Origin of the sequence: Alkalibaculum bacchi (assembly GCF_003317055.1) — a bacterium.
GTDB classification, from domain to species: domain Bacteria; phylum Bacillota; class Clostridia; order Eubacteriales; family Alkalibacteraceae; genus Alkalibaculum; species Alkalibaculum bacchi.
In genome coordinates this window covers 1-48123 of the sequence record NZ_QNRX01000021.1, presented here as the reverse complement: position 1 = coordinate 48123, position 48123 = coordinate 1, and the positions used below count along the sequence as shown (strand labels likewise).

The following is a 48123-nucleotide window of genomic DNA, read 5'->3' as shown; positions in this document are numbered from 1 at the left end:
AGCTCTGGTCTACTGCAATGCACTGAGTGGTCTGTTTTAATGCACTAGGTGGTCTAAATATATGCACTTGTGGTCTGTTTCGAATGCAATACTCAGGGTTATCAAATAATACAGAATATAGATCATTTTAGATATGGTACAGATGCTGTACTTCTTAGTTGGTATGTAGCTTGTAAAGTATATAGTAAAAGCCATATTATAGATATTGGTACTGGGACTGGAATAATACCTATTCTCTTAGCTGCAAATAATGTGGGAGAGTCTATAGATGCTCTAGAGATTCAGGATTATTATGCTGATTTAGCAAGAAGAAATATAAAATTAAATAAATTAGATCATAAAATTAATGTATTTCACGGTGATATGAGATTCTTGCCAGAAGAAATTATAAAAAAGAAATACGATGCAGTCATCTCCAACCCACCCTATATGAGGAAGAGCATTCACAGTTCAAATGAAGCCCTAGCCATTGCCAGACATGAAATTACCTGGTCTATGCAGGAGTTTATGAAATCGGCTAGTAAAATTATGAAAGATAAAGGAAAGTGCATCCTTATTCATAGGGCAGATCGAATTGTAGATATTTTTTACTATATGAGGCTACATTCTATTGAACCTAAAAGTATGCGGCTTATCTATCCTAAAAAGGGGAAAAATGCTAATTTAGTTTTAGTAGAGGGAGTAAAAAACGGAAAGCCACAGCTGACCAATGAAGAGCCCCTCATTATTTATGGAGATGATGGAGGGTACACAGATGAAGTGTTGAGGATATATTATGGGCGATTATAAGTTGGAAAGGTGTTAAGGTGATAACGTAGTAAGGTAGCGTAGGGGCGAGCTGTGTTCGCCCTTATTATGTATCGGATTATATTGTTTCCGGGCTTTAAAAGCAAATGATGAATAACAAAAATAATATAATACATAATTAAAATTAATTATATTCTAAATCGGAAATCCCTACCTTAAAATCGAGTTTTATTGACATTTTTCCTAATATTCGACAAATTGTTACAGTTTTAATATGGTAAGATTTTAAAAATATGGAAAAGAATGATTGAGTGAAAAAGTTATATTTGTTATTGTTAGCCTTTTTAATAGTACTATCTTCTAATTCCGTCTTTGCTAACATTAAACAATGTTAATTTTGGAGTTTTATAGACTCTTTAATTATAAAAATATAAAATTTGAAAGGTGATGCTTATATTGAAGAAAACATTAGCTTCAGTATTGTTTGCAGTAGCACTATTTGTGCTTCCTGTATCAACTACATTGGCGTCTAGTATTGAAGGAGGAAGTGATGGCATTAATCAAGGAACGTTTGACTACGATACGAATACATACACTGAGATCATAAACGATCGTTTTATTGGTAATGATAATTCTATCACACCTCTTACAACAGAATATGTAGGTGGAGGAAAATGGGAACATGGCTTTATAGGGATTGAATGGGTTTATTCTAATTATAATCACGTCGAAAAAACACATAAGTCTAGTGCAAGTAATTCAATTCGTACAGTGGATTCAGGATGGAAATTGAAAACTGATGGATGGGCAAAAGCTAAAGCTGCACAAACCTTATGGGGAAATAAGGCAAATTGGAATACAAAGTAATATGTAGGACAGGCTTGTGTTCAGCAAGCCTGTTTATTTGAGGTGTCTATATGAAAAAAACGATTTTTCTATTTTCTTTTATATTATTTCTCTTGTCTATTTTAATATTTGAGTTCGATTTTGCATTTCAAAAATATTCGTACGATATAGTAGCAGGCAATCATCAAGAGATTCATATTGTATATCATCAGGAAACATCACTAGATGATATTATAAATGCATTAAAACAATTTTCAATAGACCATAATGTAAATATTTCTCAGTATACCTTCCTTGATGAAGAGACAATACATATATATTCGACGTATTTACCGGCAGATTCCGGAATACGGTTAATTCATGGAATGTATCCCAAAGGAGGGGAGTTTATTTCCAATAAGCAAACTACGGAGAATCCGCAGTCTGGATACATTTCTTCTCCACCCACACAGCTTGATTATAAGTTTTATTCGATTGATCAGATTAATAACGTGGGGCTGAGGGGTGACTTTTATATGGCCTCTTCTGATCTGGAGCTGGCTAGAGCATTGGAAAAGATTTTATACCCTCTCGGTGATGTTCAAATTGCACCCGTTCAAGTAAATTTAGCATATTTTGTAAATGTAAGCTTGCTATTGCTAGTTTTCTTTACTTTTATAATCTATATAATTACGGTTTTGTTTTATGTATTTAGTGAGAATAAATCCATATACTTAGAGCAATTGTGGGGGTATTCGTCTAAGGAGATCTTTTTGAGACTCTTAACCCCTTTTTTCAAGCCCATTGCTTGTATTATAGGTGTTCTAGTGTCTGTGTTGGCTATCTTTATAATTTATTATCAACAAATCCATTTTGTCATAGTCTATTTGGCTTTATTTATCTTGGCAGTTCTTATTAGTCTTATTGTAGGGGCGGCCATATCTCTCATGACACTAAAGATGATCTGTCAATCCGGTCTGAGCAGTGTAGATTTAAAAGAAAAGCTTCCCTTTAAAAACTATGCAATGGCCTCTGTAATCATCAAGTTTGTAGTGACCTTTGTTTTTTTGATGATTAATGTATTTTCCATTCATACTTTACTCAATTTAAATAAACAGCTAAAAACGACTGAATACTGGGAAGTAACGAAGGATATATATCAGGTTACGGCAAAGTATTCGGATACATCGAACGATTTAGTTAAGGAGCGCGCACGGAATAATTGCCTATCTGATTTTTATAATGCACTAAATGAAGAGAAATCCGCTATTCTCATCGAAGCACAAAACTTTTCCAATATGAGTACAGATGTGAATCATCCCAAATATCTATATGAACTCAATACAAATGATAATCTCAGTGCATCCATATCTACTGGAGGGCGCAATATAACAATAAATCAAAACTATTTAGATTTTAATCCCATTATTAGCGTCAATGGGAACAATGCCAAAGAGGAAATCAAGTACGACCGGGATACCTTGATTCTATTGGTGCCGGAAAAACTCCAGCAATATGAAGAGAAAATCCAAGAAAACTTCCGAGAATTATTCTATTTTCAACGTGTAGAAATAGCCAATATGTACAATAAAGAGGCAGGACAAGCCCTTGACACAACATCAATCGATGATTTACATGTACATATTATATATGTAAAAAACAATCAGGAATACTTTCCTTTTTATACTGATCTTGGAGACCTGGACAACAACAATATGGTGGTGGATCCTATTGCCATCATCTATCATCCTACAGTAGATACATCTTTCATTGCTGCTTATGTAACGTCCAGCTTATATTTTGTGGATACGCATAAGGGGGAAGCCTATACCTCCCTGAAAGAGATCTTGGTGGGCACGGATGCATTACAGTATATCCCCAGTGTCATTTCTGTGTATCAAGAGAAAGGGAAAGAAATTTCAGCATTAAAACAAAAAATTGTTCAGCAAATTACGGCGCTGATTTTAATGTTGATTATATCCATCTGTTGTATTATTGTTTTTGCGTGGTGTTACTATATTCCGAATGCAAAAACCATGTATCTTCGCCTTTTATTCGGTTATTCTCATTGGTATCGCAATAAAAAAATGTACTTAACCGTATTGATAACAAATATGATTGCCGGTATCGCAGTATATATGGCATTTTTGTCTATAATATCGGTATATGCCATTGTCGTATTACTGTTGTTTGACATTTTTATTACTTTTTTCATGGAAAAAATGCTTCAAGAGAAATATAAGAGCGCAATTTTAAAAGGAGACTCTCTATGATCGAATTAGCCAATGTATCAAAAGCCTTTGAGGGCCAGATTGTTTTAAATGATTTTTCTGTAAAAATAGAGACAAATGAATTTGTCACAATTGTTGGAAAAAGCGGAAGTGGAAAATCTACTTTACTACATATAATGAGTATGATCGATAAGCCTAATTCTGGAACCGTGAGATTCTTAGACTGGACGAATCCAAAAGGAAAGGATTTATTAGAGCTAAGAAGATGCCATTTTGGATATGTATTCCAAAATTATGTTTTAATGAATAACAAGACGGTAAAGGAAAATCTCCTGCTTTCTACCAAATACACCTCCTCTAAAGATCCAGCAGCTCTGGTAGATTATTTAGAAAAGGTACAATTAAGTAAAGAATATTTAAATAAGAAAGTGTATCAATTAAGCGGCGGAGAACAACAGAGATTAGCTATTGCACGGATATTATTAAAGCCATGTACTACCATATTTGCAGATGAGCCTACAGGAAATTTGGATAATTATAATAAAAATATTATTTTATCTCTATTTAAAGAATTAAAGGCAGAAGGAAAAACCATCATCTGTGCAACGCATGACAGAGAGATTGCAAACCAATCAGATAGAACAATATCACTTTAAGATGGAGGAATTGATATGAAGGCTTTAGGAACAACATTATTAAATTGTTTTTTATTAGTGATTTCTTTACTTGCACACCGGATACTAGTAAGGTCATTTAATCTTCCGATTAACGATGCTCTCTTTTATTGGGGGCTACTTATTGCTATTTTTGGTATAAATAGTTTAATATTCGCATTAATTTTATCATCAGAGAGAGAAAATAATCATCGATAAATAGGTAATACTATACTATGGTGTATGTTTGCAAAACCAAAAGTCCATAAGCTGCTGTCGTCACTAGGCTCATGGACTGATTTCTCATTTTGAGTTTATAAAAAGAAATTTTAGATTATAGATCTAGTACGAGGTTGGTGATTGATCGCCTACTTCCTATTTATGTCTCTTTTCCAATTCTCCAAAGATATCCTCTAAAGATACTCCTTGATTTACTAAGAGAACTAATAGATGATAAATTAAATCTGAAGATTCGTAGATTAACTCTTCTTTAGAATTGTTTTTAGCGGCAATTATGGTTTCTGCATTTTCTTCCCCTACTTTTTTAAGGATTTTATCTATACCTTTTTCAAATAAGTAGTTTGTATAAGATCCCTCTACGGGATTTGCCCTTCGATCTTCTATAGTTTTGTATAACTGTTTTAATATTTCAGGGTTTGCTATGTTCTCTTCTTCTACAATGCTATTAAAAAAGCATGAATTATTGCCTGTATGACAACTTGGTCCTTCAGGTATTACTTTAACTAAGAGTGTATCGCCATCGCAGTCATAGGAAATACTCTTTACATCTTGAAAGTTTCCTGAGGTTTCCCCCTTGTTCCAAAGGTTTTGTCTGCTTCTACTGTAAAACCACGTTTTATTCGTTTCCATGGTCTTCTTCAAAGATTCTTCGTTCATGTATGCCATCATTAGTACTTCATTTGTGTTTACATCTTGTATGATTGCAGGAATTAATCCCTTTTCATCGTATTTTATATTGGATAGATCCACTATTTATTACATCTCCTAACGGGTATATTTTTACTGTGTAAGTACTCTTTTAAATCTGGTATAGGTATTTCTTTATAGTGAAAGACAGAGGCAGCTAGTGCAGCGTCTGCACCGCACTCTAGTACCTCTTGAAAGTGAGACATATTTCCTGCTCCACCAGAGGCGATAATAGGGATATTTAGGAGTTGAGATAATTTTTGATTTAATTCAAGATCATAACCCTGCTTTACTCCGTCTACATCAATAGAGTTAATGCAAATTTCTCCTGCACCTAAGTTTTCTCCACGTTTTGCCCACTCAATAGCATCAATACCCGTGTTTTCTCGACCGCCTTTTACATATACATCCCAAGAGCCTTTATCATTTCTTTTAGCGTCAATGGAGAGGACTACGCATTGACTTCCAAATTTTAAAGCTGCTTCTTTAATAAGATTAGGGTTTTTTACTGCTGCAGAGTTTACAGACACCTTATCTGCTCCTGCTAAGAGCACTTTCCTAAAGTCCTCTACCTTTCGTATGCCACCACCTATTGTAAAGGGGATATTGATGTTTTCTGCTACCTTTTCTACAATATTTATAAAAATATCTCTATCTTCATTAGAGGCTGTAATATCATAAAAGACCAGCTCATCTGCACATTGGTCTGAATAATATTTGCCTAACTCAACAGGATCCGCTACATCTTGAATGTCCTTAAACTTCTTTCCCTTGACGACTCTACCGTGATCTACATCTAAACAGGGAATGATTCTTTTGGTTAGCATAGTTGGTACCTCCTTATTTATAAAGTAGTGAAGTGTTGTATTTAATTATGCGTTATCAGTTATGAGGTGGTCAGCTGGTCGGGTGGTCAGGTGGTCAGCAAAAGCCAACTCACCTTCGGTGAGAAAAAGCTTAAGCTCCGTCAGGAGTCATCCTGGAGCGAAGCGAAGGATCTCACTATACAAACTACACGCCACATAAAATCTATAAAGCAAAAAACTAAATACGAAAAGTTCCGCTTTCCGCTTTAAAGCTTTTTCCCGTCCAACCGTCCAACGAACCAACTGATCAACCCATCAGCAATTATCTAGTCACCTCATAGCTTTTACTTAGAACTTACAACGTAGAACCTAGAACTGCATTTATTTCCTCCATAGTAAGCGCCCCCTCATACAAAGCTTTTCCCGTAATGGCTCCATACAAATCTAAGTTTATAAGATCTTTTATATTCTGAATATTAGCGACTCCACCAGAAGCGATAAAGTCTGCATCTATTGTCTCGTTTAACTTTTTAAGCATTTCTAAATTTGGTCCGCTTAACATACCATCTCTTGAAATATCTGTGTATACAATAGTAGACACTCCAGCTTCTACTAACTCTTCACAAAATGGCAGCGCTTGAACTTCACTGGTCTCCACCCAACCTTTGACTGCCACATAGTCTCCTTTTGCATCAACAGACACGGCAATTTTACCAGGGTACAAGTCACAGACCTCTTTAACGAAATTCATATCTTCTACAGCCTTAGTGCCTAAGATAACTCTACTTGCACCTATGTCTATATATTTTGCGATAGCCTCTTTTGTGCGAATCCCTCCGCCTACTTCAATGGGAATATTTACAGATTTTGCGATCTGCTCAATAATCTTTACATTTATTTGGTCTCCGCTAAAGGCTCCATCTAAATCTACAATGTGTAGGTATTTTGCACCCTTCTCCTCCCACATTTTTGCCACAAATACTGGGTCATCATAGTAAGAGGTTTCTTGATCAAAAATTCCTTGTTTTAGGCGAACACACTTTCCGCCTTTTATATCGATAGCTGGAAGTACAATCATTTTATCAGCTCCTTAAAATTTTCTAGTAACTTTATGCCGGTAGTGCTGCTCTTTTCAGGATGAAATTGCATGCCATATACATTGTCTTTTGCCACTACTGCAGGGACTTTTACCCCGTAATCAGAGTAAAGAAGCACGTCGTCTACAAATCGCTTTGTCTGCAAGTAATAAGAATGGACAAAGTACACATATTCACCTTCTTCAATATTAGAGGTCAGCTTATGTTCCTTGTTCCTACATAAGTTATTCCAACCCATGTGAGGTACTTTTACATCATTTGAAAAGCGAACAATCTCTCCTTCTAAAAAGCTTAAACCATCCCAAGAGCCGTCTTCGTAGCTTTTTTCAAATAATAATTGCATCCCAAGGCAAATACCTATTAAAGGTTTTCCAATTTTTACGTTTTTCTCTAAAGAAGCCACAAGATCGTATTGAATTAGATTATCCATAGCATCTTTAAAGGCTCCAACGCCAGGTAAGACAATGGCGTCAGCATCGTCTATTTTATAAAGATCCGAAGTGACCATCACATCTAAGTCTAATTTTTTTAAGGCAGTATATACATTTTTTAGATTTCCTACTCCATAGTCAACAACTGCTATCATTTTATCCTCCTTATAGTGAGCCTTTGGTAGAAGGGACCAAACCACTTGCATCAACAATTTCACAAGCTTCTTTTAAAGCTCTCCCTAAAGCTTTAAAAATAGACTCAATAATGTGATGTGTATTTTCCCCATATAGATTGCTTATGTGCAAGTTTAAACCACCATTTATAGCAAAGGCGTATAAAAATTCTTTTAGAGAATCCGTCTCAAAATCCCCACAATAATCTCGACTAAGTTCTACTTGATAAACCAGGTACCCTCTTCCACTTAAGTCTAAAGACACTCGTGACAAGGCTTCATCCATTGGACAATAGAATGTACCATATCTTTTAATGCCACCTTTATCTCCTAGAGCTTCTTTTAAAGCGTTGCCCATAGCAATTCCTATATCTTCAATAGAATGGTGATTGTCCACTTCTAAGTCTCCATTACAGGACAAATCAATATCGAAGGAGCCGTGTCTTGCAAATAGGTTCATCATGTGATCAAAGAACCCGATCCCAGTTGTACAGTTGCATTTTCCACTTCCATCGAGGATTATAGAAAAGGATATATCTGTTTCTCCTGTTTTTCGTTTAATCGTGCTTTTTCTCATAAATAAATCTCCTTAGTTTTCTTCAAATCGAACTTTAATTGTATTTCCATGAGCATCAAAGCCTTCTCTTTGTGCAAATTGGATGACTTGATCCTTAATATTTTCTAAGCTTTTCTTTTCATAAAAGATAATACTAGATTTTTTTACGAAGTCATATACTCCTAATGGAGAAGAAAATTTTGATGTTCCAGAAGTAGGGAGGGTGTGATTTGGCCCTGCAAAATAATCTCCAACAGGTTCTGGAGTATACTCTCCAAGAAAAATAGCACCTGCATTTTTAATGAAATCTAAGTAATGAAAAGGTTCCTCTACCATAATCTCTAAGTGTTCAGGAGCAATTATATTAGATAGTTCAATGGCGTCCTCTAAAGTCTCTACTACAAATATTTTTCCATTGTTTTGTATGGATTTTTTGATAATCTCCTTACGTGGAAGAAGCTCTAATTGCCTTTCTACTTCAAGAGATACTTTATCTGCAAGAGATTCATCTGTAGTAATTAAGAAGGAACTTGCCATTTCATCGTGTTCTGCTTGAGAGAGCATATCTGCTGCAATAAACACAGGATTATTAGAGGAATTGGCTATAATGCATATCTCACTTGGCCCAGCGATCATATCAATATCTACTTTACCAAAGACCAGTTTTTTTGCTGTAGCTACGAATATATTTCCTGGACCTACGATTTTATTTACTGCTGGAATGGTTTCTGTGCCATAGGCAAGAGCTGCAATGCCCTGAGCTCCACCTACCTTGTATATTTCAGTAATACCTGCAACACGAGCTGCTGCTAAGATATCAGAGTTGACTTTACCTTCTGAATTTGGTGGAGTAATGAGAGCTATAGAATCTACACCTGCAACCATTGCTGGTATAGCATCCATAAGAACTGTTGAAGGGTACCCTCCCTTGCCACCAGGTACGTATAAGCCTACTCTTGGAATAGGTGTAACCTTTTGCCCTAGGACAACACCACTAGAAAACTCTTTTTTCCATGTCTCTTGAACTTGGCACTTGTGAAACTCGATGATATTTCCTTTTGCCTCTTCTAAAACCCTAATAAAACCTGGCTCCGTTTGCTTAAAGGCTTCTTCAATCTCTTCGTCTGTTACTTTAAGTTGAGATAATTCTACTTTGTCAAACTCTTTTGTATAGGAGATTAGAGCAGCATCGCCATCCTTTTTAACTCTTTCTATAATATCTTTTACAGCAATTTCTACTTTATTGTTTTCATCTTCTACTCTATTTAAAATCTTATCAATATTAGATTGAATAAGATCCTGTTTCTTTAGAAAATACTTATTCATTTACAGGCCCTCTTTCTATTATAGGATCTAAAGAGTCAATGACCTTTTGGATTTGGTCAAATTTTGTCTTTAGACTCACCGTATTGGCAATCAACCGAGCGCTAATATCTAGTATAGATTCATGCACTACTAATCCATTTTCTTTTAGAGTGCCTCCACTTTCTACAATATCTACAATAATATCAGATAAACCTATAATAGGAGCTAATTCTACAGAGCCATTTAATTTTACAATATCCGTTAATACACCTATTTGATCAAAGTGGTTTTTTGTAATAACAGGGTATTTTGTTCCTACTATAACCTTTTTTGAATAATCTGGTACTTTATCTTTAAAGCCAGCAATGCACATCTTGCATTTGCCTACTTTTAACTTTAAGAGTTCGTATACATTGTAATTTTCTTCTAATAAAATATCCTTACCTACAATACCAATATCTGCAGCGCCTTTTTCAACATATACAGGTACATCAGGGGATTTGACTAAAGTAATTTTGACCTTTTTTTCATCATCAGAAAAAATAAGTTTTCTGCTTTCTAGAGAGTAATCCTTAAACTGGAAGCCACATGATATAAGATTATCCATAGCTGTTTTAGCTACTCGGCCTTTTGCTAAGGCAATATTTAAATACATAATTTGGCCTCCTTCAATTTAGTTAAAATCTCTTCTTCACGTAATAATTGCTTATCTGTTTTAGTAGAAAGCTCAAAAGAATTATCTATACATTTTAAAATATACTTATAATTCTCCTTTTTTATACCCTCTTCAAGAGAACTATGAATATAATCTACGATAATTCCCTGACTTCTGAGCTTTCTTGCTAGATTTAAAGATTCTCTTCTTTTATTATCATCGTATAAGAAGAGTATATTAAAATCGTCTTTTTCATCAGATCTATTTATTAAAGTATCCATAAGCAGGCTTATATTAATACCAAAACCACTAGCTGGGCGATTCACACCAAAAGTAGAGGATAGTGTATCGTATCTTCCTCCAGAAAGAATAGCTTCTCCGATGCCATTAATGTAGCCCTTAAAGATTAAACCAGAGTAATAATTAAATTGATTGGTAAAACCTAAGTCAATAAATATATAATCTTCATAACCATAGGAATTTATGATTTCATACGTTTCTTCCATAGTATTTAAAGCAGCAGTCATCTTTTGGTTAATGCATAATTTTTTTGCTTGATTTACAGTATCTTTAAACTTTCCAAAGAGCATAGGAACATGACATAAAATTTGGCTGATTTCTTTTGATACCTCAATGGAATCTAAATAGGCTTTTAATTCCCCAATATTTTTGTTTTCAATATAGCTTAGTATTTTTACTCTTTCTATTACTTCAATTTGAATTTCATCAAAAAGCCCATTTAGGAAAGTTACATTTCCCATGTCTATGTGGATTTTTTTAATACCTAATTCCTTAAGGATGTTAATCGATAAGGCAATAATTTCTCCATCGCAGTCTGGCAAAGAATTTCCCATATATTCTATACCAGCTTGCATAAATTCTTTTCTAAAATCCGTCGTAGAGGAAGAATCTCGAAAAATATTAGTGATGTATCCAAATTTCAATACTTCTTGACTATTTCGATACCTGCTAGCTGCCATACGGGCAATAGGAATCGTAGCATCTGGCCTTAAAACCAATACTTTTCCATCGTTCCCAATGAGCTTAAACATCTTATCTCGAGGAAAAGCCCCATCAATATTGTACATATCGTAAGATTCAAAGGAAGGGGTAAGGACTTGCCTGTATCCGTAAGATTCCATAGTATTTTCTATAATGTCTTTTATAAAATCATAGACTTTTAATTCATTGTAGTGAATATCATTAAAACCATCAATTGCATATTTATTCATAGATTTCTCCACTTCCTTACTTTATTACTGTATTGTGATAAAGTATATTATAGTTTATTATTCCATAGCTGTCAATTTTTTATTTTTGTCTTTATCTTAAAAACTAAGAGAATGCAAAATAAAAAAAGTGTATAAGTTAATAGGCTGATAAACTTATACACTCTTTATTTTGTTAAGAAATATTATAACAAGTTATTACAAATCCAATACCTGTAATGATATATATACTTGCAATACCTATTGAGAGCATTAATCTTTTACGGGAATCCATATGTAACGTCTTTACTTGATCTATGGAATAAAGCAAATCAAACCTTTGTTTAAATCCAACTAAGTACGCTACTCTAAAGGAATATATGCAAAATATTGTTGAAATTATAAGAGCTATATTGCGAAGATTATCCATATTTAACATTTAATCATGTAACCTCCTTCATATCTTTAAATATATAATACCATTATTTTCAAATATATGATAATATTATATTTAAATAAATGATATTATTTAGATTAATTTAATAAAAATTAGAAAGGTAATGTTTATGGTTATAAATTATCGTAATACAAAAGAAGATAGTATTGAAGTAAATAAATACTTAGTTAAGAATAAATTGTATAGATTTTCTAAAATTTTTTATATATATTATCTTAGGTATTTTGTATTCTTAATTATTTGTATTTTGTTGCTATATAATTATGTTATATCTGAAAATTTTGCAATTACATCTAAAGAGGTATGGTTTTATTTATTTTGTAGTTTGGTTGGATATTTAATAACTGATAACAGTTTAGGAACAGCCCTAAGCAATTCCTTAGATAAAATAATAAAACAAAAACCCTATATTCTTGACAATAAATTTGTAACAATCAAGGAGAATCAAATAGAAGTTTTCAATAATACTACTGAAGAAAAGGGTATTTTTGATTTAAAAAATATCTGTAAAATTGTTGAAAATGAATACAATCTTTACATATTTTTCACGGGATATAAAGATTTTTTAGTGATCCCTTATTCGGCATTTGAAAATGAGGTCGAAAAAAATATTTTTATAGTAAAATTGGGATAAATGAATTCATTTATCCCAATTTTTAATCAATCTTAATTACTTACCATTTTATAAATAGTGGTATTAGAATTGCAGGAGCTGCAGCTCCCAAACCACCTGTCGAAACTATAAAACCTATTACAGCAATGACTGCAACAGCTGTCAATGCTACTGGAATTATATCGAATTCTTCTAAATTTATACCTTCTCTGTTTGTGCTTTGCACAGGAATTTGCACAGTTGAACCAGAAAAATCGAGTTGATCTCTATGAATTTTGTATATAAATCTTTGATATGTTGTACGGTCATTTGTTGGTGCAGCCACTTCAAATGTCACCTCTAAGTACCCATTTCCAGGTTGTACGCTATATTTCATATACTTATCTATATTCTGAGTTGCCTTCAATTGATTTATAGGCATTTGTAAATTCATTTCAGACCCAAAGATAACCCCTGCTGATCCCAGTTTACCCAAAAGACTAGTTTCTATTTGACCTGGTGATAATGATAAATCTAAAACTTCATACCTAGTTGGAATAGGAAATTTTGATGTCGCTGACAATTCTACTTGCAGAGTGACTAATGGTTTAATAGAAATTAATTGAACAGGGCTTTTTGTATTAAATGTCTCTATATTAATTCCAAGTCCTTTAAACAAACCATTTTGTCTAGCATAGTAAAGAACTCCTTTTGTTTCATCTGGTAAATCTATATTTGCACCTAAAATTTGAGAGGCTAGTGAAGATACAAATTCATTTTGTCTGGAACTTAATTTACTTGCATCGCTTGAATTAGTTATAAAAGCTGTTTCTGTTAGTATTGCAGGCATCTTGGTTAACCTAAGTACAGCAAAATTAGCTTCTTTGTGCCCTCTATTGGTTAAGCTTAAGCTTTTGGCCATATCATTTGAAACATTTCTTGATAAAGCTTTTGTAGATGCACTTGCACTTGGATATGTAAAACACTCTGTACCATGTGCACTTGAAGATGTAAAAGCATTGCAATGTATAGATACAAACAAATCCGCTCCCCAAGCATTTGCTTGACTTGCTCTATTTTGTAAACTTACGTATTTATCTGTTGTTCTTGAATACTGTACACTCATACCTTTTGATTGTAGCAAATTACCTAGTTTTAGTGCCATGGATAATGTTATATCTTTTTCCCTCAATCCATTTCCTAAAGCTCCTGGATCAATTCCACCATGACCTGGATCTATAAATACTTTTTTAATGCTTCCGAGATTTCCTATTCCACCTGAAGAATCTATTCCGAATAATTTATTCCAAGTAGCTGGACCAACGGAGCCATCTACTGCCAATCCATTTGCATTTTGAAAATCCATTACCGCCTGTTTGCATGCAGGACCGAATGAACCATCCACTTCTTCTGTATAAAATCCCAATAATTTTAAACGTCTTTGTACATAACTTACATCATTACCTGTTATTACTGGCGAAGTATAATATAATGCTCTAGTATAAGTCAAAACATTAATCGCATTACTACTAAATAAGAAGTTCCATGTTATAGGACCGACTGATCCATCTGGTTCCAATAAATTTGTTTTCTGAAAGCTTATAACTGCTTGTTTGCAAGATGGTCCAAATGATCCATCTATTGCACCTTTGTAAAAGCCTAATCCCTTTAATCTTTCTTGTACATAAGTTACATCATCTCCTGTAATAACAGGGCTTGTATAGTATATTGCTCTTCTATAATCCATATCTAGAATCTCCTTTTATTATATAGTTGCAAGGCTCCTCTCTGTTGGCCAACTTATTTACCTTACACTATATAAAAAGACTTAAGTATTGAAATTATCAACCATGCATATAAACTTTTTCTTTTTTTCTCTTTACAATACTTTGCTTCGTATACTCTTGTTTTATTTTTACGAGTGGAAAGCAGCATAAAATCATATAAGACATCTCAATACGTGTTGATAGCTATATTACCAAAACATAAAGGGGCAGAAAAAAAGGGCTAAACGTTGAGAATAGCCCTTTTTCATTATACTATAAGATTTGTTAATATTTCAATATTCTCCCACCTTGTAATAATTTCAATCTATATCTAGATATTTTTCGATTTCTTCCTTTGTTTTAAATTCAAATTTTTTAACACAGTTATATAATTTAATCATTAATTCTTGGATGCAATCAGGATCAATCTCCCCGTTAATATAGCTATTCTTATATATTAGGGGCTCAAACTTAGCTATTATTTGTCTAATAGCTTGTTCATCACCTTCTTTTGCTAATTCGCATAATTTTCTTAGGTCAGAAGTACTCATATTAAATACCCCCTTTAAAATTATTACTATGCTTAATGACGAGCTCCATAAGATCTATAATAGTCGTATTTAATACATCTAACTTTTTTTCTATTCTGGTAAGCAAAAAAGCAGTTACCAAAATTGGAAAGGCTATATTACCTAGATAGTCGCTAAATAACTCTTCCATATATGTCACCCCCTAGATAATCTCTTATATTTTTTAATCCAGCAAGCTTAACTTTATTTACAGCTTGCTTAGATAAATTTAATTCTTTAGCGATTTGTTTTTCTTCTTTATCCTGGATATAGCGCATGAATAATATCGTTCTTTGTTTGCTTGTAATATTTTGAATCGCTTCATTTAACTTTGTATTGGATGACATATTTTTTATGTCTGCTTCACTACATATTTCATCAATTATGTTTATTGATTTATCTGCTATAGTGTTAATTCTTTCTTCTTCAAATCCATCATCTAGGATATTTAAAACATATATTTCTCTTTCTTTTAATTTGTTTATTTTTCTTTTGAATTCTAATGATTTTAATTTTAGAGATTTTTCAATATAGCTAATAAAATATAGTTTAAACATATAATTATAAAATCTATCAACCAATATATCGATGTGATACTGTTCTTGAGAGTTTATTGCTTTAGAATATATTTTTATATTTTCTTTATCTTCGTTTAAAAATTTTACTGCTAAATTATGCATTGTGTTCCCCTCTAGTTAGTTTCTTTATGTAAAAATTATATCACATGATAGAACATATGTTTGTATAAAAGGTAAAAAAAATTGTTCTTTATTTTCTTCTTATTTTTACTTTTTTTTCCTCTAATATATAAAAAGATATTTAGACTAAAATTATCAACCTCATACAATTAATATTATAATAATTTCTTAACGAAATATTAAAGTGAGTTTATTTAATAATCAAATATTTCGAGAATATATAGTCATTGTTTTTCTTTTTTTCAGCATGTATTTGAGTTACAATAGATAGAGTATACCTATTTGGACAAATTTAAAGGAGAAGCTATGACGTATAAGTGTGTAATATTTGATTTTGATGGTACCATAGCCGATACGGAACATCATGTTTTTGATATATACAATCAATTAGCAGAAAAATATAGATATAAGAGAATGTCAAAAGACGACGTTCAAGGGGCTAAAAGCTTAAGTTTTTGGGAGTTTGTAAAGTCTATTGGCGTATCTTACATTCATCTGCCAAGACTGTTAAAAGAAGGTCAACACTTGTTAAAGGGAAGTATCGAGACTGTAGAACCATTTCAAGATAATATGAAAGATATTTTATTAGAAATTAAACAAAAAGTAGATTTAATGGGGATATTAACAGCGAATAGCACAAAAAATGTACAGATGTTTCTTTCCAATCACGATTTAGAGCTATTTGATTTTATAGAATCCTCTACATTCACAGGTAAAAAGAGAAAAATCAATTCTCTATGCAAAAAATATAAGCTGTCTAAAGAGGAGATTCTCTATGTAGGCGACGAAATTAGAGATATCCATGCGTGTAATGATGCTGATGTTAAATGTGCTGTAGTAACTTGGGGGTATAACTATCTTGAGACCCTAAGAGCCCATCGTCCAGACTATATCATTACAGATTTAAGTGACTTAATAAAAATTATTTCATGATACTAATTTAAAGGAGAAATATAGATGACATCATTAATATTGACAACTGCCTTAGCCTTATCTATGGATGCATTTGCAGTGGCAGTGTCCTGCGGTGTTTCCAAAAGAGCAAGAGATACTTTTACTCAAGCAAAAATTGGCGCTTATTTTGGCATTTTCCAAGCATTAATGCCTGTATTAGGTTGGATTCTTGCATCGAGGTTTTCTGAGTATATTCGAAGCTATGATCATTGGATTGCTTTTATTTTATTGGGATTTATAGGGATTAAGATGATAAGAGAATCTAGGGATAATACGTGTGAGGATGTTGGGGATTTAACTACAAAACATCTAGTAACATTAGCAATTGCTACTAGCATTGATGCTTTAGCAGCTGGGATTAGTTTTGCTGTACTAGATACAAATATCTTTCTAGCAGCTGTAGCTATTGGCCTTATTACCTTTATGCTATCTTTTTTAGGGGCTAAGTTTGGCGAAAAATTAGGATGCCAATTTCAGCAAGGAGCTGAAGTCTTCGGAGGTGTTATATTGGTAGCAATAGGTACGAAAATATTAATAGAACATTTATTCTTCTAGGATTTTCTAGTGTATGAGCAAAGAAAAAGCTATTGGCTGCAAGCTACCGCTAAAGTAGTAGCACTGAAAGGAAAGAGAACATGATACAGGAATTGGTTGTAGTAGAAGGTAAGGATGATATCTCTGCCGTCAAAAGAGCAGTAGAGGCAGATGTAGTATGTACCCATGGGTTTGGGCTTACGGAAGACATTTTAAAGGTAATTGAAAATGCAGCAAAAACAAGAGGAGTCATTGTGTTTACAGATCCAGACTATGCTGGAGATAAAATTAGAAGATATATAGATAAAAGGGTTCCTAATTGCAAACATGCGTATTTACCAAGGCATCTAGGAAAAAAAGGAGATAATATTGGTATTGAGAATGCCACTCCAGAGTCTATTTTTGAAGCCTTATCTAAAGTGCAGACTTTAGTAGACAATGAGACCACTTTTACATTGCAGGATATGTTTGAATTTGGCCTAAATGGAGAAGGTAGTAAGGATAAAAGAAGATTCGTTGGAGAAAAATTAGGCATTGGATACTGTAATAGTAAACAATTTGTTAATCGACTGAATAATTACGGTATTACTATAGAACAGTTGCTAGAAGTTATTAACCAATACAAATAGGAGTGATATAATGGAGAGACTGACGTCCCCAAGGATGATTCACGACATACAAAAAAAATATGACTTTCATTTTAGTAAGCGCTATGGACAAAATTTTCTAACGGATGGAAATATTATAGAGAAGATTTTAGAAGGAGCAGATATTCAAGAAGAAGATTATATATTAGAAATTGGGCCTGGAATAGGAACTATGACTCAGTATCTGTGTGAAAGGTCAGCACACGTTTTAGCAGTAGAAATCGATCAAAAATTGATCCCTATATTAAATGATACTTTACGTGATTATTCAAACAAAACTATTCTCAATGAAGACGTATTAAGAATTAATTTAAAAGAAGAATTAAAGAAGGTTTCAGACAAGCCTTTTAAGGTTATTGCGAATTTGCCCTATTATATTACCTCTGAGATCATCATGAATCTTTTAGAAAGAGACCTACCTATTGAAAGCATTACAGTAATGGTACAAAGGGAAGTGGCAGAGAGAATGATTGCTCCTCCTGGAAAGAAAGATTATGGTGCTTTATCTGTAGCAGTACAATTCTATTCTAAGCCTCAAATCGTAACAATTGTGCCAAAGACCGTATTTATGCCTCAACCTAAAGTGGAATCTGCAGTAATCAACTTAAAGATTTTAGATGAACCTCCAGTTGAAGCTCAAAAAGAGGTCTTTTTTAAAGTAGTTAAAGCTTCTTTCTCAATGAGGAGAAAAACCCTGTTAAATTGCCTTTCAAATGGCTTAAATATGGACAGACAAAAGGTAATAGAAGTATTAGAAAAGTGTGATATTGATGGCAAAAGAAGAGGAGAGACCTTGAGTTTGAAGGAGTTTGCAAAGATTGCAAATGAGATTACTGTGTAAGTGGAAGTGAAGTACGGGAAGCTAAAACTGATTCTGTATTACAAAAATAAAATAGTAGTCTGAGTGTTTATAAAAGATGCAAATTTGCTAAAGATATAATGTATAGAAATCAATGATAGGAGAATATTTAAACAATATGAAGAAGTCAAAGAAAAGCATTATAAAGTTAGAACCATCTGTAAAAGAACACATATGGGGTGGTACAAAGCTTAAGGAAAAGTACGATAAGAAATCTAATAATAAAATTATATCTGAAACATGGGAGCTATCTGCACATAAAGATGGTCCTAGTATTATTGCATCTGGTAAATATAAAGGAGTAAAATTTAATGAATATATTTCTATTATGGGACATGAGATTTTAGGCTCCAAATCTGAACGCTATACGGATTTACCTATACTCATTAAGTTCATTGATACAGCAGATGACTTATCGGTGCAGGTTCATCCAGATGATGAATACGCATTAAAATATGAAAAAGATTATGGTAAGAATGAAATATGGTATGTTGTGGATTGTGAGTCTGACTCCTATTTGTACTGTGGCTTTAGCAAAGATATTAGTAAAGATGAAATAAGGCAAAGAATAAGTGACGGTACCCTTTTAGAAGTATTAAATAAAGTTCCAGTCTTTAAAGGACAAAATATATTTATTAAAACGGGTACAGTTCACGCTATTGGAAAAGGATTATTAATTTGTGAAATACAACAAAGTTCCAATGTTACTTATAGGCTCTTTGATTACAATAGGATCGATAAAAATGGAGAAAAGAGACCATTGCACATTGATAAAGCTTTAGATGTAATAGATTGTAAAAAGTTTGAAATAGATCAAATCAATAAAGATGAACCTACAACAGCTGAAAAAAGTTTAGATTATCAAAAATTAATAGAATGTGAGTATTTCTCTGTTGAAAGGTATTCTATTCAAGATCATATTGAACTTTATGGTAAGAAGGATTCATTTATATCAATTGTTGTTACAGAAGGTGAAGGTAGTATTTACGCAGAGGGCGAAAAGCTTGATTTTAAATCTACAGATTGTTTCCTTATCCCTGCTGGTGAAAGTAAAATAGAGATTATAGGTAAATGTACTTTTTTAAAAGTACATCTTTAAATACAATAAAAGAGAGGCGAAAAAACCTGCCTCTCTTTTATTGTATTTTATATGGTGCTAAATTACAAAGTTTTACATAGAACTTGCAACGTGGAACTTAGAACTAATGCGCCGTAGGCCACTAATTATGAGTTTTTCTTTTCTACATGTTCTTTGATTTTTTGCATAATAGCAGGTGCTTTTTTAATAGCATCCCCTATAGAAACTTTAACAATAGTCTTGTTCTTGAATCGATCTGTATTTTTAATGTCCATATCTTTTGTGAGAATAACAGCATCTGCTTCAGCTACATCACTAGCAGTCAATTCATTTTCGATACCGATTGATCCTTGTGTTTCTACTTTAACTTCGATATCTGCAGCTTTTGCTGCTTTTTCAATTGCTTCCGCAGCCATATACGTATGAGCTACACCTGATGGACAAGATGTAACAGCTATAATTTTCATTTTAAAACCTCCCTATATTATTCAAAGTCAATATCTAATTCATCGCCTAAGTCTTCTTGCGTATCGATAGGTAATTCACTCGCTGGTTTTTTAAGCGCGCTCACCATTAAAGCAGTAACGACAACACCTACAATAGTTGCAATAATATACCCAAAAATATTTTCAACTACAGGTAAAACAATCCAACCACCCCATGGAGCATGATTTGCCGCATTTAATAATAGGGATGTTACAGAGCCAGCAGCGCCACCAACCATAATAGAAGGGATTACTCTTAGTGGATCTGCTGCAGCAAAAGGTATAGCACCTTCTGTAATACCAATTAAGCCCATTATAATGGCTGCTTTTCCACTTTCTTTTTCTTCTGTAGTAAATTTCTTTGGTGCGATAAATGTAGCCAAAGCTAAACCAAGTGGAGGAGTACATATAGCTACACCAACAGCGGCCATAACTTGTGGATTTGTGGCAACTAAACCAACGGCAAAACCAAAGGCAACTTTATTTAGTGGACCACCCATATCAAAGGCAATCATAGAACCTAAGATGATTCCAAGAACAATCTTACTTGTACCAGACATTCCACTTAACCATGTTGTTAAAGCAGTCATTAGTGCTGCAATAGGAATTCCTAAAACCCATACAATTAATCCACCTACAACAAAAGTTCCCACTAAAGGAATGATGAAAATTGGCATAATAGAGCGCATAATTGGCGGAACTTTAATTCTTTTTAAATAGTATACTACAATACCTGCTAAGATACCTGCAAGCATACCACCAAGGAAACCTGCTCCAATAGAATTGGCAAGGTATGCGCCTATTGCACCAGGAGCGATACCAGGTCTATCTACCATAGAAAATGCAATAAATCCACCCATTATTGGAACAAACAGCGACATACCTCCTACACCGATATCCCAAATATCTTTTAAGATACCGCTTTCAGGAGCTGATGGAGTTCCTGACAACATAACGGAAAGAGCTAATAGTACACCACCGGCAACGACAAATGGCAACATGTAAGATACACCAGTAACTAAATGTTTTCGCGTATCTTTTAATAATTCTAACATTATAATTCCTCCTTTTATTCTTATACGGTGTAATACATCTTTTGTAACGCATTACACTTTTGCTTATATAAACTATTTAGGAAAACCTAAATAGCATATATTAAAATATGGTCTCTAATAGAGTAAGTAATTGATCTTCTTCTTTAATGTTTAATAAATCATTACGAAAATCTTCATTCATAAGTTTTCTAGATAGAGCAGCTAGTATCTTTAAGTGTTCATTAGACTCAGAATCTTTAGGAACAGCTAATAAAAATACCATATTAACAGGTTCGCCGTCTAATGATTGCCACTCAATGCCACCATTTAATCTGCCAAAGGCTACTGTAGGTACTTTAACAGCATCACATTTTCCATGAGGGATGGCAATGCCGAAACCAATACCTGTTGTACAAAGATTTTCTCTATTTAATACTTCTTCTGTATAACAGGAGGCATCGTTTAAGCGACCTTCCGATTCCATAAGTGAGATGAGCTCTTTCATACAATATTCTTTAGTATCTGCATCTATGTCTAGTTTTATAAGGTTTTTATTAATAATTTTATCCATATCTATTCCCCTTAAAATTTTTTATAAATCTATTAATATCTGGTACAATACATCAATATTTTTTGTATTTCTTATTGTAATAAGCTGATTTTGATTATCTACTAATCCATGGAATTTTTTAAAAAAGTTTTTTGTTTCTTTGCTACTTTCAAAATGCAAAGCTAGATAGAAAATAATATCTACAGGATATCCTCCCCAATCAATGGGCTCATTTAAGATTATTACTGCAATAATTGGCCTATTAACGTAAGTATCTTTTCCATGTGGTATAGCAACACCATTTCCAACGGCTGTAGATGTTAATTTTTCTCTCGATAGAGCAGATATTGTAAATTCTTCGGTAACATATCCCTCTTTATTGAGCATATCTCCTATCTCTTTAATCACTTCTATCCTTGAGGAGAAAGATTCCTGTAAAAAGATTAACTTTTTATTTAATAGTGAAGAGATACTATACTTATTATTATCCCGTTTCTCACTACTCAAATCATTTATTTTTTGAAGAATTAACGAAATATCATTTTCATCTACGAATACACTGATAGAAACTACTGGCTTATCTTTTTCAGGAATAGGAATCGTGCTTATGATGATATCATATTTATTTTGCTCATAACTTGCCAGCTCATGTAAGGAGCTCACACCTATAATTTCAATGTTCTTAATTCGATTTTTTAATCGAGACACAACTAATTGAGAGGTTCCTACACCAGTAGAGCAAACAACAATAGCACGATAATTTGATTTACTTCTTTCAAGAGCAGCACCTATATGAATGGCGATATAACCAATTTCTTCTTCTGTTATTTGAATATTAAAACGTCTTTCAAAGATAATGCTAGTAGCCCAAGAAGCACCAAAGACACTAGGATATTTTTCTTTTATCTGATCTAATAAGGGATTTCTTAAAGAAAGTCCATACTTTAGCCGATTAACAGCTGTTTTTAAATGTAAACTCAAACCAATCAGTAAACTTTTGTCATCACTTAAGGGAACAGAAAGAATATTTGCTACTAAACCAATAATTTCTTTTGTTGCGTCAAGTATAGAAGAGTCTATGTCATTTAGAATGGACTCTTTATTATTTCCTATATCAATTACCTCCATAGGTTTAGCTCCTATAATATGAAGGGCGATATAAGCTATTTCAGATTCAGGAATTTTTATGTGTATTTCTTTTTCTAATCTCATTCCAATCCATGCTGCTACAGGGTATTCCTTATTTTTCTTAATATCCTCAAGATTATTTGATGGCATTTTGATATCTTTTTTTTGCTTTAGTCTTTCTATGCTTATGGCTATGTGGATGACTAGCCCAGTAAAAGCCTCGTCTGAAAGTGGAGAGGAAAGCTGACTTTCTGCTTCCGTAATAATTTTTTCAATTTTTGTTAACTCAATTTGAGGAATTAAGTCTTTTATATTGTTGGTGTCTTGAATATTTAATCTATTATTACCTATAGGATCGTCGGATTTCATTAAGATATCTTTTAATTCTTGTTCTTCTTTTATTTGGGCGATTAAATCACTAGCAGCTTTTCTCCAGTTTTTTTCATCGCCATCAATAGAGATCCCCTGATTCTTTTTTTTGACTAAGGATAGATTGTATTTTTCTAATCTTTTATCAACCGTTTCCAAGTCTTTGCTGATTGTGACCCTGCTTACAATTAAATTATCTGCAAGGGATTGTAAAGATACTGGATGAAAGGATTGAATTAATTTTTTTATAATAAATCTCTGTCTTTCTTCACTAGAATAAGGCTCAAGATAGATGCTTCGATAATTGACTAGCTTTTCTAAACTTTGTCTGCCTTGTTCATCGTATTCAAACCAAATACCAATACGTGGTTTTTTGATGATTTTTATTTCGCCCTGAAGAGTGTTAAGATAGGTTTCTAATTTATCTAAATCATTTCTCACAGTTCGATTTGAAACACTTAATTTACTAGCTAGTTGATTAATTGTAATAGCACCATCTTCTTTAGAGAAGAGTATTTGCAATAACTTTTCAACTCTGCTATCAATTTGCTTATTTATGATACAACACCTCACTAATACTTTATAGATTTATGCAACAATCATTGTATTTGTTGTATCATTTATACAATGAAAGGATACTACAAAAGCCTTGATTTATCAAGGCTTTTGGGTGTATAAAAGGGTGCAACATTAATGTGGCAAAACTTTATTTATCCCCCAATTTGAACTTTAAATCCATTGGTTACAAATAGGTCTTTTGCATGATTAATTTCTTGTTGAGATAATAATCTTAAATTTTCTAGGCTGTATTCTCTTCCAGTGCCCTTGTATTTAGAACTTCCATATTGGTGAAAGGGCAATAGGTGAACATAATTTATTTCGCACACCTTTAAGAAATCAATAATCTGGAGGAGATTGTCTTCTTTTGCAGTAAAGGTAGGAATTAAAGGCACTCTGGGGATAACATTAGCTCCTTTAGCTGCTAGTTTAGAAAAATTACTCTTTACTAAACTACCGTCTCCCTTAATAATATCTTTAAAATCTTTATCATCCATAATTTTAAGATCAAAGAGAATTTCATCAAGAAAATCGCTAAGTTGGTCTAATATTTTCCAGCTACCATGACCGCTAGTTTCTATGGCTGTATGAATACCAAGTGATTTTAATTTTTTTAACAACTCTAATGCAAACTCTCCTTGAAGCAAAACTTCTCCTCCTGAAAGAGTTACGCCACCACCACTTGTATCATAGAATACCATATCTTTTTTTACTTCCTCTACTACCTCATCTATGGTCATCTCTTGTCCAACCCATTCTAAAGCATTGGTTGGACAAAACTCTGGCGTCTCCTTACAACTAGCTGCATTTTTACTAACACATGAAATACACAAAGATTCTTTACGCATAATTTCTTTTTGGGCACTTTGTGATTCAGGATTAGCGCACCATGGGCAGCGAAGAGGGCAGCCTTTAAAAAAGATAATAGTACGGATTCCTTCTCCATCATGAATACTATACCGCTGTATATTAAATATTAAAGCCTTAATAATCATCACCCCTTATATACCGTGTTCTGTACGACTGATAATATCATTCTGTATTGCCTCATTGAGTTCTACAAATATAGCACTGTAACCAGCTACTCGTATAACTAAATCTTTGTAATCGTGAGGATTTTTTTGTGCTTCACGTAAAGTGTCAGCAGATACGATATTGAACTGAATATGCTGTATTTTTAATCTCATAAAAGCTTTTAAATAGTTGACAAATTTACGTAATCCAGCTTCTCCCTCTAATACGGAAGGACTAAACTTTACATTTAACAAACTACCATTAGTGGTAAGATAATTGTCTAATTTACTTACACTTTTTAATACAGAAGTAGGACCATTTTTATCTCGACCTACCATAGGTGACAAACCACCATCAGCTAATTGTTCTTTTGAATGTCTTCCATCTGGAGTTGCGCCAACGGATTCTCCAAGGGGGATATGGGCAGATACGGTGTAGGAGCCTGGTTGAAATATACCTCCCCGAACATTGTCATATTTTTCAACTTCCATACAGTAGAATGAAAGAATATCGCTACCAAGATAATCTACTTCATCTATATCATTTCCATATTTATCGTATTTATTGATAAATCTTTGCCTTAAAATTTCATTATCTTCATAATCTTCTTTTAAAATAGATTGAAGCTCTTTTATGCTTATAGATTGATCTTCAAAGACTGCTTTTTTTATGACATATAAAGAGTCGCTTAAATTACCGATGCCGATACCTTGAACACCTGAAAAATTATAAACAGCTCCTCCAGTAGATACATCACTGCCATTCATTATGCAATCATCAATAAAACAAGATAATAGTGGTGTAGGTGCTAATTCACCATGTGCTTCGTCACATATATTGGATCCTTCAACCATGTACACAACATATTCTCTAATAGTCTTTTTAATTTCTTCTATTAGTTGATCAAAAGAATCAATCGTATCTATATGTCTATCTAGAGTTACTTCAAGTACTTTAAGTAGGTTAAATAAAGCGATATCGTGTAAACCATACGTTTTTCCTGGTAAAGAAAGCTCAACACATCCTACTACAGCATAATCTCTAGCATCTTCTAAAGAAACACCTCTGTTAAGGTATCCAGGTATAATAACTTCGTCATTAAAAATTTGTGGTATACCTGTACCTAATCGGATGGTTTCTGCTGACTTCATCATAAATTCGACAGGTGATTTTTCATGAATTCGTACACCTAAATTTGGCTGAGGTAAACGGATATCTCCAAAAGTTTCTAATACGATATAACTTAATTCATTGGTAGCATCTCGTCCATTAGCATCTACACCACCTAAAATAATCGTATATCCTGTTGGGAAACCAGCAAAGTATTTTGCACTATCTTCGCTACGAAGTAAAACCACATCGTTCATCTTTAACCATAGACATCTCAAGAGCTCTCTACAAAATGCTTCATCTACTCCATCGGCTAAAGATTGTCGGTAAAAAGAAATCATATATTGATCAAATCGACCAGATGAAATAGAGCTTGCATTGGATTCAAATTGTAGGGCTAGATTTACAAGCCAGAACAATTGAAGAGCCTCATAAAATGAATGGGGTTTTTCGTGAGCAACTTTTTGGCAAATATCACGAATCGTTGCTAATTCACTTTTACGCATTTCATCTTTTTCATTCACATATAATTCTTCTGCAAGATTTGCATAGCGAATAATATATGATTGCAACGCCTCTAATGTTATTACTGCTGCCTTAAGAAAATCATTGCTCTGATCCTTATTTAATGAGCTTTTTGCTTCATCAATTATAGCATCTATACCATTGTATAAAACTTTACTGAAGTTTGGAATAATATGTCCTTGACCTTTGTCCGTTTGATTGATTTTTACAATGCCATCTTTAATTGAGGTTTTCACGTCGTCAGACATTTTTTCATCTACATAGTTCTTTAGAGATTTACCATCCCAATAAGGGAACAATTCCTCTTTGAATTTTACTTTATCTTCTTCATTAAATATAAATTTGTCTTGAGGGCGAGAATACATAGTATCGATCTCTTCTAAAATCCAATAAGGTGACATTTCTGGGGATGCAATACCACTTCTTGGTCTTATTGTTCGATCGCCTACAATAAGCTCATAAGAATCGATTTTAATTTCTACATTTTCCAATATATGTTTCGTAGCATGTGCTCTTCTTAGAACACTAGGCATACCTGCAGTTTGCTTATAACTTTCTGTATATAATGTAGCTCTTTCTAAAGATATTTCTCTAGTAGGATTGAGTAAGTTGTCTTTTAAAATCTTAATTCGTTTGCTAATATTCATACCATCACCTCTAAGTATTGTTTTTTATTATTGTATATTATTTTTTATTACTTTTCAATAGTTTATTATTGATTTTTCGTGAAAAGTGTTTATAATTATATTTAGTATAAGAAAATAGGAGATTTTTATGTTTGCACAAGAGAGATTAGATATGATTATCCAATTATTACATGAAGAAGGAAAAGTCAAAGTAAAAGATTTAAGCAAGCGATTTGAATTATCAGAAGATGCTATTCGCAAAGATTTAAAAATCTTAGAAAAACAAGGGGTTATGGAGCGTATATATGGCGGTGGAATGTTGAAAAAGAAAATCCCCAAATTTCAGGATGTAGGTGAAAGGAATCAAACAGATAGTCTTGATAAAAGAAGGATTGCCACAAAAGCTCTTAAGATGTTAAATGAGAGGGAAACAATTTTATTAGATATATCCTCGATTAATCTTATCCTTGCAGAGATGATTAAAGAGTCTGATTTAGAAATAACAGTCCTATCCAATAGTATCGATATTCTTTATATTTTATCAAAGAGTACAAAAGCTACAGTCATTTCACCTGGTGGAATGTATTTTAGACAAGCTGGTGGATTTGTAGGAAGTGAAACCATTAATTCTATCAAAAAATATAATGTACAAAAAGTATTTATTGGAAGTTGTGGAGTAGATCTAGATGCGAAAAGCATTACTACATTTAATGTAGAAGATGGGAATACTAAAAGTGCCTTTATCCAATGTGCAAAAGAAGTATATTTAGTAATGGAAAATAAGAAATTCAATTATGATGGTATCTACAAATTTGATTCTATTGATCATGTAGATGGAATCATAACGGAAGGTAAACCTATTGAAGTAATTAGCAAAAAGTTAAATAAGTATAAGATCAATATTATATGAAAGGGGCTACTCTATTGATTATCACAGTAACACTAAATCCAGCAATAGATAAGACAATTTATTTAAAAAATTATCATCATGGTCAAGTGAATATTATTGATAAAACGATTCTTGATCCAGGAGGTAAGGGGATCAATGTCTCAAAGGTTTTGAACAGTTTTTCATGTTCATATATATCTTTAGGATTTACTGGTGGAATGGATGGAAAGATATTAGAACAGCATTTATCGGATGCAGGTATTCAATACAAATTTACACCTGTAAAAGCCAATACAAGAACGAATACAAAAATGATAGAAAGTTCAACAGGCAAAACTACAGATCTTAACGAACAGGGCGATGAGATTTCCCTTGAAGAATTAAACAGATTTATAGATGGATATAGGGAGATTGTAAAAGATGGAGATACTGTCGTTTTAAGTGGTAGTGCACCAAAGGGAATTCCACAAAATATTTACTACCAGCTTTGTGAAATAGCTCTTCAGGTAGGAGCAAAGGTTATTTTAGATTCTAAAGGTCCTTTGCTTAAAGAGGCGCTAAAATCTAGTGTTTTTTTAATTAAACCTAATGTAGAAGAGCTTGAAAGTTTATCAGAGAAACCTTTTGATCATTTTGATGAAATAGTTGATTACTGTAATGAATTAATCTCAAATAATGTAGAATATATTTGCCTTTCTATGGGCTCCGAAGGAGCATTATTAATCGGTAAGGACCTGTTTTTACAGGCAAAAGTACCAACGGTAGAAGCAAAGAGTACAGTAGGAGCAGGTGACAGCTTATTAGGTGCAATGATTGGGTATTTAAGTAGTGGATATAGTATGAAAGAATCCTTTGCTTATGGCGTTTCAGCCTCTGTACTAGCTGTATCCAAAGAAGGAACAAAAGCTCCTACTATGGATGAAATTGAAGAATTTGTTCATAAAATAAAGATTATTGACATGAAAGTAAAAAAATAATAATCAAGAATACATTTTTATAATATTCTGAGCTGCCTCTTTTTTTGAAATACAATTATTCATAGCACTTCTTTCTAAGTAATGATGCGCATCTGGCTCAGTCATTTTAAGTTTGCTGATAAGTAAAAATTTTGCACGGTTGATAATGCGGATTTCTTCCATACGTTTGTCAATGGAAAGTGTTTTCTGTTCAAGCTTTCTAAGTCTTTCTCTGGCACTGGACATCCAGTTCAATCCCTGAATCATTGTCGTACGGGAGGTTGGCTTAGGTAAGGTAAACACACCATGCTCCGCAACTTTGTCATGAACTTCGGAATGAACATCATTTTTAACAAGTATGAGAACGACCGTGGTTTGAGAACGACAGCAGTCAATAGCAAAGCGAGTGCCAGACTCATCAGGCAAAGGAGAGTTGATAATTACAAAATCAAAATCCCTGGTAGCAATATATCTCTTGGCTTCGCTAACGCTTGTTGCAATGCGCACCGGCTGATACTGTGAAGTTGGGAACATTCCAGCAATTGCAGTGTTGAAGCTTTCCGAACAAGACACCAGAAGTAAGCTGTAAACTTGTTCTTTCAAACTCATATGCTCCCCTCCTTCCTCATAAAGTATGATTATTTATTGCAGTAAATTTCCAAAATAGCCTTGGGTATATGCTCGTTGATAAATTCGCTTTGATCTGCAAGAGTGCGCGCTGCCTCAAGAGTGTCTGGTAACTGCTGAAATTTATCAAAAGTTTCAGCGCTTGCTTTGAAAAGATTAAAATCGGAAGCCCTCGGCAATTTAAGCTGATTTTTGATACCATAGAGCCCTACATAAATTATCAAGGTAAAAGCAAGATAGGGGTTAGCAGTAGGATCGGGAGAACGCAATTCTGCTCTTCGATATTCGCCGACCGCTGCTGGAATTCGGACAAGCGGGCTTCTGTTTTCGTTTGACCATGAGATGTATTTGGGCGCTTTGTTGTTTCCAAAACGCATATAAGAGTCCGGCGTTGGGTTAAGAAAGGCAGTCATCTCCACTGCTTTATCCAACACTCCTGCAATTACAAAGGGCAGATTATCTGAACCATCAACGGATTTAACGGACATATTGATATGGAATCCGTTTCCTGGTTGATCTTTCAGTGGTTTAGGAGAAAAATCGGCGTGGAGACCGTTTTGATGAGCTATGGTCTTAACAACTGTTTGAAATGTCATAACATTGTCAGCTGCTGTAAGGGGATCGGAATAACGAAAATCAATTTCATTTTGTCCAGGACCTTCCTCGTGATGGGAGCTTTCTGGACGGATACCCATTTGCTCAAGTGTCAGACAAATTTCACGGCGAATATTTTCACCTTTATCCTCTGGTGCAATATCCATATATCCGGCTTCATCGTAAGGAACATCTGTAGGTTTGCCGTTTTGGTCTAAATTGAAGAGATAAAATTCCTGTTCAGCACCAAAGAAGAATGAAATTCCAGCGTCTGCTGCATCTTTGATAGCCTTCTTCAAAAGATTACGCGTATCACATTCAGAAATCTTTCCAGAAGGATAGATGACATTGCTGAACATACGGACAACCTTTCCGTGTTCAGGGCGCCAAGGCAGAAGCGTCAAGGTTTCACTATCTGGCTTAAGTAAAAGATCAGAATGGGTTTCGTCCCCATAGCCTTCGACAGACGAGGCGTCGAAAGCAATTCCGTATTCAAAAGCACGGGCCAGTTCCCGTGGCATAATAGAAATATTTTTTTGTTTTCCGAAAACATCGCAGAACGCCAATCGGATGAACTTTACATCATCCTCATTGACATACTGTATTACCTCTTCCTTTGAATACTTCATAACGATACCCCTTTCTTTTAATTGCCACATACATTCGCTTGTAATTAAAGCTAGTGGTATTTAATAACATATAATTATACCATATATCTAAGATTATTTACATTTTATTGAATAAAATGTAAAGCAATCCCATGAAAACTCATTGTAAAAGTAAAATAATCTCCTTTTAGCTAACCAGCTCGCCAGTCTAAGTTCGTCTCGTAAATAGGGGTTGATAAAGTTTTTTTCATAGTGTATAATGTCTTTCATAAAGGCAAAGGCGTCTTTCAATTTATGTTGAAAGGCGCCTTTTTATCTTTTTTGAATCAAAAGAGAAGAAAAATATATCAGAAAGTTTCGACAATCTTGTTTTCAACGGATACCTGAATGAATCTGCTTTCACCGTCTGGCTATTATGGGCTACATCCAGCTGGATACCCAACAAAACACGAGAAGGCCGCGATATAGACAATTCATATGCCGATTTTTAGCGAGCTACGGTGGTGGCGGAAAATAAACAGAAAGAGGTACAGTATGGAAAAACGAAAACTTATGTATGAAGGAAAAGCCAAGAAGGTTTTTGAAACCGACAATCTAGAACTTTTAATTGTCTCCTATAAGGACGATGCCACCGCTTTTAACGGTCTGAAAAAAGGAAGTATTTCTGGCAAAGGAATCATCAATAACAAAATGAGCAATCTTCTTATGCAACGCTTAGAAAAGAACGGCGTTCCGACACATTTTGTCGAGGAAATCAACGACCGTGAAACGGTGGTAAAGAAAGTAACCATACTTCCGTTAGAGATTATTATAAGAAATATTTCAGCAGGTTCGTTTTCAAAAAGATACGGTGTAGAAGAAGGCATCACTTTTGAAACACCTACCATTGAGTTCTCTTATAAAAACGATGAACTCGGTGATCCTCTTCTGAATAGCTACCACGCTATTGCTTTGGGACTTTGTAGTAAGGAAGAAATTAAAATCGTAAAGAAATATGCCTTTGCTGTAAATAAATATCTGAAAGCATTTTGGGCGAGCTGTGGCGTTATTCTGGTGGATTTTAAAATTGAATTCGGAAAACTATCCGACGGCACTATTATTCTCGCTGATGAAATCAGCCCCGATACTTGTCGCCTTTGGGACAGCAAGACAAAAGAAAAATTAGATAAGGATAGATTCCGCCGTGATCTCGGAGGAACGGAAGAGGCCTACGCTGAGGTAATGAAAAAGCTTTGTGGGCATATAAGGGAGGATATATAATGTCAAATTGTGCAATAGTCGGTATCAACTGGGGAGATGAAGGAAAAGGTCGAATGGTAGACCTGTTAACCGAAGACTATGATGTTGTTGTAAGATATCAGGGTGGTGGCAATGCTGGTCATACGGTCATTAATGATAAAGGCAAGTTTGCTCTAAATCTTCTTCCGTCTGGCATTTTTAGAGATGGTGTTGTAAATGTTTTGGGCAACGGTGTGGCGCTTGATCCCGAAAATCTGTGGCTTGAAATATGTCGAGTGGCTGATAAAGGCGTAACGATCAACAGAAACAATCTAAAAATCAGTGACAGAGCTTCTCTTCTACTTCCGTGGCATAGAGAAATGGATGAACTGGAGGAACAGCGGCTCAAGGACAAAATGTATGGCTCTACCAAGCAAGGTATTGCTCCGTTTTATTCGGACAAATATCAGAAGAAAACCGTACTTGCGGGTGAGCTTTTCTATGCAAAGGAATTGAAAGAGCATCTGATTGATCTTATGGAATGGAAAAATCTAACGCTTACAAAAGTATACGGTGCAAGACCGTACACCGAGCAGATGTTAGACGAATGGATAACGGCGTATTGTGAAAAAATCAAGCCCTTTATCTGTGACACCAGTGCTTTTTTGAAAAATGCTGCCAAGGATTGCAAGAAAATACTGTTTGAAGCGCAGCTCGGATCGCTTCGGGATTTGGATTATGGTATACACCCATATACTACCTCTTCCAACACAATAGCGGCGTATGCGCCCATTGGTTCCGGTTTTCCTGGTGCTAAAATTGACAGAATCCTCGGTGTTGTAAAAGCGTATTCTACCTGTGTTGGTGAAGGGCCCTTCGTCTGCGAAATGTTCGGAGAGGAAGCAGAGAGGCTTCGTAATGCAGGAGGCGAGTACGGAGCAAAAACAGGTAGACCTCGAAGAGTCGGCGCACTTGATATAGTAGCAACCTCCTACGGTATTGAGGTACAGGCAGCCACTGAAATCGCACTGACGAAGTTAGATATACTCAGCAATATGGATAAAATTCCAGTATGCACTGCATACACTCTCAACGGAGAAAGGATAAACCGTTTTCCGTTTCCGTCTGCACTAAAAAACGCAAAGCCGGTCATTGAATATCTTGACGGCTGGATGTGTGATATATCTAAAGTCCGTGAATGGGAGAGACTCCCGAGGGCAGCACAGGAGTATGTACTATTTATTGAAAAATCTATCGGATGCCCTATAACATATGTTTCTGTGGGCCCTGAAAGAGATAGTATTATCATTAAGACAAAGGAGAACTAAATTTATGTCGAACCAATATGAATCACCATTATCTTCCCGATACGCCTCTGAGTTTATGCTGAAGCTGTTTTCTTCCGATACACGGTATCAAACCTGGCGTAAGCTCTGGGCATCCTTGGCAAAAGCTGAAAAGCAGATGGGCTTGGCGATTTCTGAAGAACAGGTGTCTGCACTGGAAACCCATATTGAAGACATTGACTATCAATGTGTAAAGAACCGTGAAGAGGAAGTCCGCCACGATGTAATGGCTCATGTTTATGCGTATGGGATAGCTGCCCCTATTGCCTCTGGAATTATTCATTTAGGTGCCACCAGTTGCTATGTTACCGATAATGCTGATTTAATTATTTATAGAGATGCTCTACGTTATTTGCGTTCAGAGCTTTTGAAGGTTTTAGCAAACCTTTCAGACTTTGCCGAAAAATATAAAAATATGCCCACACTTGGCTATACACATTATCAACCTGCACAGCTTGTCACCGTCGGTAAGCGGGCTACTCTTTGGATGCAGGATTATCTGAGCGATCTTGAAGAAATCGATTTTGTGCTGGGTAATATGAAATTTCTCGGTTGCCGGGGAACCACGGGAACCGAGGCGAGTTTCTTAGAACTTTTTGATGGTGATACCGAAAAAATAGATAAAATGAATGGCTTGATTGCCAATGATTTTGGCTTTGACAAATGCTTCGCTGTTTGCTCACAGACCTATCCACGAAAATTGGATAGCCGAATTTTGAACTGTCTTTCCTCAATAGCGCAAAGCTGTTACCGAATGGCAAATGACATCAGATTGCTCCAGCATGACAGACAGATAGAAGAACCCTTCGAAAAAAATCAAATAGGATCCTCTGCTATGGCATATAAACGAAATCCCATGCGCTGTGAGAGAATCTGCTCTCTTGCGAGATATTTAGTAGCAAACGCTTCAAATGCAGCAATGACAGCCTCCGTTCAATGGTTAGAAAGAACTCTTGACGATTCGGCAAACAGACGTATATCTATGCCGGAAGGCTTCTTATGTGCCGACGCTGTTCTCCGTTTGGCTCAAAATGTAACGGATGGACTTCATGTAAATGAGAAAATCGTTGAAAAAACAGTGAGCGAATATCTGCCCTTTATTGCAACCGAAAATCTGATGATGGAGGCGGTAAAGCGTGGCGGCGACCGTCAGCAGATTCATGAAATTATTCGCAAATGCTCTATGGAAGCTACAGCGGAAATGAAAAACGGCGGCGAGTGCAATCTCCTCAAATTATTAAGTGACGAGAAAGAATTTGGTCTTTCCGAAGCTGAAATGAAAGAACTTCTGGAGCCTAAAAAGTACATTGGAAGATGTGCCGAACAGGTTGAACGCTTTAATTCGGAGATAAAGCTCCTGATTTCGGATATTGACAGAGATACGGCGCAAATCACATTATAATATTATAAAGGTAGGTGGAAAATTGTGCAGGAAAAAATCCTTGTTTTGGATTTTGGCGGTCAATATAATCAACTGATTGCCCGAAGGGTTCGTGAGCATCATGTGTATGCAGAAATTAAGCCGTACAATAAGATCACGGTAGAAGAAATATGTAAAATCAGCTACAAAGGTATTATTTTTACCGGCGGACCCAATAGCGTATATGATAATGCGTCTCCCCATTATGATCCTGACATTTTAAATCTCGGTATTCCGATTTTAGGTATTTGCTACGGCAATCAGTTGATGGCATATATGGAGGGGGGTAAAATTTACAGTGCAGAAAACTCAAGTGAATACGGAAAAACCTCGGTTACAGTTTCAGAAAGTCCTTTGTTAAAAGATATTCCGAAAAACAGTATCTGCTGGATGAGCCACACGGATTACATCAAGGAAGCTCCTGTTGGGTTTTCTGTTATTGCTCGAACTGCTAAATGCCCCTGTGCCGCCATGAGCGATGAAAAACGCCGCTTATACGGTGTACAATTTCATCCGGAGGTCACTCATACACAATATGGCAAGGTTATGCTGTATAATTTTCTTTTTAGAATATGCGGCTGCAGCGGCAACTGGAAAATGGATCATTTCATTGATAAGGCTGTCGAGAAATACAAGACAGAGCTTGCCGGAAAGAAGGTGTTACTGGCTCTTTCCGGAGGCGTGGATTCCTCGGTAGCAGCCACCTTACTTTATAAGGCTATCGGCGAGGATTTGACTTGTGTATTCGTGGATCACGGATTATTACGTAAAAATGAGGGCGATTTCGTAGAAAACACCTTCAAGGGCAGATTTGGAATGAACTTTATCCGTGTAAATGCAGAGAGTCGTTTTTTAGAAAAGCTGGCCGGCATAACAGAGCCGGAACAAAAGCGAAAAATTATTGGCGAAGAATTTATCAGAGTATTTGAAGAAGAAGCAAAAAAGCTTGGCAAAATCAATGTTCTTGCCCAAGGAACAATTTATCCCGATGTGGTGGAAAGCGGCAAGGGTGATTCTGCTACGATTAAAAGTCATCATAATGTAGGCGGTCTTCCTGATGTTATTTCCTTTGATAGTATTGTTGAGCCCCTTGCAGATTTATTTAAGGATGAGGTAAGAGAGGTCGGCAATAAACTCGGATTGCCGAAAGAACTTGTATACAGACAGCCCTTTCCCGGTCCTGGTCTTGCTGTAAGGGTTATTGGTGAAATCACAAAGGAAAAATTAGATCAGCTCAGAGAGGCAGACGCCATCTTCTGCGAGGAAATCGCCAAGCATTCGTCAGAAGAGATGACAAACCAGTATTTTGCAGTTCTGACAGACCTTCATAGCGTTGGTGTAAAGGGAGATGCTAGAACCTACGGATATACGGTTGCCCTTCGTGCAGTTACCACAGATGATTTTATGACTGCCGAATGGACATGGCTTCCGTATGAATTGCTTGAAAGTGCAAGTTCAAGAATAACCAATGAAATAGAGCAAATTACACGGGTTGTTTATGATATCACATCAAAACCGCCGGCGACGGTGGAGTGGGAATGACGGAACGGATATTCAAGAGAACATCTGATTGCATATAAATATTAGGCGGAGAAAATTGTTGAAATCATCCGCGCGGATACGCTCGAATATTTGCGGGTAGAGGAGCTCTCAATCATAATTGGAAACAAGCGCTATCACAGCGCTTGTTTTGACGGATGCTATCCAACCTCCATCTCAAGCGATACACGAAAAGATTACTTTGAGCAGAAATTGTCCTCAAAGTCTTCTACTATTTTTCAATGTAATTTCTAAGAGTGCCAATTTTTTCAATCTTACATTCTACTACATCTCCAGCTTCCAATGTTCTCGGCGGATCAAATCCTAAACCAACACCTGCAGGAGTACCAGTCATAATGATATCTCCTGGGTATAAAGTAAGCCCTTTTGATAGATCATGGATGATAGTAGGAATATCAAAGATTAATTTAGAGGTATTAGAATTTTGTCTCACTTCCCCATTTATACTGCACGAAATATCTAATGAGGGTGGAAATGGAATATCCTCTTTAGAAACAATATAAGGACCTATGGAACAACAAGTATCCATGCTCTTTCCTTTAAACCACTGTATATGCTTTTTTTGTATATCTCTTACAGAAAAGTCGTTTCCAATGGTGTAGCCAAAAATATAGTCTTCAGCCTCTTCTTTAACAATATTTGTGCCCTTTTTTCCTATGATGATTGTGAGCTCAACTTCGTAATCTAGCTGATTTGTAAAGGATTTGTGACTGAGTATTATATCTTCTGGTCCCATACAGGGATAAGCTAATTTCGTGAAATAGATAGGCTCTTTTGGAACCATATTGTCTCCACCAGGTATGGATTTTATTTCATTAGCATGTTCTATATAATTTTTTCCAAGGCAAAACACATTCCTTCTTGGATAAGGAATAGGAGATAAAAGTACTATATCTTCTCTAGCTATAGTAGGAATATTTTTATCTTTTAAAATTTTGTGAATTTCCTCTTGCAGTTTGGAATTGTATTTTTCTATAAAGGAAATCATGTCTTTAGGGCAAGATTTCATCAAACTCTCTAATTTAACGACTTTATTAGAATCTATAATGGCTAGAAAATTCTCCTTTGTAGATTTCATTGATGCATTAGCAAAAATCATTTGTTCACCTCATTGATATAATTGAATGTTCTTTTAGTATATTAAAAGTACCTTTTGAACTGACAAAAAAGTTTGTAGCGCTTTATTTTGCTGAAGTAGACAGGTTCATTTTGTAAAGGTATACTAGGTATTATACAAAATATTTGGCAAATAATGAATAATAATGGCTATAAATAAAGTACAATACTTTTTAAAGTGTTAAATGTAATGTCTAAGGTGTAAAATAATCAATGAAAGAGATGCTTATTAGCTCTTACATGGCTGTAGTTATTTATTAGGCCATTTTAGAGTATAAATAAATTCTAATAGTGGAGAGGGATACATGAAGACAAGTATAAAGCAGTTATATCAAAATACCGAAAATTTTTCAGACAAGGATATCATCATCAATGGATGGATTCGAACAAATAGAGGATCAAAGCATTTTGGCTTTATTGAAGTCAATGATGGCACTTACTTTAAGGGAGTTCAAGTAGTGTATGAAGAAGATATAGATAATTTTTCTCAAATCAGTAAACTTACTATAGCTACGGCAATTACAGTAAGGGGTAAGTTTATACTCACTCCAGATAGCAAGCAGGCCTTCGAGATAAAGGCTGATGAGATCAAAATAGAGGCAAGTGCAGACTCTAGTTATCCTTTACAAAAGAAAAGGCATACTTTAGAGTATTTAAGAACGATTGCTCATTTAAGACCTAGAAGCAATACCTTTTCAGCTGTCTTCCGAGTTCGTAGTTTGGTTGCTTATGCTGTACATCAATTTTTTCAGGAGCGAGATTTTGTCTACACCCACACGCCTATTATAACGGCTAGTGATGCAGAAGGCGCAGGAGAAATGTTTCATGTCACTACTCTAGATTTAAAGAATCCTCCTAAAAATGAAAGAGGAGATATTGATTTTAGCAAAGATTTCTTTGATAAAGCCACTAATTTAACTGTTAGTGGCCAATTAGAAGCAGAAGCTTTTGCCTTAGCTTTTCAAAAGGTTTATACCTTTGGCCCTACTTTTAGAGCGGAAAATTCAAATACAGCTCGACATGCTGCAGAATTTTGGATGATCGAACCTGAAATCGCTTTTGCAGACTTAAATGACGATATGGAACTTGCAGAAGACATGATTAAATATGTAATTAATTATTTACTTGTCAATGCAGCAGAAGAAATGAATTTCTTTAATAGCTTTATCAATAAGGGATTATTAGATAAATTAAATAATATCGTAAACTCTGATTTTGCACATATTACCTATACAGAGGCAATCGACATATTAACAAAGGCTAAAAAAGAGTTCCAATACCCGGTTTCATGGGGAATGGATTTACAGACAGAACACGAGCGCTATATTGCAGAAGAGGTTTATAAAAAGCCTGTATTCGTAACAGATTATCCAAAAGACATCAAAGCTTTTTACATGCGCCTTAATGATGACGAAAAAACAGTAGCAGCTATGGACTTACTTGTACCTGGTGTAGGTGAAATCATAGGGGGAAGTCAAAGAGAAGAGAGGCATGATATACTACTAGAACGAATGAGCGCAGTAGGATTAAACTCTGAAGATTATTGGTGGTATTTAGAACTTAGAAAGTATGGTGGTGTAAAACATGCGGGTTTTGGACTTGGCTTTGAAAGAGCAATTATGTATATGACAGGCATGGAAAACATTCGAGACGTTCTACCATTCCCAAGAACAGTAGGAAATGCAGAGTTTTAACAAGAAGAGCGTCTGTGGCGCATTAGCAGCCAGCAATCAGCTATCAGAAATTCGTGTTCCTCTTGGGTCAAAGATCCTTCGCGAGCACCCAGGATGACTAAAGCAGTAGTTCGTGTTAAAAAGTAGAGTTTTCCTAACAAGGGATAAATCAGATATACATTTATATATCTGACAAACATATATCTGACAAGAAGTTACATCGTGAAGAAAAAAGTCTCCAATTTCATTGAAGTTGGAGACTTTTAAATTTCAACTTATTCTCTTATTCTTATATTGTTTTCCCGTCCAACCATTTAAATACTTGCAACAAGCTTACTCTTTTTTATAGCTTGAATGAGAGTATAGCCTACTAAGGAACCAATAGAACCTTGTATTCCATTGAAAGGTATATTCACCAATGGAGAGAGTACATTTTGTAGTAGAAGAATCTCAAATACATAGTACCCTAACACCATAATTATTAGACCGAAAAGAATGCCTAATAGGAATTTATCTTTTTTAAATAAGTAACCAGATACTATTCCCATAGTACCTTTAATGACAAAAGTACCGATCATATAAGGTACATAACCTAAATATAAATCCCCCATCATTGAACCAAAGCCTCCTACTAAAAAACCTAATGCTGGTCCTAAAAAGTATGAGCTTATATAAATGGCTGCATCTCCTAGATTAATATAGCCACCTAATGGACTTGGAATGGCGATAACTACGGTGCATATAAAAACCAATGCAATCATTAAAGAAGTATAAGTTAATTTTCTTATATTGTTATTCATAATATCTTTCCTTTCCCCACCTTTTTTACTATAATACATAATATATAACCTCTTGAAAATATACAGAAATTAATATTTTAATAAGGACAGATGGTGAAAATATGGATCAAATGATATTAGATTATAGTAATAGAGAACCTATATACATACAGATATACAATCACTTTAAAGAAGAAATCATAAATCGCAATCTTCAAAAAGGCGAGAAATTGCCCTCCATCCGAGAATTATCTGCGGATATCAATGTGAGTAAAACCACAATAGAAACTGCGTATAATCAATTAGTAGTAGAAGGGTATGTCAATAATGTTCCTAAGAGCGGTTATTATGTAGTGGAAATAAAAGATTATCTATTTCCTGAAACAAAAAAATCAGTTAAGCAAGACCAAATTGTTCAAAGTAGGGATTATATTAATAATGGAGTAGATAAAAAGAGTTTTGATATAAAAGTATGGAAAAGAATATATGGAAATGTACTTTTAGAGCAAGAAAATGAACTGTATACAAGCGGAGATGAACAAGGAGAACTCGTCTTAAGAGAGAATATTTGTCGTTTTGTGCAAAAAACCAGAGGGGTTCACTGTACATCAAGCCAAATTGTTATTGGTGCTGGTATGCAATCCCTTCTCGGTATTCTTTGCTCCCTCTTAAAGACAAAATATCGTAATGTAGCTATGGAATCTCCCGGTTTTACTCATGCAAAGAGCACTTTTGAGGATTACAGTATGAACATCATTCCTATAGGAGTATCTGAAGAAGGTATTGATATTGATATACTAAAAAAATCCAATGCAAAGATGGTGTTTTTAAGCCCTTCTCATCAGTATCCTACAGGTTCTGTAATGCCAATAGATAAGCGATTAGAAGTTTTGAATTGGGCAAAAGAAAAAGACGCGCTTATTTTGGAAGATGATTACGACTGTCTCATTCGTTATGAATCTAGACCTATACCTGCCCTTCAAGGTTTAGATAGTACAGGTCATGTCATATATTTTGGTTCTTTCTCTAAGATTCTTTTGCCGTCCATCCGAATCAGTTATATGATCTTACCGCAGTCTATTTTAGAATTGTATACTTCTTATAAAAGGCAATTTTCACAATCTTCTTCCAAAATGGAGCAGCTAGCTTTAGCTCAATTTATGGAGGAAGGTTATTTGAAAAAACACTTAAGGAAAATCAAAAAGATTTACTATCGCAAAAATGAGCTCATAGTAAATTTTATTAAAAAGAACGCAAGAAATAAAATCAATATATTAGGTCACGATTCGGGTCTTCATATGATGTTTGAAATTACTACAAACAAGGAGGTAAGTGAAATCCTAAAAGATGCGGAAAGTCAAAATATCCATCTAGAATTAGTAGAAGGGTTTCAAAAAGATAAGCTCGTCGTAGTTTTTACTTACAGTGGTTTAGAAGAAGATGTGATAGAAAAAACATTGGATCTACTTATGAAAAAAGTTTTCTAGACGATATAAAAAGAAAAGATAATGATTTATACTAATTTAATAGAATATAGTATAATTGATGTAAGACCCATTATAATGAAATGAATAGAAATTATAGTGTGGCTAAAATTAAAGAATTCTAAAGAAAATAAGTATTGGAGGGTTATTATTATGAAAGTTTTTGCAATGATGTCTAGTCATAGAAAAAACAAAAACACAGAACATCTTTTGGATTATTTTCTAGAGGGATTAGATTCTAAAAATGAAATAGTAAAGAAAAGGCTTGTAGATTTAGATATCAATATTTGCACTGCTTGCGAGTATTGTAGAGATCACTTGGGTGAGTGCATTTTTAAAGATGATATGAGCCAAATCATTCAAGGGATGCTAGAAAGTGATTTGATTGTTCTCGCTACACCTCTGTATTTTAATAGTGTTACTACTAGATTAAAGATTATGATCGATCGAAATCAAGTTCTATACAATTCTTGGTATCATATTAAAGATCCAATATTTAAAGAAAGAAAGCCTGTAGTAATCCTTTCTGTTGGAGGTTCTAGACATTATAGCAATCAATTTGAAGGAGTTACAGCAGAAACACAACATTTTCTTACGAATATTAAAGGTACATTGCTAGACTTCATTAAATATAACAATTCCGATCGCGTTAGTTTAATAGACAATGAAGAAGTAAGAGAAGAGGTTGTGAAAAAAGCTTTAGAAATTGAAAAGATAGTAAATAATAAAAGTTGGATGTAGCCATTAGAAAAGCCTCCTTCACAAAACCCTTGACACAATAATTTATTATGAGTAAAATAAATCCGTACAACTATATATAGATAAGAACAATGACGAGAACAGTAGTAGTTGCAGAAACTTTACAGAGAATTAATCCTAGGTTGAAAGGTTAATAAGTGGAGCGATTACGAAGATCACCTTTGAGTTTTGATTGAAAAATCACGGTCAACCCGTTAATAAAACAAGACATTTACGCAATGTAAAGTAAGATGGTACCACGAAAAAAGCTTTCGTTCTTATAGTATAAGAATGAGAGCTTTTACTTATTATAGAAGAAAATTATCCTTTGTTGTGTTATTTGAATTTAAAAGATTAGAGGGGCAGTTCATTAGATGAAAAATTGTTATCTATATTGGCATAAATAATTTTATTTACCACCTTATGAGCTTACCACCTAGGAGCATTATCCAGTTCTTCTTGCATAGGCGAGACAAATGGATTGGCTACAAGATACGACAAAGTCACTTTATTATAGATATTAGGAGGAAAAAATAATGGCAGTATTTAAAGAATTGTCTAATTCACCAATTGCTGATACGGAAAAGAAAATATCAGACTTTTGGAGCGAAATCGATATCTTAAAGAAGAGTATCGATAATAGAGAGGGAAATGAGAATTTTGTATTTTACGAAGGACCACCAACAGCTAACGGTAAGCCCGGAATCCACCATGTTTTAGCTCGAACTTTAAAAGATTCGGTATGTAAATATAAAACCATGACAGGTTATAGAGTAGAGAGAAAGGCTGGATGGGATACTCACGGATTACCAGTAGAAATTGAAGTAGAAAAACAATTAAATATATCAAGTAAAAAAGAAATTGAAGAGTATGGAATTGCTGGGTTTAACAAAGCATGTAAAGAGTCTGTATTCACTTACGAGGCGTTATGGCGTGAGATGAGTGAGCGAATGGCATATTTCATAGACTTAGAAAATCCTTATATCACTCTTGATAATAATTACATTGAAAGTGTATGGTGGATTTTAAATAGGTTCTTTAATGAAGATTATATCTATGAAGGACACAAGATTCTTCCATACTGTCCAAGATGTGGGACAGGCTTAGCTTCTCATGAAGTAGCTCAAGGTTATCAAGAAATCAAAAGCAACACCGTTATTGTTCCTATAAAGAGAAAAGATGCAGACGAGTATTTTCTTGTTTGGACTACAACTCCTTGGACATTAGCTTCTAATGTAGCTTTAGCAGTTCATCCAACAGCAGATTATGTAAGGGTTAAAAGTCAAGATAATACCTTTATTGTTGCAAAAGCCCTTGCAGGTAAAGTTTTTGGTGATGATTTTGAGATTGTTGATGAATTCAAGGGTTCTGAGCTAGAATATGTAGAATATGAGCAGCTGATGCCATTTTTACAAGTAAATAAGAAAGCATTTTTTGTTACACTAGCTGATTATGTTACCACAGATGATGGAACTGGTATTGTACACATTGCACCTGCATTTGGTGAAGATGACTATCAAATTGGTAGAAAGTACAATCTTCCTGTTTTAAATCCAGTGGATGAAGAAGGAAAGTATACAGATACGCCTTGGAAAGGCACTTTTGTAATAGATGCAGATTTAGACATTATTAAATGGCTAAAAGAAGAAGGCAAATTATTTAAAAAGGAAAAAGTAGCTCATAATTATCCTCATTGCTGGAGATGTAAAACTCCTTTAATATACTATGCGAAGCCAAGCTGGTATATCGAAATAACAAAACTAAAAGACAAACTTATTGAAAACAACAATAGCGTAGAGTGGTATCCAGATTTTGTTGGAGAAAAACGCTTTGGAAACTGGTTAGAAAATTTAAACGACTGGGCCATTTCAAGGTCTAGATATTGGGGAACGCCATTAAATATTTGGCGTTGTGAATGTGGTCATCTTGAATCTGTTGGTTCTCGTAAAGAGTTAGTAGAGAAAGCCATAGAGGATATTGATGAGAGCATTGAATTACATCGCCCCTATGTAGACGATGTCCACTTCCATTGCTCAAAATGTGGAGGCACTATGACTAGAGTACCTGATGTTATTGATTGTTGGTTTGACTCTGGATCTATGCCATTTGCACAATATCATTATCCATTTGAAAACAAAGAAAAGTTCGAATCTCAATTTCCGGCAGACTTCATTAATGAAGGTATTGATCAGACTAGAGGGTGGTTCTATTCCTTAATAGCAATATCCACTTTTGTAATGGGGGTTGCTCCATACAAGAAAGTATTAGTTAATGATTTAATACTAGATGCAGAAGGCAGAAAAATGTCTAAGTCTAGGGGAAATACTGTTGATCCTTTCCAACTCTTTGATCAATACGGTGCAGATGCCCTAAGATGGTACTTGCTATATGTATCTCCGGCATGGACTCCTACTCGATTTGATATTGAGGGATTAAAAGAAGTACAAAGTAAATTCTTCAATACCATGAAGAATGTATATAATTTCTTTACTTTGTACGCAAATACAGATAATCTTAATCCTAAAGATTTTATTGTAGAGGTTAAAAATAGACCAGAGATTGACAGATGGTTATTATCTAAATATAATAGCTTAATTAGAGAAGTCAGAAGAGAAATGGATATTTTCGACCTGACAAAAGCTGTTCGAAAAATCCAAGATTTCATCAATGAAGATTTGTCTAATTGGTATATCCGAAGAAACCGAAGAAGATTCTGGGCTAAGGATATGACTGAAGATAAAAAATCTGTATTTGGTACAACCTATGAAGTGTTAGTTGGCATTAGCAAATTGATTGCTCCATTTGCCCCATATATATCTGAAGAAGTATATCAGAAATTAACTGGTGAGGAATCTGTTCACCTTGCAGATTATCCTGTTTGTGATGAGTCTATTATCGATTTAGAATTAGAAAATCGAATGGAATTAGTTCGAAATCTTGTAAGCTTAGGTAGAGCAGCGAGAGAAGAAGCACAAATTAAGGTAAGACAACCTCTTCATAAAATCATCGTCGATGGAAAATATAAAAAGAACATCGATTATTTAGTTCCTTTGATTATGGAAGAACTCAATATAAAAGATGTGGATTTTGAAGATGATTTGAGCACCTTTCTAAACTTTAGCTTAAAGCCAGACTTTAAAGTAGCTGGACCTATTTTAGGTGCTAAAGTTAAACTATTAGGTAAAGCTTTATCTAAGGCCAGCGCAGATGAACTAGTGCCAAAACTTGAAAGCGGTGAAAAAGTAGTTCTAACTATTGATGGCGAAGAACTAGAAGTGTCAAAAGACTTTATTGATGTTCGTATTTCATCTAAAGAAGGCTTTAATGTTCAAATGGAAAACAATATATTTGTCATTCTTGATACAAATATTGATGATGAACTTAAAGTAGAAGGGTATGTTCGCGAAGTCATTTCTAAAATTCAACAATTGAGAAAATCAAATGGCTTTGAAGTCATGGATAATATTGATATTAAAGTAAACGGTGAAGTTGAAGTAATAGAAGCGGTTAAAAAATATGAAGAGATTATTAAAGAAGAAACCCTAGGACTTAGCATATCTTATACAGATGAAGAATTAGACAAACAAAATATCAATGGACATGAAACAGGAATTGCAGTCATAAAGAGAGTTTGAGTGTACAATTAGGGCCGCTATAAATAGCAGCCCCAACTTTTTATATAAGGAGATGTTAATGTGAGTCTATTAAAATTACAAAATGGTTCCGATGTTAGAGGTATTGCTGTAGCAGGAGTACCTGGAGAAGAAGTGAACTTAACACCTGAAGCAGTTTCGAAAATTGCCTATGCCTTTAAAGCATGGTTGAAGAATAAATTTGGAAAAGAAGAATTATCTTTAGCTATTGGAAGGGATAGCAGAATATCAGGAGAGACGTTAGTACAGGCTGCTATTAAAGGCATGAAAGGACAAAACACAACGATCTTTAATTGCGAAATGGCTTCTACTCCAGCTATGTTTATGAGTACTTTAGACGATGAGATTAATGCAGATGGAGCTATAATGATAACAGCGAGTCATCTTCCTTTTAATAGGAATGGACTTAAGTTCTTTACAAAAGACGGAGGGGCAGACAGCAAGGATATTAAAGCAATTCTAGATATTGCAGAAACTCAAAATCCTCAATACGAAGACAATGGAAGAGTTGAAAAATTCGATTTTATCAGTAAATATGCTGAAGCGTTAGTAAATAAAATTAAAGAATCTACAGGTGAAGACAAGCCATTTGAAAATTGTAAGATTATTGTAGATGCTGGTAATGGTGCAGGTGGATTTTTTGCTGAAAAAGTGCTGCAGCCATTAGGCGCAGATACAGAAGGAAGTTTGTATCTAAATCCTGACGGGAACTTTCCTAATCATCAACCTAATCCAGAAAATCAAGAGGCAATGGATGCCATTTGCAAAGGTGTTTTAGATAGTAACGCTGATTTAGGTATTATATTTGATACAGATGTAGACAGAGCGGCAGTAGTAGATCGCAATGGAAAATCTATTAATAGAAATGCTTTAATTGCTTTAATGTCAGCAATTGTTTTAAAAGATTCTCCTAATAGCACAATTGTGACGGATTCTGTAACTTCAGTAGGTTTGAAAAAATTCATTGAATCAAAGGGTGGGAAGCACCACAGATTTATGAGAGGATATAAAAATGTCATAAATGAAGCTATCCGTTTAAATAAAGAAGGCACAGAAGCTCATCTAGCTATAGAAACAAGTGGTCACTGTGCATTAAAGGAAAATTACTTTTTAGATGATGGAGCTTATTTAGTGACAAAAGTCTTAATCCTATTTGCAGAATTAAGAAAAGAAGGAAAAGATCTAGAAGACCTTATAGGAAGTCTTGAGGAGCCAGTAGAATCAATTGAAGTTAGGGGCAAGATTAATGATCAAGATTTTAAAGCATATGGAAATCAAGTTCTCGAGGACTTTAGAGATTATATGAATACTGTAGAAGGCTGGTCGGCAGAAACTCCTAATTATGAAGGGGTAAGAGTAAATTGCGAAAAAGAAGAAGGCTGGTGCTTAGTGAGATTATCATTACACGACCCAGTAATGGTAATAAACATTGAGTCTAATCTATCTGATGGTTGTGAGAAGATTAAGAAGAAGTTATTTGATTTCTTAAGTAAATATAAAGCCTTATCTTTTGTATAAATAGATAGTAATTTTGTGTTTGGCTGAAAGCGGAAAGCTGAATGCGGAACGGCCATAGATAAGTTGCAGATGAAAAGATTGTTTTCAACTGTACTAAGTACACATTGGTCATTACGTTATTTCACCTACTAGGGAGGTGAGTTCAGTTGTCAGCTTTCAGCATTCCGCTATCAGTAGTATGAACGCGCATGCAAACGAACAATTAAGCACAAAATTTCTACAAGAGAAAAAATATTTAAAAAACTCCTTGCAAAAAAGAAATACCCTGTGTATAATAAAACAAGTCGCCAAGAGGTACATAATAAGGCGATTAAGTTAAAGAGAAAAAGTAATAAAAAATGTTTATATTTCTTTAACATGGGTATAATACGAAATACAAGATCAACGAAAAAGAACTTTAAAAAAGTAGTTGACAAAAGAAACAAGATGAAGTAAGATATAAAAGCTGACTCGAGAGAGACAAGCTGAATATTGAAAAAAAGCCGTAGTTTATAGCCAATCAAACTTCGCCTTAAGGCTCGTTTTCTTGGATAAGCCTGGCATAGGTAATACTAATTACTTACCGCGTCACTGCGTTCCTTGTAAGCAAAGTATTACTCTAAAGGTATTTGAAAATAGAATAGTGCACACAAACCCAAGCAAATTAGTTGTGAGTCTTTAGGACAAGCAACATTAAAGTAATAAAATGTAACAAGCCAGCAATTTATTTAGAGAGTTTGATCCTGGCTCAGGACGAACGCTGGCGGCGTGCTTAACACATGCAAGTCGAGCGAGATT

45 protein-coding genes, 1 rRNA gene and 1 other annotated feature are annotated in these 48123 nt (G+C 34.5%); of the genes, 23 read left to right on the top strand and 23 right to left on the bottom strand.

Going from position 1 to position 48123, the window contains the following annotated elements; genetic code table 11:
* Positions 1 to 69 precede the first annotated feature (69 nt).
* The 5 genes from DES36_RS13005 (at position 70) to DES36_RS12985 (ending at position 4675) form a co-directional block, all read left to right on the top strand.
* On the top strand, positions 70 to 789 hold the full coding sequence (locus tag DES36_RS13005) for a tRNA1(Val) (adenine(37)-N6)-methyltransferase (protein WP_170128310.1): 720 nt from the start codon (positions 70 to 72) through the stop codon (positions 787 to 789).
* 414 nt (positions 790 to 1203) lie between these two features.
* Positions 1204 to 1614: a lactococcin 972 family bacteriocin gene (locus DES36_RS13000; protein ID WP_170128309.1), complete on the top strand. Its 411-nt coding sequence runs from the start codon at positions 1204 to 1206 to the stop codon at positions 1612 to 1614.
* Positions 1615 to 1664: 50 nt separating this feature from the next.
* Positions 1665 to 3845: a DUF1430 domain-containing protein gene (locus DES36_RS12995; protein WP_113921642.1), complete on the top strand. Its 2181-nt coding sequence runs from the start codon at positions 1665 to 1667 to the stop codon at positions 3843 to 3845.
* A complete protein-coding gene (locus tag DES36_RS12990; RefSeq protein ID WP_113921641.1) occupies positions 3842 to 4459 on the top strand; it encodes an ABC transporter ATP-binding protein in 618 nt (205 codons plus the stop codon). The genes DES36_RS12995 and DES36_RS12990 overlap by 4 nt, the downstream gene beginning before the upstream one ends.
* A 15-nt stretch (positions 4460 to 4474) precedes the next feature.
* The gene (locus tag DES36_RS12985) at positions 4475 to 4675 is read left to right on the top strand and encodes a bacteriocin-like WGxF protein (protein WP_113921640.1); all 201 of its coding nucleotides are present in this window, start codon (positions 4475 to 4477) and stop codon (positions 4673 to 4675) included.
* A 156-nt stretch (positions 4676 to 4831) separates the two neighbouring features.
* On the opposite strand, the gene hisIE is transcribed toward DES36_RS12985, so the two are convergent.
* From hisIE to DES36_RS12940, 9 genes are all read right to left on the bottom strand, one after another.
* Positions 4832 to 5446, bottom strand: coding sequence for a bifunctional phosphoribosyl-AMP cyclohydrolase/phosphoribosyl-ATP diphosphatase HisIE (gene hisIE, locus DES36_RS12980; RefSeq protein WP_423230764.1), 615 nt, complete (start codon positions 5444 to 5446; stop codon positions 4832 to 4834).
* Entirely contained in the window at positions 5446 to 6210 is a 765-nt protein-coding gene (gene hisF / locus DES36_RS12975) for an imidazole glycerol phosphate synthase subunit HisF (protein ID WP_113921638.1), read from the bottom strand. The genes hisIE and hisF overlap by 1 nt, the downstream gene beginning before the upstream one ends.
* 334 nt (positions 6211 to 6544) lie before the next feature.
* Complete coding sequence (hisA, locus tag DES36_RS12970; protein WP_113921637.1) at positions 6545 to 7267, bottom strand: 1-(5-phosphoribosyl)-5-[(5-phosphoribosylamino)methylideneamino]imidazole-4-carboxamide isomerase; 723 nt, start codon at positions 7265 to 7267, stop codon at positions 6545 to 6547.
* Positions 7264 to 7872, bottom strand: a complete 609-nt coding sequence (hisH, locus tag DES36_RS12965; RefSeq protein ID WP_113921636.1) for an imidazole glycerol phosphate synthase subunit HisH — start codon at positions 7870 to 7872, stop codon at positions 7264 to 7266. Before hisH ends, hisA begins: the two co-directional genes overlap by 4 nt.
* 10 nt (positions 7873 to 7882) lie before the next feature.
* Positions 7883 to 8467, bottom strand: coding sequence for an imidazoleglycerol-phosphate dehydratase HisB (gene hisB / locus DES36_RS12960; protein WP_113921635.1), 585 nt, complete (start codon positions 8465 to 8467; stop codon positions 7883 to 7885).
* Positions 8468 to 8479: 12 nt separating this feature from the next.
* Entirely contained in the window at positions 8480 to 9772 is a 1293-nt protein-coding gene (gene hisD, locus DES36_RS12955; RefSeq protein ID WP_113921634.1) for a histidinol dehydrogenase, read from the bottom strand.
* A complete protein-coding gene (gene hisG, locus DES36_RS12950; RefSeq protein WP_113921633.1) occupies positions 9765 to 10406 on the bottom strand; it encodes an ATP phosphoribosyltransferase in 642 nt (213 codons plus the stop codon). Before hisG ends, hisD begins: the two co-directional genes overlap by 8 nt.
* The gene (hisZ, locus tag DES36_RS12945) at positions 10397 to 11638 is read right to left on the bottom strand and encodes an ATP phosphoribosyltransferase regulatory subunit (protein WP_113921632.1); all 1242 of its coding nucleotides are present in this window, start codon (positions 11636 to 11638) and stop codon (positions 10397 to 10399) included. Before hisZ ends, hisG begins: the two co-directional genes overlap by 10 nt.
* Positions 11639 to 11810: 172 nt before the next feature.
* A complete protein-coding gene (locus tag DES36_RS12940; RefSeq protein ID WP_113921631.1) occupies positions 11811 to 12053 on the bottom strand; it encodes a hypothetical protein in 243 nt (80 codons plus the stop codon).
* Between the two features lie 343 nt (positions 12054 to 12396).
* Here DES36_RS12940 and DES36_RS14935 point away from each other — a divergent pair, with 343 nt between their 5' ends.
* Positions 12397 to 12705, top strand: a complete 309-nt coding sequence (locus DES36_RS14935) for a hypothetical protein (protein ID WP_148581899.1) — start codon at positions 12397 to 12399, stop codon at positions 12703 to 12705.
* 40 nt (positions 12706 to 12745) lie between these two features.
* Here DES36_RS14935 and DES36_RS12930 read toward each other — a convergent pair whose 3' ends face one another.
* The 4 genes from DES36_RS12930 to DES36_RS12915 form a co-directional block, all read right to left on the bottom strand.
* Positions 12746 to 14410 carry an N-acetylmuramoyl-L-alanine amidase gene (locus DES36_RS12930; protein WP_113921629.1) on the bottom strand — a complete coding sequence of 555 codons (1665 nt, stop codon included), beginning with the start codon at positions 14408 to 14410 and terminating at the stop codon, positions 12746 to 12748.
* Positions 14411 to 14749: 339 nt separating this feature from the next.
* A complete protein-coding gene (locus DES36_RS12925; RefSeq protein ID WP_113921628.1) occupies positions 14750 to 14980 on the bottom strand; it encodes a helix-turn-helix domain-containing protein in 231 nt (76 codons plus the stop codon).
* Position 14981: 1 nt separating this feature from the next.
* Positions 14982 to 15149 (bottom strand): YvrJ family protein, encoded by a 168-nt coding sequence (locus DES36_RS12920; RefSeq protein WP_113921627.1) that lies wholly within the window; start codon positions 15147 to 15149, stop codon positions 14982 to 14984.
* Positions 15133 to 15678: an RNA polymerase sigma factor gene (locus tag DES36_RS12915; RefSeq protein ID WP_113921626.1), complete on the bottom strand. Its 546-nt coding sequence runs from the start codon at positions 15676 to 15678 to the stop codon at positions 15133 to 15135. Before DES36_RS12915 ends, DES36_RS12920 begins: the two co-directional genes overlap by 17 nt.
* Positions 15679 to 16002: 324 nt before the next feature.
* Here DES36_RS12915 and DES36_RS12910 point away from each other — a divergent pair, with 324 nt between their 5' ends.
* The 5 genes from DES36_RS12910 to DES36_RS12890 all read left to right on the top strand — a co-directional run bounded on the left by DES36_RS12910 (position 16003) and on the right by DES36_RS12890 (position 19789).
* Positions 16003 to 16629, top strand: coding sequence for an HAD-IA family hydrolase (locus tag DES36_RS12910; protein ID WP_113921625.1), 627 nt, complete (start codon positions 16003 to 16005; stop codon positions 16627 to 16629).
* Between the two features lie 24 nt (positions 16630 to 16653).
* Positions 16654 to 17205, top strand: coding sequence for a manganese efflux pump MntP (locus DES36_RS12905; RefSeq protein ID WP_113921624.1), 552 nt, complete (start codon positions 16654 to 16656; stop codon positions 17203 to 17205).
* 80 nt (positions 17206 to 17285) lie between these two features.
* Complete coding sequence (rnmV, locus tag DES36_RS12900) at positions 17286 to 17813, top strand: ribonuclease M5 (RefSeq protein WP_113921623.1); 528 nt, start codon at positions 17286 to 17288, stop codon at positions 17811 to 17813.
* Positions 17814 to 17823: 10 nt separating this feature from the next.
* Positions 17824 to 18672, top strand: a complete 849-nt coding sequence (gene rsmA, locus DES36_RS12895; protein WP_113921622.1) for a 16S rRNA (adenine(1518)-N(6)/adenine(1519)-N(6))-dimethyltransferase RsmA — start codon at positions 17824 to 17826, stop codon at positions 18670 to 18672.
* A 136-nt stretch (positions 18673 to 18808) separates the two neighbouring features.
* Positions 18809 to 19789: a type I phosphomannose isomerase catalytic subunit gene (locus DES36_RS12890; protein WP_170128308.1), complete on the top strand. Its 981-nt coding sequence runs from the start codon at positions 18809 to 18811 to the stop codon at positions 19787 to 19789.
* Between the two features lie 125 nt (positions 19790 to 19914).
* Here DES36_RS12890 and DES36_RS12885 read toward each other — a convergent pair whose 3' ends face one another.
* The 6 genes from DES36_RS12885 to DES36_RS12860 all read right to left on the bottom strand — a co-directional run bounded on the left by DES36_RS12885 (position 19915) and on the right by DES36_RS12860 (position 27188).
* Positions 19915 to 20235, bottom strand: a complete 321-nt coding sequence (locus tag DES36_RS12885) for a PTS fructose-like transporter subunit IIB (RefSeq protein WP_113921620.1) — start codon at positions 20233 to 20235, stop codon at positions 19915 to 19917.
* Positions 20236 to 20252: 17 nt separating this feature from the next.
* Positions 20253 to 21308 carry a PTS fructose transporter subunit EIIC gene (locus DES36_RS12880; RefSeq protein WP_113921619.1) on the bottom strand — a complete coding sequence of 352 codons (1056 nt, stop codon included), beginning with the start codon at positions 21306 to 21308 and terminating at the stop codon, positions 20253 to 20255.
* 100 nt (positions 21309 to 21408) lie between these two features.
* Positions 21409 to 21858 (bottom strand): PTS sugar transporter subunit IIA, encoded by a 450-nt coding sequence (locus DES36_RS12875; protein ID WP_113921618.1) that lies wholly within the window; start codon positions 21856 to 21858, stop codon positions 21409 to 21411.
* 21 nt (positions 21859 to 21879) lie between these two features.
* The gene (locus DES36_RS12870; protein WP_242981773.1) at positions 21880 to 23907 is read right to left on the bottom strand and encodes a BglG family transcription antiterminator; all 2028 of its coding nucleotides are present in this window, start codon (positions 23905 to 23907) and stop codon (positions 21880 to 21882) included.
* Between the two features lie 137 nt (positions 23908 to 24044).
* Complete coding sequence (locus DES36_RS12865; RefSeq protein WP_242981772.1) at positions 24045 to 24887, bottom strand: [formate-C-acetyltransferase]-activating enzyme; 843 nt, start codon at positions 24885 to 24887, stop codon at positions 24045 to 24047.
* Positions 24888 to 24893: 6 nt separating this feature from the next.
* A complete protein-coding gene (locus DES36_RS12860; RefSeq protein ID WP_113921617.1) occupies positions 24894 to 27188 on the bottom strand; it encodes a formate C-acetyltransferase in 2295 nt (764 codons plus the stop codon).
* Between the two features lie 127 nt (positions 27189 to 27315).
* Between DES36_RS12860 and DES36_RS12855 the strand changes: the two genes are divergently transcribed.
* Both DES36_RS12855 and pfkB read left to right on the top strand, forming a co-directional pair.
* Positions 27316 to 28077 carry a DeoR/GlpR family DNA-binding transcription regulator gene (locus DES36_RS12855; protein ID WP_113921616.1) on the top strand — a complete coding sequence of 254 codons (762 nt, stop codon included), beginning with the start codon at positions 27316 to 27318 and terminating at the stop codon, positions 28075 to 28077.
* 14 nt (positions 28078 to 28091) lie between these two features.
* Positions 28092 to 29033: a 1-phosphofructokinase gene (gene pfkB / locus DES36_RS12850; RefSeq protein ID WP_170128307.1), complete on the top strand. Its 942-nt coding sequence runs from the start codon at positions 28092 to 28094 to the stop codon at positions 29031 to 29033.
* Between the two features lie 3 nt (positions 29034 to 29036).
* Here pfkB and DES36_RS12845 read toward each other — a convergent pair whose 3' ends face one another.
* Together DES36_RS12845 and DES36_RS12840 are read right to left on the bottom strand one after the other, a co-directional pair.
* Entirely contained in the window at positions 29037 to 29621 is a 585-nt protein-coding gene (locus tag DES36_RS12845; RefSeq protein WP_113921614.1) for an ANTAR domain-containing response regulator, read from the bottom strand.
* A 29-nt stretch (positions 29622 to 29650) separates the two neighbouring features.
* A complete protein-coding gene (locus tag DES36_RS12840) occupies positions 29651 to 30862 on the bottom strand; it encodes a glutamine synthetase family protein (protein WP_113921613.1) in 1212 nt (403 codons plus the stop codon).
* A 513-nt stretch (positions 30863 to 31375) separates the two neighbouring features.
* Between DES36_RS12840 and purC the strand changes: the two genes are divergently transcribed.
* From purC to guaA, 4 genes are read left to right on the top strand one after another with little or no spacing between them, the layout of a single operon-like run.
* On the top strand, positions 31376 to 32101 hold the full coding sequence (gene purC / locus DES36_RS12835; RefSeq protein WP_113921612.1) for a phosphoribosylaminoimidazolesuccinocarboxamide synthase: 726 nt from the start codon (positions 31376 to 31378) through the stop codon (positions 32099 to 32101).
* A complete protein-coding gene (locus DES36_RS12830; RefSeq protein ID WP_113921611.1) occupies positions 32101 to 33387 on the top strand; it encodes an adenylosuccinate synthase in 1287 nt (428 codons plus the stop codon). Before purC ends, DES36_RS12830 begins: the two co-directional genes overlap by 1 nt.
* Before the next feature lie 4 nt (positions 33388 to 33391).
* Entirely contained in the window at positions 33392 to 34807 is a 1416-nt protein-coding gene (gene purB, locus DES36_RS12825; protein ID WP_113921610.1) for an adenylosuccinate lyase, read from the top strand.
* 21 nt (positions 34808 to 34828) lie between these two features.
* Complete coding sequence (gene guaA, locus DES36_RS12820; RefSeq protein WP_113921609.1) at positions 34829 to 36367, top strand: glutamine-hydrolyzing GMP synthase; 1539 nt, start codon at positions 34829 to 34831, stop codon at positions 36365 to 36367.
* Positions 36368 to 36596: 229 nt separating this feature from the next.
* On the opposite strand, the gene DES36_RS12815 is transcribed toward guaA, so the two are convergent.
* Positions 36597 to 37484 (bottom strand): fumarylacetoacetate hydrolase family protein, encoded by an 888-nt coding sequence (locus DES36_RS12815; protein WP_187387084.1) that lies wholly within the window; start codon positions 37482 to 37484, stop codon positions 36597 to 36599.
* Positions 37485 to 37806: 322 nt separating this feature from the next.
* Here DES36_RS12815 and asnS point away from each other — a divergent pair, with 322 nt between their 5' ends.
* Positions 37807 to 39195 (top strand): asparagine--tRNA ligase, encoded by a 1389-nt coding sequence (gene asnS, locus DES36_RS12810; RefSeq protein ID WP_113921608.1) that lies wholly within the window; start codon positions 37807 to 37809, stop codon positions 39193 to 39195.
* A 293-nt stretch (positions 39196 to 39488) separates the two neighbouring features.
* Here the strand turns inward: asnS and DES36_RS12805 are convergent, their stop codons facing one another.
* Complete coding sequence (locus DES36_RS12805) at positions 39489 to 40013, bottom strand: ECF transporter S component (RefSeq protein WP_113921607.1); 525 nt, start codon at positions 40011 to 40013, stop codon at positions 39489 to 39491.
* Between the two features lie 62 nt (positions 40014 to 40075).
* Here DES36_RS12805 and pdxR point away from each other — a divergent pair, with 62 nt between their 5' ends.
* The 5 genes from pdxR to DES36_RS12780 form a co-directional block, all read left to right on the top strand.
* Positions 40076 to 41440, top strand: coding sequence for a MocR-like pyridoxine biosynthesis transcription factor PdxR (gene pdxR, locus DES36_RS12800; RefSeq protein ID WP_113921606.1), 1365 nt, complete (start codon positions 40076 to 40078; stop codon positions 41438 to 41440).
* 150 nt (positions 41441 to 41590) lie between these two features.
* The gene (locus tag DES36_RS12795) at positions 41591 to 42178 is read left to right on the top strand and encodes a flavodoxin family protein (protein ID WP_113921605.1); all 588 of its coding nucleotides are present in this window, start codon (positions 41591 to 41593) and stop codon (positions 42176 to 42178) included.
* Positions 42179 to 42258: 80 nt separating this feature from the next.
* Positions 42259 to 42458: a binding site (T-box leader), on the top strand.
* Positions 42459 to 42711: 253 nt separating this feature from the next.
* Positions 42712 to 45810, top strand: a complete 3099-nt coding sequence (gene ileS / locus DES36_RS12790; RefSeq protein ID WP_113921604.1) for an isoleucine--tRNA ligase — start codon at positions 42712 to 42714, stop codon at positions 45808 to 45810.
* 60 nt (positions 45811 to 45870) lie between these two features.
* Positions 45871 to 47346 (top strand): phosphohexomutase domain-containing protein, encoded by a 1476-nt coding sequence (locus DES36_RS12785; RefSeq protein ID WP_113921603.1) that lies wholly within the window; start codon positions 45871 to 45873, stop codon positions 47344 to 47346.
* A 704-nt stretch (positions 47347 to 48050) separates the two neighbouring features.
* Positions 48051 to 48123: ribosomal RNA gene (locus DES36_RS12780) — 16S ribosomal RNA — on the top strand; the annotation flags it as partial.

Bases quoted from the DNA above. Each gene is read 5' to 3' on its own strand.
- DES36_RS12995 (WP_113921642.1), top strand. From the start codon at position 1,665: ATGAAAAAAACGATTTTTCTATTTTCTTTTATATTATTTCTCTTGTCT.
- DES36_RS12990 (WP_113921641.1), top strand. From the start codon at position 3,842: ATGATCGAATTAGCCAATGTATCAAAAGCCTTTGAGGGCCAGATTGTT.
- DES36_RS12985 (WP_113921640.1), top strand. From the start codon at position 4,475: ATGAAGGCTTTAGGAACAACATTATTAAATTGTTTTTTATTAGTGATT.
- hisF (WP_113921638.1), bottom strand. From the start codon at position 6,210: ATGCTAACCAAAAGAATCATTCCCTGTTTAGATGTAGATCACGGTAGA.
- hisA (WP_113921637.1), bottom strand. From the start codon at position 7,267: ATGATTGTACTTCCAGCTATCGATATAAAAGGCGGAAAGTGTGTTCGC.
- hisH (WP_113921636.1), bottom strand. From the start codon at position 7,872: ATGATAGCAGTTGTTGACTATGGAGTAGGAAATCTAAAAAATGTATAT.
- hisB (WP_113921635.1), bottom strand. From the start codon at position 8,467: ATGAGAAAAAGCACGATTAAACGAAAAACAGGAGAAACAGATATATCC.
- hisD (WP_113921634.1), bottom strand. From the start codon at position 9,772: ATGAATAAGTATTTTCTAAAGAAACAGGATCTTATTCAATCTAATATT.
- hisG (WP_113921633.1), bottom strand. From the start codon at position 10,406: ATGTATTTAAATATTGCCTTAGCAAAAGGCCGAGTAGCTAAAACAGCT.
- hisZ (WP_113921632.1), bottom strand. From the start codon at position 11,638: ATGAATAAATATGCAATTGATGGTTTTAATGATATTCACTACAATGAA.
- DES36_RS12940 (WP_113921631.1), bottom strand. From the start codon at position 12,053: ATGTTAAATATGGATAATCTTCGCAATATAGCTCTTATAATTTCAACA.
- DES36_RS12930 (WP_113921629.1), bottom strand. From the start codon at position 14,410: ATGGATTATAGAAGAGCAATATACTATACAAGCCCTGTTATTACAGGA.
- DES36_RS12925 (WP_113921628.1), bottom strand. From the start codon at position 14,980: ATGAGTACTTCTGACCTAAGAAAATTATGCGAATTAGCAAAAGAAGGT.
- DES36_RS12920 (WP_113921627.1), bottom strand. From the start codon at position 15,149: ATGGAAGAGTTATTTAGCGACTATCTAGGTAATATAGCCTTTCCAATT.
- DES36_RS12915 (WP_113921626.1), bottom strand. From the start codon at position 15,678: ATGCATAATTTAGCAGTAAAATTTTTAAACGAAGATAAAGAAAATATA.
- DES36_RS12910 (WP_113921625.1), top strand. From the start codon at position 16,003: ATGACGTATAAGTGTGTAATATTTGATTTTGATGGTACCATAGCCGAT.
- DES36_RS12905 (WP_113921624.1), top strand. From the start codon at position 16,654: ATGACATCATTAATATTGACAACTGCCTTAGCCTTATCTATGGATGCA.
- rnmV (WP_113921623.1), top strand. From the start codon at position 17,286: ATGATACAGGAATTGGTTGTAGTAGAAGGTAAGGATGATATCTCTGCC.
- rsmA (WP_113921622.1), top strand. From the start codon at position 17,824: ATGGAGAGACTGACGTCCCCAAGGATGATTCACGACATACAAAAAAAA.
- DES36_RS12890 (WP_170128308.1), top strand. From the start codon at position 18,809: ATGAAGAAGTCAAAGAAAAGCATTATAAAGTTAGAACCATCTGTAAAA.
- DES36_RS12885 (WP_113921620.1), bottom strand. From the start codon at position 20,235: ATGAAAATTATAGCTGTTACATCTTGTCCATCAGGTGTAGCTCATACG.
- DES36_RS12880 (WP_113921619.1), bottom strand. From the start codon at position 21,308: ATGTTAGAATTATTAAAAGATACGCGAAAACATTTAGTTACTGGTGTA.
- DES36_RS12875 (WP_113921618.1), bottom strand. From the start codon at position 21,858: ATGGATAAAATTATTAATAAAAACCTTATAAAACTAGACATAGATGCA.
- DES36_RS12865 (WP_242981772.1), bottom strand. From the start codon at position 24,887: ATGATTATTAAGGCTTTAATATTTAATATACAGCGGTATAGTATTCAT.
- DES36_RS12860 (WP_113921617.1), bottom strand. From the start codon at position 27,188: ATGAATATTAGCAAACGAATTAAGATTTTAAAAGACAACTTACTCAAT.
- DES36_RS12855 (WP_113921616.1), top strand. From the start codon at position 27,316: ATGTTTGCACAAGAGAGATTAGATATGATTATCCAATTATTACATGAA.
- DES36_RS12845 (WP_113921614.1), bottom strand. From the start codon at position 29,621: ATGAGTTTGAAAGAACAAGTTTACAGCTTACTTCTGGTGTCTTGTTCG.
- DES36_RS12840 (WP_113921613.1), bottom strand. From the start codon at position 30,862: ATGAAGTATTCAAAGGAAGAGGTAATACAGTATGTCAATGAGGATGAT.
- purC (WP_113921612.1), top strand. From the start codon at position 31,376: ATGGAAAAACGAAAACTTATGTATGAAGGAAAAGCCAAGAAGGTTTTT.
- DES36_RS12830 (WP_113921611.1), top strand. From the start codon at position 32,101: ATGTCAAATTGTGCAATAGTCGGTATCAACTGGGGAGATGAAGGAAAA.
- purB (WP_113921610.1), top strand. From the start codon at position 33,392: ATGTCGAACCAATATGAATCACCATTATCTTCCCGATACGCCTCTGAG.
- DES36_RS12815 (WP_187387084.1), bottom strand. From the start codon at position 37,484: ATGATTTTTGCTAATGCATCAATGAAATCTACAAAGGAGAATTTTCTA.
- asnS (WP_113921608.1), top strand. From the start codon at position 37,807: ATGAAGACAAGTATAAAGCAGTTATATCAAAATACCGAAAATTTTTCA.
- DES36_RS12805 (WP_113921607.1), bottom strand. From the start codon at position 40,013: ATGTATTATAGTAAAAAAGGTGGGGAAAGGAAAGATATTATGAATAAC.
- pdxR (WP_113921606.1), top strand. From the start codon at position 40,076: ATGGATCAAATGATATTAGATTATAGTAATAGAGAACCTATATACATA.
- DES36_RS12795 (WP_113921605.1), top strand. From the start codon at position 41,591: ATGAAAGTTTTTGCAATGATGTCTAGTCATAGAAAAAACAAAAACACA.
- ileS (WP_113921604.1), top strand. From the start codon at position 42,712: ATGGCAGTATTTAAAGAATTGTCTAATTCACCAATTGCTGATACGGAA.